The organism is Psychrobacter sp. JCM 18902, assembly GCF_904846615.1.
GTDB lineage: Bacteria > Pseudomonadota > Gammaproteobacteria > Pseudomonadales > Moraxellaceae > Psychrobacter.
Map to the genome: position 1 here is coordinate 346,030 of NZ_CAJHBK010000001.1, position 57,671 is coordinate 403,700.

Consider the following 57,671-nt stretch of genomic DNA (forward strand, 5'->3'; position numbering starts at 1 on the left):
GCTTACGGTCATCCTGTTGGTATAAACAGAATGACCGTAAGCTTTTTTGTTACTTACAAGCCTGATGAACAAGCTTATAAGGTGTCGCTAAATAGCCCATAATCAGTGTTCCAAGACAGATAATGCCATGATTTATTGTCATTAATTATAGCTGACTTTATCAATTTAGGATCAATGCTGGGGCATAACTATTGTAGGGGAGACGATAGGATGTCTGATAAGTAAGCCAATTATAATGTTGTAATTGTTGAGCTTAATTATGATATTCCACTACTGGTATTCAGCATTCGCCAAATCTTCGCATAGAGCTTTGTTGTCTTGTTTAGAGAAGCCCATTGTCCAGCTACGAATGCCTTGTAATATCTGGCGATAATCTTGCTGAGTGGATAGATATTGAATCGCTGCTTTTGGATCTTCTAAAGACGGCATCAACTCGTGAAGCTGCACGTTATAAGATTTATAAAAGCGCTGTTTTTGTTTGCCATTGAGCATCGGTGGACATATCTCTGATAGCACTTGCATGACCGCAATTTCATGCTTAGTAACATTGATGCCAGACATATCTAGAGGTATGGTTGTAGCAGAATTATTCGCCGCAAAGGATGCTTGAGATAGCATGGCAACAGAGGTTACCAGGCCTGCAAGACTAATTTTGGACGCCGTCTTTGCTATCACAGAAGCTATAGATAATATCGATTGATTTTTCATGCAGTATTACACTCGCTTATCTTTATTTAATGGTGATATGTTAATGGGTAAAAAAACAAAAGTCACATAAAATATTGATTTATGTGTAGATATCTTGTGAGCCAAAGCTCTTTTTGAGCAACATATCAGCAGCATAGACTCATAAGTTACGTCAGCATAAAAATATAAGTTTGTATTGTTGTAAGGTGTTGCCTATTGTAACGTCACGCCAAGTTTTTTTGCTGTTATTGATGCAGATATCATCGTGATAAAATGATAAATTGGATAGATTCTGCGCAAAGACTGGGTTCGTGTCAGCGTATTATTAGGGTATAATCGCCCAAAATTATGGTGGCATCCGCGTTTTGCTCTATCAATTTTTTCATATGCATGCTGTGATATAAACACAGTGTCATTTTACTTTGATAGCGGTATGGCTTTTTTAACTTTTATAGTAAATTTAGCTGCTATTTGACGCTTGCCAAATGCTGTGTATAAATATTATTTATGCAGAGAAAGCCAGTGTGGATGTCAGCATCAACAGTATGATCATACAATCTAGCCACCATTTTCGGGTCTGATTATAGCAATTTTATGCGGCTAAAGTTCATAAGTGGACAGGCGGTCATTAATGAGTACATTGAGTGAAAATGAAATTTTTAATTAGTAATGATGATGGGGTTTATGCACCAGGGTTATTGGCATTATATCAAGCCCTGTCTGCTATTGCAGAGGTGGTAGTGGTTGCGCCAAACAGTGAGCAAAGTGGCTGCGCGAGTGCTTTGAGCCTATCGATGCCATTATATACTCATCAATTGGATTCTGGTTTTATAGCGGTAAATGGTTCGCCCGCGGACTGTGTACATTTGGCATTGCATGAGTTATATCCTGATACGCGTTTTGATTGTGTGATTACTGGTATTAATTCTGGCGCCAATCTTGGTCAAGACGTTTTATTTTCGGGTACCTTTGGTGCTGCATTAACCGCACAGCTCTTTGGAATACCTGCCATTGCGACCTCCCTAGTGGGCGGCGGCGTCAATGGAGAAGGGCAAGAGCAGACCAGTCATTATCAAATGGCGGCAGCTGAAATTGTTAAATTATTGATAGAAACACCGATATTAGATGCTTGCAAAAATTTGCCCTATCATGTATTAAACGTTAATATTCCTGATGTAGATAGTGCTGATGAGATCAAAGGTCGGAAAATAACGGCGTTAGGGCACCGTCAGATTGCGCGTCCTGTACATCATGTGGTCGATCCACGTGGGCGTGATGCTTATTGGTTGTCGCTACGTAAACGCCCACATGAGTTGCCATTAGAAACTGAAGATTTGCAGTCCTCCACAACAGATATGACGGATGATCAAGCGGTAGCGGCGGGTTATATCAGTTTATCACCAGTGCGCCTGCATCATACGCCAGCAGACACGCTTAAAACGCTGTCGGCGTTAATGCTATAAATTTACGCTGCCAAAATGCATCAAACAGCTGGTCAATATCTTGATATTATCTGCACTATTTTTCTTATTTGGCTGCCATTTATCTCATTTTTATCACCATTTTCAAAATGAAGACACGTCTTAAAAAATGGTTTACTATCGAGTGATTGATAATGGTATTTACCAAATACTAAATACTAAACGGTATAAAAGTTAGCAAAATGCTTGTGAGTAACACAAGGAGTTTGTGAGTAACATAAAGAATAGGAAATCTTGTATGAAGAAGCTTATTGCTGGATCGCGCTTTGCAACAGTGGCATTGATAGGTACTTTAACAGCAGCAACGTTAACGATGGTGGGCTGTGCAACCAAGCCTACTTACCAATCAGCCAACCAAGCGGGACCTAAGATTATTACCAATGCACAAGGCGTTCCTAACTACCATCGCGTACAGCGTGGCGATACGGTCAGCCAGATTGCTGAGCGCTATCGTCTCAGTTACCGTCAAATCGGTTCGCTCAATGGTTTGGACAGCAAGTATACAATTTATAGTGGTCAATGGCTCAAGCTGTGGCAAGGTACGCCAGCCGATAACAATCGTTATAACGCGCCTACAACGACACAGCCAACGTACACACCACCTGTAACGAGCGTACCTAATAATAGCTCACAAAGCCCTGTATACGAAGTGACGGCTAACGCAACGTCAGGCTATGAATATCCAAGTCGCAATCAAGTGACCCGTAACTTTGATGCGGCAGCGGGCACGATGGGTATGTGGTTTGCTGGTAATATCGGTGATCCCGTACTTGCTAGCCAATCTGGCACGGTACTGTACTCTGGCGATGGTCTGCCAGAGTATGGCAATCTTATTATGATTCGTCATAGTGATAATTACATCACCGCTTATGCGCATAATAGTCAGCTACTGGTCAAAGAAGGCGATGCTGTACAGCGCGGTCAGCGCATTGCAAACATGGGTAACAGTGGCCAGACCAATCAGGTCGGCTTAGAGTTCCAAGTGCGCTTAAATGGCAATCCTATTGATCCACGTGCGGTACTGGGGCGTTAAACGTGATGCCAAGTTGTGACTGATTTGGCAAGTTTAGTGGCTTTATTTAGAGCGCTTGAATAAAGCCACCTTAACTAAATCGGTTTATTTGAGTCGCTTTACTTATTCATACTTGAGAATTTTATGATGTTAAAAAAACAATATCTTGCCCTGTTTCCTGCGTTAGTGATGGTTGGGTGTACCAGCCAACAGGCGATGCAAAAACCTAGCAAGCCTGTACGTCAAGGCAACGTTCAGATTACCCAAACTCAAACCATTCAAGTGAAGCCAGCACCGAAGCCTGTCATCAAGCCGCAGCCAGTGGCAAAGCCAAGCTATAACAGCTTTTCTGATTGGAAGTCAGATTTTTCTATGCGGGCGATTTCATCAGGCCATGATGCAGCGACAGTGCGCCGTTTACTTGATACTGCTTATTTAAATCAACAAGTCATCTCGCTTGACTCAGGACAGCCAGAGTTTTCTAAGATGCCATGGGAATATGTCGATTCTGCCGTATCTGATGGGCGTGTGAGTACTGGTAAGCGTAAGTTTGCCGAGCAACGGGCATTTTTGTCGCAATTAGAATCGCAGTACGGTGTCAATGCAGAAATAATCGCTGCCATTTGGGGCATGGAGTCGTCATACGGCGTGGTGACGGGTAATAGCAGCATACCAAGTTCACTTGCGAGTCTGGCTTATGATGGTCGTCGCCAAGAGTTTGCAGAAACTCAGTTATTGTCATTATCGACGTTATTGCAGCGCGGTGATGTGTCTTGGTCGCAGCTCGATGGTTCTTGGGCAGGCGGCATGGGACAGACGCAGTTTATCCCTGATACTTGGCTGAAGCACGGAGTGGATGGCGATGGTAATGGTCATCGTAATCCGTGGGCAACGGGCGATGCACTGGCGTCCACCGCTAATTATTTGAGCAACTCAGGTTGGGTTCGAGGTCTAGCGCCATTTTACGAAGCGACTATTCCTGCCTCATTCGATTACTCCATGGTTGGTAGTAAGCAGCCTGCCGCGAGATGGGCAGCGATGGGTGTTGATACGATAGCTGATGTTTATTTGGATGCCAATACTGAAATGGAGCTGTGGCTACCAGCTGGCAAGGATGGTCCTGTACTGCTACTCAGTCCAAACTTTGATGTGATCAAAGTTTATAATAACTCATCGAGCTATGCGCTAGGTGTCAGCTTATTGGGTAAAGCGCTTGCTGGACAAGGCGGATTACAGAAATCATGGCCGCGTTATGAGCGTCCATTATCCACAGCTCAAGTACGAAATTTACAGCAGCGTTTGACCAACTCAGGCTATGACACCAAAGGCGCTGACGGTATCGTGGGTACCAATACTCGGTTGGCGTTCCAGCGCTGGCAAGCAGACAATGGTCAGACTCCAGACGGCTTTATTACTCAGCGTAGTGCGTCATCGTTAGCTTCGTGGTGAAGCAGGTTGATAGAACTTTTTTTGACTCGTATTAATTCTAATATTACCGTGTTAAAAGAAATTTTTTAACCATTATTTTTGACGGTAATATTTAATACGATGAGCTTAGTGAGTAAAATAAAAAAGCACCTTATTAGGGTGCTTTTTTATTTTACGCTATGATTATTTTTCAACAGACCATAATCTTATCAGGTTTTAATAAATAATATGGACACAAGAAGACTGATACTGTGACTGATAAACGCTACACTGTTTGTTTATCAATGCGCTTTACTTATCAACGCGCTATTTATAAGAGCTGACATTATATTTGTCTGTTCAATCTTTTAATATTAGATACAATAGATCCTTTATCCTCATAACGAATGGCAACGAGCAGTGACATTATGATAGACCAGTCTCTTATGTCCGATATGCTTAGTCCATTTTGGGTGAGTATTAAGCTTGCTGGTGTCACTACCATTTGTCTATTACTGTTTGTAACGCCTGTGGCTTATTGGCTCGCTAAGCCCAGTCGTAGGCAAGTTGTGGCACGTCTTAAAGTCTTGCTTATGGGCATCATTGCCATGCCATTGGTTTTGCCGCCTACCGTCATCGGCTTTTATCTTTTATTACTGTTAAGCCCTAGTGTCGGTATTGGTAAATGGCTTAGCGAACATCATATCAGCCCCTTGATATTTACCTTTGAAGGTCTTGTCATTGGTTCGATTATTTACTCCTTGCCTTTTTATATTCAGCCTGTCTACGCCCAATTTTTACGTATTCCACAAAGCGTGATGGAAGTGGCACATTTATTGGAGCCAAGCCGTTTCAAACGGTTTCTCAGAGTCGCTCTGCCACAAGCGCGTGTCGGTATTGTGCTCGGTAGCTTAATAAGTTTTGCCCATACTATTGGTGAGTTTGGCGTGGTTTTGATGATAGGGGGTAGTATATCCGATGAGACTAAAGTGGTCTCGATTGCGATATACGAGCAAGTAGAGGCGCTAAATTACGAGGCAGCGCACATGATGTCTGGGATTCTCATCATTATGGGAGTGATTATGGTGGCGTTGATTGCTAGTGTAAGCCGGCTGAATCAACGCTCATAATATTGCAGTTAATACCTATAGCTTGAGTTAATGCGTTAAAATTTATTTATCCATTTATTTTCATCATATCTAAGTCACTTGAGTAGGCAAATAAAGCTGGTGCACCGCCCGTATGCCAAAATAAGACACGATCGGTTTTCTTGATTTTGCCAGACCGAATCATATCTATGAGTCCGCCCATCGCACGACCCGTATAGACAGGATCTAAAAGTATGCCTTCTGTTTGAGCTGTCATCGCAATGGCTTCATTTTCTAATGTGCCAACCACGCCATAACCTTCGCCCACATAATCAGAGTTGAGTATTAAATCGGTTTCTGAAAACTGATGATCGGCACCGATGAGGGTGGCGGTGCTATTGGCAAGCGCGACGGTATACTGATCAAAAGGCACTTTGTCTGTTTCACCTTTATCGATATTGATACCTACGATTTGGGCGGGCGAGTTGAGTATTTTTTTGCCAAGCATCAAACCAGCTTGTGTTGCCCCAGAGCTAGAAGCAAAAACGATATGAGTAAATAATACATCCATGCTTTCACGTTGCGATTCCAACTCTTTAAAAGCTTCTACAAACGCTAAAGCACCCAGCTCATTGGAGCCGCCATAGGGTATGACATATGGTTTCTTGCCTTGTTTTGTTAACTGCTCAACGATTTTAGGAATGTCTTCTCCTTTGCGATTGGCGCCTGCCCAGTGAATATGTGATCCAAAAATTTTGTCTAATAAAAGATTGCCACTTGTTTGTTCGGGTTCTTCTCCACCCAATACTAAATGGCATTCAAGTCCCAAGCTTGCCGCTGCGGCAGCAGTTTGGCGACAATGGTTTGATTGTGCGGCACCTGCCGTAATCACGCAATCAGCACCTTGAGCAAGGGCATCACCCATGATAAATTCAAGCTTACGGGTTTTATTGCCACCCAATGCCAGTCCCGTGTTGTCATCTCGTTTCATAAAAATAGTAGGGCCATCAAGCGCTTTACTCAATCTGCTGAGCTCTCTCAATGGAGTGGGGAAGAAGCCCAATGATTGTTTGGGTATGTGGTTATATTCCATATTTTGTCCCTTTTATAATAAAAAAATGCTGAATAAGTTTGAAACATATCCATTGATAAAGTCAGTTAAAAATGATTATGTAGCGGAGATAAATAGCCAATAATTATACGTCGTAACAGCCTTATAAAACGTATGAATGCGTATCCAGCTTGAAAATCAGTGGAATCCTAAGGATCAATTTATCAAATATAAAATGAAAATCCTCATGCAAGCTGTCAATTTTGCATGAGGACTGTTTATTTTAGTGAGAAAGAGTTGAGAGCTGTTTTAGAACTATTCGTTAAACCAATTAGACGGTTAAAAATGAAACTTCACTAGAGCGCTAGGCACATTTTGAGTTGTATCACTGCCATACTTATTTTTCCAGTAACTATATTCCATACCGACCTCTAAGCGATTATCAATGCCTAATAGTGGTTGTAAGTTATACTTTATTTGCGGATTGATATGTAGTTGGTTTTTTAAGTCATCATTGTTAAAAGAGTAGTCTACATAACCATCGACCACAAAATTGTTTTTTTCCCAACCGTAAGTTAAGGTGATTTGCTGGTCATCATCAGTATTATCATTGAAGACATGATATAGGGAAGCAGAGGCGTACTTCATACCTGAAATAGGGACATTCAAATCTGCCCCTAGTCCTATCATATAGTTGTCTTGGCTAAAGCCTTTGCTGTTCGAGCCAAACTCATATTGCCCCGCTAGATTGAGCTGTTTGATAAAGCTATCATCTAAAGTTGTAAGCTTAAGCTTGGGCGCAAACTCACCATACGTTTCTTTAAATCTATTGTTTTCAATATCATTTGCACCTTGATGACGATCGACAAAGAAAAATACGCCGCCCCAACTGTGGGTAGATGCGTGCTCCAGAGTGATGGTCGTCAATTCTCCGTCTTCTACCAGCTCATAGTCATTACCATACAGTACAGAAAGACTGGTATCGGTGAAAAGCACCTTTGCATGGCTGCTGCTCATCGTACTTAAGACAACGATCGCGGCTAAAGCGGTGGTTAATGAGCTACTAAAAAACAGTTTTTTCTGAATATTGGTTTTACATAATTGGCTAGCCAGTGGCAGGTTTGCAAATAAGTGATAACGCACAGTAATATTCCTTTATATAGAGTGGGTCATCCTAGCAGGCTGTGTATATAACAGAGGCGCGTTTTAACTTCCTGTCAAAACGGGTCAACGCTGCTAAGGATAAAGCGCGGTCAGGTTTCGGTAGCAATCCAGAATAATGGAGATGAGTGCTACAAATGTAAGTGTTGTTAACAGTACAAAAAATGCTCTGTTGGCTATATTATCCGCAATAATTCTTAACACTTTGAAACAGTTAAGCATGTTTTATAATGAGTGACAACCATAAGCTGGCTAAGAAAAACGGTCTATCAAGCCTTCTAAGTATTTGATATTACCTAAGTTTATGATTTTATTAAATTAACTGACTAAATGGTCAGCTTTATTATTTTTGTAAACAAGGAGATGTGTCGAAGTAGTTGGTAGGCTAAACCACTAGCAATAATTATTACGATTCAGAGTAGTGAGAAGAGCTGGTAGGGTGGTTGAGGACAAATGATATGAGAGGCAAGTGAATAGAGGTATGGCAGAATTAATAGACACAAAAAAACCTCAAGTAAACTAATACTTGAGGCGAAACTTGCTTAAACTCGAGAGTTTAAATTCGTTTTAGCTTTTTACTAAATATGGCGCAGCGGACGGGACTCGAACCCGCGACCCCCGGCGTGACAGGCTAGACCCACCATATTTCGTTAACCTATATTAAGTAACATTAACCTACAAAGCTTTATACCAAAAGAGTTATAGATAATTTTTTATTAGGACGTTTAGCGTATTTTAATATATCTTAGCAAGGGTAATAAATATATTTTGGTCACTGAAATAGCATAATAATTAGGCATTTTTGATATATAAATGCTTAATAATTGGGCTAGTCATTCTGATTATACTGGTCTTTTTATCCATTCATCTCCACTCCTATCAGTGTTGTTACCATAAGCTAAGCAGCCGAAACATAATCCCCTAGACTGGATATAGCTGCTTTATTCGTTCATTCCTTTAAGAATTGATACTCCCAGACACCCCCCCAAAAATTATTTTCCAATTTCGTATTCTTGACACAACCTGTCATACCTCTACGCTACACTAATGCTTGACCTGTATTTATGAGTGTTAGCAATGATCTACCTAGAAAAGTTCTTAGGGAAAAAGTGTAGAGGTAAGAGACTATTAAGCGATCTCTCTATAACAAGGCAACTGCCTCAAAACATTCCTATTTGGTTTGAATTTAATTCCGGCCAACGCATTAATCTGAATAGCAATGTAGTTATTGAGGACACAACAGGTTTATACCAGTTTTTGCGACATTGTGGACAACGTACTATTGCTAAACAAATTAATGTGAGCTCTAGGTTTGTACTGGTACCGCGTATTCATGCTCCTATTGTTTTTTATGAAAGGGATTATCATAATTGGCAACTTTAATATTGTGTTACTTCTTTGAATTAGCTTTGCCATGTTAATAACATAAACATCAATAACTTAGATAAACATTGACATAAGAGCATTAAATATTGGTTGAGAAATCTAGATAAAAGTGCATAATTACATTTCTGTATGGTTCATGTAATATTATTATAATTTTTTATACAGTTTGAACCGAGTAAAAGTAATGGGATTAAAAAAGCATGAACGTCTTGCATACCGCTTATCTGATATTATCGTTAGACTCAACAACGGTGAACGGTTAGATATTTTTGAGCTAGCAGATACCTATAAGGTATCTATTCGTACCCTAAAAAGAGACTTTCAAGATCGTTTAACTATCTTAGATTTTAGTGAAGCAGGTCCACAGTTTTATTGTCTCAATGCTAAAAAAATTGGATATTTAGATATTACTGATATCAAACGCTTCGCTAACTTTGCCAGCGTCCAAGATCTCCTACCAAAAATTGACCGCCAATTTTTTCAAGAACAACTCAATCAAAGCATACTCGTTAAAGGTTTTGATTATGAAGACATTAGCGCGCGTACTAATGAATTTAAAGCCATCAATCAAGCCATTACCAATTGCCAATATATTGAATTTGATTACTATAAAATCAGCGGAAGTGGCAGTGGCAGCAAACACCATTATTTAGAACCTTATCACTTGCTCAATAAAAACGGTATTTGGTATGTAGTTGGCTGTCGCTATGGACAAACACTGACATTTTGCTTTACTCAAATAGCTAACCTGCAAATTAGTACTAAGACCTTTGCATGTTCTGAAGATATCAAAGAGAAAATCCTTGGTACGGACAGTTTATTTTTTGGCAATCAAATCAGTGAAATCGTCTTACAAATCGATGCGAAAGTTGCCGGATATTTTGAGCGTCGTGATCTACTACCCAATCAGGAGCTGGTACGAAAGCTTGATAATGGAGACTTACTTCTGATATGTAAAGATGTACACCCAAGAGAGGTTGTCCCTATCGTCCAATATTGGATACCACATATTCGTGTTATTAGTCCGAGTGAAGTTCAAGCCCAGATGAAAGAAGTACTTAAGAACTATTTAGCAAAGTAACCTTATACATAATAATTAATTATAGGACAGATAAAATGACTCCAAGCCAAGAATCAAAATGTCATACGATTATTCATACCACTGCTATATCGGCTGGCGCAGGGAACCTTGTGCCTATACCAGGATTAGGAGTTGCTGTTGACGTTATCGCTATGACTGCTATGACAGTGAGCTTAGCAAGTGTCTTGGGGGGAAACTTAACTGAGGAAGCCGCTAAAGGTATGGTAGTTCTGTCGATTAAAAGTACCATTTTAAAACAGCCAGTAAAAGTTATAGCTAAAGAGCTATCAAAATTTATTCCCGGTTTAGGGCAAATAGTAGCTCCAGCCATTACTATTGGATTAATAGAAGCTACAGGCTGGGCTCTTGCAGCCGACTTAGAACGTAAATTTAGCAAATAATTTCGGAGTAAAACTATGGATATCGCATTACAAATTTCAAATATTCTAAAAAATCGTAAAGCCAACTTACCTGAAATTGAAAAACAAATTCATCGTTGGCAGATAATGAAAGAAAACTTCAACTCATTAGACAGCACTTTAGATACGGTAATAAACGATGCCGAGACACCTGACGAGCTCCGTACTGTTTTAAAAAATGTAGATACTACAGAGATTCAAAATTCCATACCTAAAGTATTGGCAGACTTAGATAGTTTAAAAGAGCGATTTAGTAGAGATACTATTAACATAGGCGTTAGTGGTCAAGCACGTGTGGGTAAAAGTACTTTACTGCAGAGCATCTCCGGACTTGGTGAAGAGCAAGTTCCTACTGGGGACAACCTTCCTGTTACTGCTGTTAAAAGCCAAATATTTCACAGTGACAAGAATATTGCTGATATTGAGTTTCACACTTTTAGCTCTTTTAAAGAGAGTATTTTATTTCCTTATCATAATGAATTGGCTCTAACTTGCCCTCAAACAATTGAAGAGTTTAGAAGATATAGCTATCCAGAAAATGAGAATGACTTAGTAGAGTCGAAACGCATTCCTTCAAATATTACCATTTTAGAAAAGCTTAAGCAGATGCAAAGTGCATTATGGTCTTATGAAGATTTATTAAATCAACCTGCGAGACAAGTTGATTTAACAATGTTACGTGAGTATGTTGCCTATCCAAAAGATACCGAAGAAAGTACTCCTGAAACCTGTCAAAGAAAATACTTAGCTGTCAAAGATGTCAGCATATATTGCAGTTTTCCCTCTGCTCCTGTAAAGCAACTAGGATTTATTGACCTACCAGGACTTGGTGAGTTATCAGCCAGTACAGAAGAGCATCATCTACAAGGGCTCAAAAAAGGTGTTGATTTCGTTATCTTAGTAAAACGCCCTGGTGGTGGTGATGGTTTCTGGAGTGCAAAGGACGGCAGCGCTGTAAACTTGTTAGATAAAGCCAGAAGCTTTCAAGATCGTAAAGACTTTGTTTCTATCCTTATTAATCAAGACAGTAGAGCTACAAGCGAGCAATTAAAGGCTTTACGTAACCATATTCTAAGAGAGGTAAATCAGGGCGAAAACAATAAGGTTTTTAATGTTATAGAAGCGGACGCCATTGATCCTGAAAACATTGGTAAACAGTTACTAACACCTGTATTAGAGCATTTAGCTAATCGCTTAGATACCATGGATAAGCAAATCATCAAAGGCACTTTCGACTCTTATGAAGCTATCGAAGAGAGGATATCGGACTTAATACAAGCTCTGAATAAGAATATAAAGTTACCTACGATGGACACCAGTAAACGCGAAGTGATTGAAGAGAAAATCGAGGATCTAATAGATAACATTAACCTAGAACTTCGCCAGTACAAAGATCAAATCAGAATACAAAATCAGGTAGATGAAAAATATAGCGAACAAATAGATCTTTGCTATAACGATATATTAAATTGGATTGAGAGTGGATTTGGTGATTCTCCTGAGGCTTGGAAACAGTCCGCGCAAAAGAAAATTTATAGACAAAACGGTATAGTAGGTGTTGCCCTTGATCAATGTAACTATGTTCGTGTTGAAATTAGCAAACAGTTCACTAAGCTAGATAATTTCTTTGATAATCAACTAAATGAGTTTTTCCAAAAAATTGCTGAGATTTTAAAGAAACATACAGGTGACTTGCTTTCTGAGACGGATCCAAGAGAAGTCCTAGCAGAGTTTGAAGGTATTTTATTAAACGCTCAAGAGAATGGCGAATCAACCGGTTGTTTGAGTCTCGCGGACTCAGTGCTTAAACTCAGAAATTTACAGCTAGATTATAAAGTGCAGCTACATCCTCGTGTGAGAGAAAACCTCAACTATATAGAGTATGAAACAACAGATGCTGACAACAATAAAGTCAGTAAGTTTGCGGATATTGGCTCGGATAATCTAGATTTATTATTTAGACGTATATCAGATTTAGCAGAACAAGCCTCTTATCAGACGCGTATTGCCTTAAGTAGAGATGTTGAGTTTCCTAAGTTGGTTCTGTTCTCAGCTTTAGAGCAATTTGAAGATGAACTAATCCGTAGCTCTGATAGTGTAAAAGAATTTAAACGATTGGGGTTTTCCTATCCTGCAGAGTTATGGCCGAGTTTATTTGCCGATATACAGAGCTCTATGGCTCGTATTAATAAGATAAAAGCCAGTATTAACGATATTCAACATAATTTATCCAATTAGTTAATTATATTTAGTTTAGGAAAAAGTAATGAGTAACCCAATGTATCAAATAAGTATGCTAGGCCCAACCCGCGTAGGCAAAACCTCTTTAATTTCTACTATCTCTAAGATGGTGGGTACTAAATTATTAACAGGTACTCCTATTAGTTTTGAGACCGAAGACTTAGCTACTGAGAAAAAATTAGCTATGCATGACAAAGAATTAAGAGGGTCAATCAATGCAGGATCTATAGGTGGAGAGTCTTTTAATGCTGGGGCACTGGCAGGTACCCAAAGTCCTTTCAAGTTTAAGTTTAGTTTAAAGTCTATGAATGATGAAAGTATGTTGGACTTTGAAATACTAGACTTTCCTGGTGGCTGGCTTGACCCAGCTTCTAGACCAGATGGTGCAGGTCAACAATGGAAAGACTGTGAGAAATGGATTACAGAAAGTGCTGTTATTATTATTCCTGTTGAAGCGACTGTCATTATGTCTGCTGCCTCACCAAAAGAATTGAGAGCTATTGAAGATAATATACAATCTGAGGCCATAGCAAAAATAGTTAGACAGTGGGCAAAAAACAGAGCTTATAATTATCCGGGCGAACCATCAGTTGTAATTTTCGCGCCTACTAAATGTGAAAGTTATTTTATTGATAACGTTAGAACTACAGGTAAGAACCAAAGCTCTGAATTGTATGAAAAGGTCAATAAATACTATAGTGGTGTCATTGAAGCTATTCAAGATGAGTTTACCTCAGGTTCTAACGCATTCATATTATATACCGCTGTAGATACTATCGGTTGTGTCGATCTACGCAGAGGTGACTGGAAAGTAGATAATGAACATACATTAAGATTTATGGGTACGTATAGCGTCATACCTAGTAAAAAGGGTATTCAGCCTAAAGGTGCAGATGACATCTTCATCACTATCTGTAAAACAATGGTACAAGCTTATAGGATTTCTGAAGAAGTAAGGTTAGAAGAAATCTCCATGGAATATCAGTACTCTCAGAGTGAAGCTGAAGAAGCAAGAAAAATTGCTGAAACGGATGAAGGTTTTATTGGCAACTTTTTGTCTTGGGTTGACGGATCGAAAAAGGCAAAACGCAAGACTGCTTCAAATAAAGAAGGTATTGCTAGTGAGCATAATAAAAATAAAGCATCTCAAGAAACAAGGTTACAGACTATATCCGAAATAATCAAAGAGATTTCAGAACGTACCCTGAGTAATCGCACAAAAGTTATTAAATAAGGAATCGTTATGAAACTTTATATACAAACACGCACTGTCTTTAAAGATTATCGCTATCTAGGCAGTGAAGTAGTAGATGACAGTTGGCTACAAAAATACGATAGATATACGAGCTTTGAGCATCCGACCGTCATAGCGGAAAGCGACGATAGTGGTTGGAGGATATTTCTTGGTGGATTGCCTTCAAGTCGCTTAGATAAAGTATCTACTCCCATACGCTATAGTTTTATCATTGCTGATAACAAACCTGTTGAGAATGATAATCAAGCTCGCGATGCTGTCTTATGTTTTGTAAAACTGTGTGTTCAGACTATTTCAGAATCAAACTATCAAGCTAGGTCTGTAGTCATACAAATAATGGATGACTTATATACAAACGAAGAAATTGAAGGTTTTTTCAATGACACTCAGAACCAGGCAACTAATGATAAGAATTCACCCTTACCAGTTGAAAAGCTTGTGAATAGCATTAATAAGTTTTCTGAAAATAGTCAGTCGGTGCACATTCCCGATGATTCAGAAAACTCTATCAATGAAGCGCAATATAGATATCTAAATATTAATAATCCTAAATCTATTGAAAATTTTATTAGAGTCTGTTCAGATATTATGGCAATGGAAGCTAAAAATAACGCTGCTCTGTACTTAAACTTTATTGAAAAAGAGCAAGACTTGACTAAAGTAAATTTGATAGAAGATGGAATCTATAAATTTGGCTTTACTATCTTATTAGATGATTCGAACATTTCCGAAAATGAGGAAAATATCGTTAAAAAAAAACAAAAAAAGTCGAAACTTTATCCAACGAGTATTCCAATGGCCACCAAACAAAATACAGTGGAGATCATCGACAAAAAAAAGTCGAACCAAACCCAGCTTTGGATAGCAGCTTTAGTAGTAACCGTGGTTGGGATAATAGTAATACTCCTAATAATTTAGCGAGAATTGGAGGTATACTTAAGAGTTCAGGAGCTGGAATTGCTAGTAAGGGTAAAAAACTTGTGCAACTAGTAGACGAAGATGTTAAGAAGACCTATAACGACCATAGAGAACAGAAGGCTAAACAAAATGAAACTGTAGAAAAACAATTTATGGAATTGCAGAAGGAGAAGCAAAAATGAATCAATTAAAAATAGTTTACTCTTAATACATCTAATCCTTTAAATAAATGATTAATTGGGTTTAATATGAACCAAGCTTATAAAGATCTCACTAAATACTACCAGACTCAAAAACCTGAATTTTCTGATCCATTTCGCTTGCGTATGCATCGCTCATTAAGTTGGCTGTCTAAGGCAACGAGCGTCAATGATGACGACATACGTTTTATCACTCTATGGATTGCGTTCAATGCAGCTTATGCTCGTGAAGTAGCCTTGTTTACCACTAGTTCAGAGCGCAGTGAGTTTAGACGCTTTATACAGCTGATATGCCGTCTAGACATTGACCAACAGGTCTACAAGTTAGTCTGGGAGAAATATTCCGGTAGCATTCGTATATTATTGGATAACCAATACACTTTTCAGCCATTTTGGGATTATCAAAATGGTCTGATTAGTCAGCAAGCATGGGAAGAAGATTTCAAACGTGCCAAAGATAAAGCTCACCGTGCACTTAGTAATAAAGATACAGATACAGTATTAGCGGTAGTATTTGATAGGTTATATACCCTGCGTAATCAAATAATGCATGGCGGTGCCACTCACAATAGCCAAGTCAATCGTTCGCAAATCAAGGATAGTGGTGCTATCTTATCTGCTATCTTGCCGTTAATGTTAGAGATCATGATGGCAAATCATAGCAAGATGGATTGGGGAAAGCCATTTTATCCGGTCGTAAACTAGCAATTATTTTAGTATAAGCTTCTTACTATAAACAGTTCAGTTCAGGACTAGTTTTTGCCGCCTCATTCCTAAAAATTAGGCTCTGTCAGTACTATGGTCGGATGTTGATACATGCCCTACCTAAGGTTTCAGTTAAAGTGTTATATTGCTCCTCAGATCTGCCCAAAAAATTGGAAGGTCTATTAACTTTTAGTTTAGAGAACTTTGATAAAACAATCTTATAACTATTCATATCGTAACTATTGATTCTCATAGAGGATTACTGTGATTTTTAATTGTGTTGCGATCCATATCTAACAGTTCGGAGTAATCAGCTTGGCGCAAGTAGTTCCTCCTATTATCAAACACCTCGTTCCAAATACTACTATTATAATCTTGAGTAATTTTTCTTAGTGCTGATTCTATAGAGCCAGGCCTTTTGAGCGAGATTAAAGACATAGATCTAATAAAATCCATAAAAATAAAATCAACTACATCTTGATTGAAATCCTTCTCAATACGCTTTTTATGTTCAGTGTTAGTATTATCTTTAGACGTCTTATAACTGAGAAAAAGCGTATTACTTTCATTAAGTTCTCTAAGATTAAATAGAGGTGAAAAACAACCTCCAATCAATAGATATTTATTAGCACCTTTACTTATCAGTGAGACATTATGGATAGGTAGACTAGGGTAACAATCAAATCTAGCGCTTATCACCTTAAGATACTCTTCTTGCCCTCCTGCAACATATGCTTCGATAATCAACTCATAGAGTTTTTTAGCCAATGGATGTAAGTCAATTTTAGTAATATTCTTAAATCTGATGGTTTTTGCGGATAAATTCATTTTATTTAAACCTCTAGATTTTATCTAATTAAGTTTTTCGCCTATCATGATGTATACATAATGACAGAATATTTGTAATGTCCGAACACTCCACTGGCTAATAGGAATATTAGAATCCAGTCTATTCTCAATTCTTATAGGCTGAGTTTGGCTCGTTAGTGAAAGCTCAGCTCGAATCTTCTTTTGATATGATTTAACTTTTGCGTAATCGAGTTCATTAAACTCCATTTGTGATCGAGGTATAGTCTTTAATGCAAGATTCCAAGAGGTTTGATCTGCCTCTGAGGCCTGCTCATAATTATAGACCTTTAAGCTAATATCTTTTTTGTATACTAGCTGGCAGACAATTTCAAGATAGTTGTAAATGTCTGCAGGATGCTTAAAAATGATAAAATTCTTACTGGGTTGAGCGTTAATAAGGGTATGAAAAACAAACTTATTAATAGCACCTTTATCATTACTTCCTTTATAAATATCACGAAATTTATCTGTCATTCGTATCATATTTTTTCTATCATCACCGTATCTATCCTTTACAGGTAGTAGACTGTGCTTATTGTTTGGATCAAATAGTCTAGGATTACCTTTTGTAGTTTGAAACTCTGAAGCCTCTCTTAGCCGCTTTGCATTATGATGCCATGTTTCAAAAGTTTCTTGACTGACATCATAGATATGCATGAGGTATTCATAGTCACCTTTTTCGGTGTAAGCTTCCAAAATTTGATTCACTTCATCGAAAGCATATCTTTTGGTCTTATCAGTTTGTTTGGTTAGATTCTCGCTAACTGATTTACTACTCTTAGGCTGTGGTAACTCTGGTAGTTTCATCTTGTATATAAGATATTCATTAATTTTTAATGGTACGTTTTCAATTTCATGTTTTCTTCTTCTTGGAGTTTTTAGTAGCGGAGCATGTTTAACAGATAGCTTAAAATCTACATGATATAACAGTAGTCCAATTTGAATATCAGTAAGATGCACATAGGATGCAAACGTTGTACTAGGACTGGCGTGACCTGCTACTCCTGCTAAGGCGTATACTTTTTTGTAGGCGAGACTCGTCTCGAAATGATTGATAATATTGACAGCCTGCTTATCTTCATAAGGTAGTAGGCTTTTTAAGAATTTTGCACTTGAATGGTTATTGAATTTATAATCTTTATCGTATAAAAAGGACATCAATTGAAAATTAGTCAGGCAGCTGTGTCTTAAATGATGCGTAGTGAGGTATTTAAGACCAGTAACTTCTTTTATAAGGGAACTAATTATTTTTGAGATTGCATTAGAGTTATATGGCATGCCAGCTTGATTTGCTATGAGCGTCTGGTTTTTGTACCTAGAACGTTTGATATATACACGTCTTATGAGTTGCATATCAGACTCTAGCAATAATTGAGAAAGTGATATACGACGCAGTGCAGAGAGGCTTTTATTGTTTCCAAATTTGTTATTTCGAACTTCTAGATAGTTCTGTGTCTCTGCAATATCTCTTATTCTTATTTTAACGATTTCACCAATCCGCAGACCACACCGTTGACCTAGTATCAGTGTTAGGCTTATAGCCTGCTTTTCATCAACAGTCATAGTGAGACTATCAATTTTATTGAGTATAGCTTGGAACATACTTTCTGAAATGTAACCGACTCTATGATGAGATCTATCACTCGTAGCAAAAGGAGGTATAGATTCGATATTATGATGCGCAACCATATACTGATGAATTTTATCAATTAATTCAGCAGCTGCATTCGCGGCCTTTGGAGTTTTACTAAGTTCGATCATCTCAGTATATAGTGCTACAAAATCATCTTCTTGATAGTCCTTTAGACTCGAATTTTCTGTCAGGGCTAACCATCGATTGGTAATTCTATTGCTATAAGTCTGAATGCTAGAGACCATATGACTGGTTGTCATTGATAGCAGCCAACCAACGATTGCCCTTTCGTTTAAAGGCGCATAACTATTTTTAAGTTCGCTATCGAGTTTTTTCAATTTTTTAACAAATAGTTTTTTAGAAATTTTATTATTACTATCACTTTTAAAAATCTTCGCTATCTCAACTGCTAATTGAGAATTTGTTACTGTAGAAATATTATTAGAAGTACTAGGTACTTGGTTGCTCAGCTGTTCTTGATTAGTTGTATCATGCCGAATCTCATATATGAGCGATTGCCAATTGCAAGTTGGTAAACTAAATGTATCTTCTTTGCCCGTAACGATATACCACATATACTCGGGCAAATTAAGTAAAAGGTGGTTTTCTAAAATGTACACTGCTGCAATCAAGAATCGTCTTAAGCCAAAATTAACGCTACTTTCTAGTGTCTGTCGCATGCTTTGATATAAATTATAAATGTTAATATTTTTTAGCTTATCTGCGACTGGTACTGCTTTTTCTTTGATATAGGACTGAAGAATATGTGCTGATAGAGGAGATATAAAAACTTGCGTTTGGTGTACAGCTTCTGTCCCTACATAAGTGTTTGTATGATAGGAGCTATCGTCAACAATCACAGCAATGATTGGTAGACCATAGACTTGTTCAATCATTAAGCAGTCATCAGATAGCTGCTTCAATATTGCTTGTAGCACAGACACTTTTAGTACTGCACTATGAAAAATAAGACTTAAAAATACATCGTTTAAAGTTAGATCAATATTAGTTTGAGCTTCTAATCGTTTACTCCAGTCTAAATAGAAATCTAGTACGTCCTTACCATCAGAAAACCATTCCTGTGTGCGAAAGGAAGCTGGACGAGATGATTGAATAATGAGTTTTGGAAAACCTATAGTAATGTTTTTATCTTCCATACGATCTTGACAGTACTTTACGGCATGACTGTAAGCAGTAGAATACTTTCTTACATCTTGAAAATGCTTGTTAGTAGATAAATTTTTATCAAATTTAGCCCACATTAAATTGAAAGATTTTTGGTGGTCTTCTGATTCTAAAATTTTAATAAAATCAATATATTTATCTATTAGTTTACGAGCTAACAAAAAACGTTTTTCTTCTCGTTGATCTCGATTTTCTTTACGTATTTCAGCACCTGATTTATTATTACTCATATCTAGTGCTCCAACTTAATTAGTTTAAAACCAATATCTTTAGTCAGTTCATTTATAGTTTGGGCAAAAGCCCTAAGTTCACTTCGTTTTAATCCACTAAATCTATCGTAAAAGCTATATCCAAGCTCATCAGAGTGTCCCATCCAAGCACTGACCACATCATATCCGATACTGTCTTTGTTCAGAGATGGGTCAAAAGAATATTTTCCAATATGCTCGTTTTGTAGCGAGCGTATATAGTGACGAGGCCAGTTGAGTGGTAAAGAGATATAAGCTGATATACGTTTTTTAAGGAAAACATTATCCAGTTTTAGTCTAGTAACTGTGCTAGTTGCTTCATCCAGCTTCAAGTAGCATACCAGTCCAATATTGCCGTCTAGAATATTCGTATAAATTAGTCCAATGTCGTTCCCTAATTTATTAAAAAGACTAGCGTTGCCTTTGATAAATTTTATGTACTCGTCAATTTGTTGACATAATATAGCTGGTAGATATATAAATCTGCCTATAGTATCTTGCTGAACTTCTTTATCACTTATAAAATACAAACCTGTTCTGGTATGTATATCTGACAATCTGCCGAATGGCTCATTCACTGGGCGGTAACCGCTAGCAATGGATAGCCAAATATATAGATAATCGGTGAAAAAGTTATGCAACTCTACAAAATCACCTAATTTTAAAAAACTAGTTTTGCCAATTTTTTCTAGAATATTTTTCTTTAACTCTTCGATGATTGGAATTAATGGTTTTTTTTGAATAGCTAGTAAAGAGCCCATTTTCTCATCATTAAAATGGGGCACAGAGTTTTCATTAGTTATTTCGAAGAAAATGTCTATTCTTCCTTTGCTACCCTTGATGTTTTTATCATCAATCAGACCTAACAAGTGATTAGTAAATTTAAATTGACATCGATATAGACTATACTGAGAGACATTGTAATAAGGCAGCGCTGATAAATGATGTACAGGAGACTCAGTAATTACTTCTATCAAGGCTTTATCGATACCGTTCTGAGATAAGTAGCTAGTAAAGTAGTTTTTTATTTTATTAAAACTTAATCTTACTTTATACTTTTTATTGATTGCTTTGATATCGTTGATAGCTTGGGCATGAATCGAAATCATTAAATCATCATCCAATACGTAAGTCATCTCACGGTGTAGCTCTATAAGAACAATTGGCATGTAGAGGAAAAGAATACTTTCATTATTAGCACATAATTTTTTATCCCAACTTTCATCCGTATAACTACGTTTCGGTGCGAATTGAAGTTTATATCGATAGCCATTAAACCCATCTTCTAAATTATCTGATTGAAATATATTCTCATTACCGGTTAATAAGATCATTAGTAAATAGAGGGCAGATTGATGGCTTAGGTCAAACTTAAACTTCTCATCTATACAACGTCCTCTATCTAGCTCGCCTAAATCTAGTTCCTTGAGCTTACAACCAAGGTACTTTACCAATGTAGATATATCATCTTCATGGGCTATATTGACACTAGTAACTAAATTCATAGCACTTTTTCGACGACTGTTTGATTGACCTTCAGCCCTTACCAAATCAAGATAATAGTTACTGGGAGTATTGACTGTTATTTGTTCAAAAAATTCTTTCTCGTTATCTTGACGTTCTTCATCTTCAAAAGCTTCTGTACTATTTACATCCTTAGTAAGATTAACTAAGTCGCTGATTGTATTGCCTGTCGTGTCATCATAATGTAATGAGCCATTAGCAACCTGATAGGTGGTACTAGTTACGCGAGTAATACCAGAGTCGTTTTTGAAATAGTTTTCTATCGGCAGGACATACTCATAAAGATATTTAGCTATACGCCCATTAAGCTCATTTTTAGCATTGCTGGAAGAGAATGATGTGCTCTTATTTAGTAACTTGTTACCATATTTTTTTATTTCTGACTCAAAGGTATCAGGAGTGCTATTTAACCATCTGGTGTAATGATCATTGTCTTGAGACTCGATAAGGTGGCTTTGGAGATCATTAAGACTCTCAAACTCTGTTATGTCTGGCAAAAATGGGACTAGGAATTCACGAATATTACTCGTTAAAAACCGACATTCATCAAGTGTGGTTTCAATCCTACTATCATAATCAGTCAACTCAACCATTTTAAGGCAGAGAAAAAAGTAAAAAGAACGAATGCTATTTATTTTTGGTAAGTCTGAACGACTGGCTAAAAAATTAATGAGGTAGAGATCTTTGAGATACTTATGACGTGTCTTTATGGTTTTTAGGAAGTTTTTCTGATCAATACCGCTTTCGTATATCTGTAGTTTCTCTAGTTCAGTTAAAGTAGAAACTGTATCTTTTGTTTTTACCCATTCAGATAAAGCATGGTACTCACTTTCTAGCGCTGATCTGAATTGCTCAGGCAAAGTATCTTGTAGAAATTTTAATTCAACAAGTAAGCACGAAATTTCATCTATATTTGACCAATTAATAATATTTGTTTGTAACCATTCACTAATTTTGTAATCCCTGTTAGCTACTTTGTTGTCTGTATCCATTCCTACGCAACCGTTATAAGTCATTTAAATAACCGTAGCTCCGTTCATTTAAACCATCCAGCGTTAATACAACAAAAAGACACCTATTTGGATGTCTTTTTGTTGAGTATAGGCCTTTTCATAGGTTTTGTAGTATACCTCGGTCTTTCAATAGCTTATCCAGCGCACTTCCATCTTGACGAGTGAGGTTCGGCACATAACGCGAATATACTGTGAATAGCATTTTAGTGTTGCTATGACCCATTTGCGCAGCAATCCACTCAGGCGACTCACCAGCAGCGAGCCAAAGCGTCGCGGCTGTATGTCTGCTTTGATAAGGATTACGTTTATAAAGCTCTAAATATCGTAGTAACGGATACCAAACTCGCTTTGTTACATTACGATGATTCAAAGGAGTACCTATTTTTGTACAGAAAACGAACTCACCTTGATGTTTAGTTAGGCTCTGCTGTTCAAGCAATGCATCATAAACTAGCTGGTTCATCTGGATAATACGATTTGAGCCTGTAGTTTTAGTCTCACCTATAACACCATTAACGACTGCTTGATCAACGATGATTTGTCGGCGCTCAAAATCTATATTCTTCCAGGGCAAGCCATCAATCTCACCTGTACGCATACCTGTAAAGAAGCGTACGATATAGTAAGGCTTATAATCTGCTCTCACATTATTGATAATGAGCATGACCTCATCTAAAGTAAAAGGACTGACATTACTTTTAGGCTCACTGAGTGGTTTTATATTCTTCCAAGGGCTGTCAAAATCAAAACGCTCAGAGGCTTCGGTCAGCACCATACGTAATGGCGTCATGATATGATTAATGCGAGACGCTGATAACGGTCGTCCGTTATTTCCCTCTTTAACTAGCTTGCCCCGAAAAGCCATTATTTTAGCTTTACTAATAGTATTCAGCGCTACATTGCCAAAATGAGGAGTTAGGTAAATTCTAAATATACCCTCTATATTACTTATCTGAGAGTCTCGCCATTCTGGCTTTTTCTCTTCTAACCAAATTTTGCTAAAGCTATCAAAGCCTGAGCTTGAGTCCTTATGACTATTTGTTGCTTTCATAAGCTCTAAGCTTTGAAACTGCGCAAGCTTTTTACTTTGTGGAAAATAGTTTTCGTACCGAAAACTCCCCAATTGAATGTCAGCTTCCATTCTGCTAACGAAGTTTTCTAGGCGCTTTCGATTGGGCTTAGTGTCTGTTAGTAAGGTTTGCTCTCTACAGCGCTGACCTATGTATCGGAAATCTACGTACAGGTTGCCATTACGGCTATTGATACTCGCCATGATTACGCTCCCGCTGCAAATGGAATGCTATCGTCGTAGCCTGTCAGCATCAGCTCTTCAATCTTTTGCCATATAAAAAGGATTTTTCTACCTCCAAATGGTTTGATGTAATGAACGCCCTCAATAAACACAGCATCTTTAAGCTGGTTGCGTATGGTCTTGCTGTCATATTTAATACGTTGTGACAGCTCTTCGGTTGTTAAATAGGTATAACTCATAGTAAAATCCTTACTAAAGATTAAAGTGTTATTATCTGATAGCTTTATGACCTGCTATAGAACATAATTTACACTAAAAATAATCTTTTGCAAGACATTTTTATCTACAGTAGGTTATTTTATTATGGAGGAGGTTATGGTGAAGTGTAATTTATCTAGAATTATGGGTGAAAAAAGGTTAAAGATTGCTGATGTGTCTAGAGACACGGATGTAAATAGAGGCACAATCACACGTATGTATAACGAAGAAGCGACAAGAGTGGATCTAGAGGTTGTAGAGAAGCTATGTTTATATTTGGATATTGAAGTGGGCGACCTTTATGAGATAGTTAAGGAAGAAGAATAAACCTCTCTTCTTTTAGAACCCAAGATAACGCTGCGCTTATCAGTTATTACACCAAATAATATCCAGCAAACTATAGTTTCTCAAATAGGTTAAATGTTCTATTAAGTAATAAAAAGCTCTATAGAAGGTTATTTTAAGTTGCAATAGCTCAAAATGTATGTATAATTTAATCTGTAGAAAGTCATTACGACTAACAGAAAGAAATATTAATCTACAGGAGATTATACATGAATACATTTATTAAACCGCCGCATGCTTCAATTTGGCTAAGTGCTGTAGCGATATCGCTATCTATCAAGCTTATGGCAAACCTGCAAATACAACAGGGTTCACAGTTAGCAAAGATGCTAGGCGTCAATCCGATATTTTATAATGATGAGGCAGTCAGGATATGGGTGCAACGAGAGTTAAATGAAGGATTAGCGCTGAATCGTTATACCTTAACGAATCTTGAGACCAAATTTTTGGCCATTATGAATCATTACGAGATTCCTTATTCGTTGTGATTAACCTTAATTATTTGGTTTGGAGATAACCATGAGCTTAAAACTTATTTTTAGCGCTAATGCAGATCAGTCCGACATACAACTATGTGAAGACTATTGGGCATACGGGCATGATGGGCGGTATGTAGAGTATATAGAAATACTCTGCAGACAATACCATATCGATTATCATATTTTGTTTGGCATATTAGCGGAGTGCCAAGCTTATTTAGATGATGTGCATTGTGAGTACTGTGGACGACCGTATCAACTTGATGTGCCAGCGGATATACCTTATATCAGAAAACAGTCATCTTGGTTTTGCGAACCATGTATTAGCTTTTCTGGCGGGCAGCTTATAGTTGGTAGATGATAATTTGAAATGTACTTAATAACCAGATTGCTAATGCTCTCTGGTTTTTTTCATAAAAATCTCTTGCTAGATAGTCTAGCAGTTTACCTTTATTTCTAGTCGTTATTATTTATTGGAAAAGGTTACCAATACAAGGGCTAAAGTTAGAAATCGAAAGATTGCTGTTCATTAGATGATATCTTTTTAGACGGCATATTCTCTTTCTGAAAATCAAATATTTTCTTGATAGTAGAATTTCCAATATCTTTTATTTTTTTTAACTGCATAATCTGATAGATATCATCATTCTCTGTGATTACGTCAATGATTTTACTCAAGTACTTTTCTTGAATTTTAGTCTTACGAACTAAGTCCTCTATCTGATTACTCAGCAATACTTCTCTGAACTCCGGGAAATAGTCATCAACTGATTTCGTGTCGTATAGATAGATTTCTACAGGTATATCTAAATTTCCAAGGTAGTTTTTCATTACTTCTAATACAACCTTTTCATCTAATCCACCGTTAGCAGCACCTAAAAGAGGGAAAGCTACTGACTCAACCTCTTTTTCTTTATAAGTTTCTACGAACTTTTTTAATCCTAACTCTAAATATTCTATTTTGGATGGAAGCTTCCAAGATTTTTTAGTTGGAAAGTTCATTATCCAATAAGGGTTAGAGTCTTTATAAATCCATAAGTTCCCTATATTAAGGTTCCCATCTTCGCAGATTCTTTTATATCTTGCATACATTTCAGGATATCTTAAGCCTGACTCTAAGGCTATACCAGCTCCCATTACGCCTTCGCAATTGACAGTATTAACTAATACCTTATGCTTTGTAGTCCAGATATTGCCTTTGATGATTACTAAACTCATTGTTTTAAACTCTCACTTTATTAATCTAAATTGTAAAGACTACTATCTGAAAAATAGGTTTCTAGCCGTGTCCGTGTATACAGTTTTTACATTATTTTCACTACTTTTTTCTACAATGTCATATGCCTCTTGAGCAGTTTCTTCACTGTAGCAATAAATATTTTTAATAAATCTAAAATCTATATGGTTTAAAACCAGACACTCACTCATCATTTCCTGCTTTATTTCTATATCGTCACCCCAGTATCTCTGCTGTATTCTACCCCATATATTAGCATCAATAAATTTTTGTACAGAAGAGTAAAAAATAGCGTTTGAACAAGCTGCATTATTATAAGTAAACAAAACGTTCTTAGATAGACATACACCAGTATAAAACTCTAGTATAACAACTCGATCAGGGTGAGAGGATTGAACAGCATACAACATAGCGTTTTTAACATTGAAATACAAAGGTACATAACTATGAATAGCCCTATGGAAAATAGGCTCTTTACCTTGTCTACGGCTATTTACTGCAACATTACTGATATCGTGGTAACTGCCAACAGAATCATGAGAAAAAAGCCCTTTTGACATTATGTCAGGTAAATTATCAATATGTGTCATATGATAAAAAGTAAAAGGTATGTTGGATTGCTCAATAATTTTAGACTTTAAGCTTACCAAAATTGAATCTAGTTTTTCTTCATCCCAAACGACATGCTCGTAAGTACCATCACTGAATATTCGACAGTACTCCAAACCTTTAGTAGTGAGAGTATAGTAAGAGTAAGAGTAAGAGTAAGAGTAAGAGTAAGAGTCAGAGGCTTGAGGACATAGATAACCTTCAGATAATAGGAAAGAATAAACTACAGCTTGTTCATCTAACCCGTAAGCATCAGCCAGGCTATATAAGTTATCCTGCCTTGGTAAGCATAAAGGGTCACTACTAGGGATTTGAGTAAGACTTAATTTAAAAATTTCTAGAATCGGAATTAGTTTTTCTTCATTCCAGACTACCCACTCGCCCCCTGATGTGCCATTACGAATATGCCCATACTGCAACCCTTTAGACGTAAGTTTATAACGACCCTCCTCATAAGATAGATAATCATTAGTGATCAGAAAATCAAAGACTAAAGGCTTGGCTTTCAAACCGCAAATCTTACTAAGAGCGGTAGTGGACAAATATTCCGGCATAAGCAGACCTCGAAGATGAACAGATGAATATTACAGAAAGCAATAATATAAATAAAACCGAACGAAAGTATAATAAAATAGCTATTATCTAACTTAGAATTACTCATTGTCAAACTGTTCTAATGATTCTATGCCTATACAGAAACTAAACCACGCAGCTTAATTCTATTTGATAAGTGTCTTATGGTTGGGATGATTACCATTAGATTAGGCACTTACGAAGAAAATGGTTTTTTACGTGATAAACGTGACCTAATAATCGAGTAGCTTAAAAGTAAGTTAAAAGAGAAAAAAGACGAAGGCTATCCTCAGTATGAAAAAAGCTTTAACCAAGGAAGCTATGCTTTAAATACAGGTGTTCAACCTATAAGAGACGGTGATTATGATATCGATGTTGGCGTGCTTCTTGACTGCCATAAAGAAGAATATAAACCGGTCGAATTGAATTGGTAATAAATCCAAATTAATGTCGATGCTGCGTTACAGAGATGCTAGCAGTTGGATGTGGCCAGATGTACAGCCTAGAGAAGATGTATTAATTATTGACGAGCCAGAAATTGACTCAGAACAATCAGAGGTCATTTTTAGCGTTAAACTAACTGCTCCCGCTGCGATGATTGATTCAACAATCGACCATCTTAATCAACAGGTTCAAGGTGTAATTCCAGTAATAAAAATATATCCTCCTCAGAGTTATGGATACGGTAATGGCGCAATAGCACATCCACTTGAAGATGAAAAACTAGCTAGTAGGCTTAAGGATATTTTTACTAATTTGAACCAAATACATGGCATAGAAAAAGTGCATTTACTAATCTGTGCTTCGAATGCAGCATGTGTGTATATTGGTCAAGCTGTAGATAGATTTCAGCCTGAATTTATAGTCTATGATTATGGAGCCTAAGCTCAGAATATACAATGACGGGAATACTACGGTTATTGGATGTGTGAGAATCGATTGTTGATATTATTTAATTTTAAAGACTGAAAGTACAAATAATTCATCCAAAGAGCAAAACTACAAGGATTACAATGAACTGGAATACATTTGCCATCAAAAATGAAAATAAGGAACAATGGGCGTTTGAGCAGATGGCTTATTTATTATTTTGCTCAGAGTTTGATAATAATATTGGATTATTCAGATATAAAAACCAAACAGGGATCGAAACTGAGCCACTTGGGAAAGATGGCTTAGTTTATGGTTTCTCAGCTAAATACTACGAAGTATCTATTAGTGATAGAAAAAAAGAAATTATTGAGGCTATTACAAAAGCCAAAAGTAAGAACCCTGAAATAGACGTTGTTTATTTTTACATCAATCAAGAGCTATCTGAAAGTTCTTTAAAAGACAGAAAGAAAGCCAGCTATGAAGTCGAAATAGATAAAGCTTGTGAAAAGCTTGGTGTCTCACTTGAATGGCGTGTACCTAGTCATTTTGAACTTCAACTAGCTTTACCCAAGCATAAGTACATTCACGATCTATTTTTTAGCTTAGATCCAACTTTAGATAAATTGCGCGACAGTGTTTTTGCCCATAACACTAGCATACTAAACGCCATTCGTACCGAAATTAGCGCAAATCAGCAACAGATAAAGATCGAGCGACAAAGCTATATTTCGGAAATTAAGGATCTTACACTGAGAGATGAGCATATTATCTTATCTGGTGAAGGTGGTAGTGGTAAAACGGCTATTCTTAAAGAGTTTTATCAGCAATATTCCTTTGATATACCTATATGCATATTCAAAGCTACAGAGTTAAACGTTAATCATGTTAGTGATTTATTTCGCTTTGAACATAATTTTTCATCTGCTGACTTCTTCAGTACCTACGAAAATGAAACTACTAAATTATTTATAATTGATTCTGCAGAAAAGTTAGCAGACTTAAGCAATCAAAACGTTTTACACGATCTAGTTAACAGTCTCACAACACATGGCTGGACGATAGTTTTCACTACACGAACCTCGTATTTAGACGACTTAAATTTTCATATAAATGAAAGCTACCAGCTACAATGTAAGATTTTAGAAGTTGAGTTATTGTCAGGCGAGAAGCTGATTGAAATATCTAATAAGTTTGGAATCGTTCTACCTAATAATGCCATCTTTAAGGATAGACTAAGAAATTTATTCTACCTTAATGAGTATGTTGCCTACTATCAAAGTGAAGACGCTATCAGTGATTTTGCTAGTTTTATAGGCTTACTTTGGAAAAAGAAAATTCAAAACAGCCTTATTAAAAAGGATAATATTCACATCAAGAGAGGTCGATGTTTAGAGAAAATTGCAAAGCAACGAGCTGACACTAACCGTTTTTATATTACTGGTGATAGCCTTCCTCAAGATGCTCTATACCAACTAAAGATAGATGACATCATAGGCTATGATGAACAACATGACGGATATTTCATTACTCATGATATATATGAAGAGTGGGCATTAAACCATATCATAAACAAGGCTTATCAGAACCACGTAAATGTTGAGGATTTTTTTAGAGAGCTAGGTAATTCGCTAACAATTAGAAGAGCTTTTAGACTTTGGCTATCTCAAAAATTGATAGAAGAAGATACTAGTATCAAAAATTTTATTAATAATGTCTTTTTCAGTGACATTAGCCAGTTTTGGAAGGATGAGCTATTGGTTTCAGTGTTACTGTCAGAGTACTCATTTGAGTTTTTCAAAATATACGAAAATGAGCTAATAGCAAATGACTTTTCTATTTTAAAACGTATTATATTTTTACTACAGGTTGCCTGTAAAGATGTTGTGTCTATGCTACAGAATACTAGACCCAAAGGCAGAGGTTGGCAAGCGACTATTGATTTTATCAATAAGCATCAGCTTGATTTTTTTGAAAGTAATAGAAATAGAGTTTTACCAATCTTATTGGATTGGTGTCAAAGTAACGATAAAGGAGTAACGACAAGGCTTTCTGGTTTACTTGCAGTGAGCATTTTAAAGAAGACAGAGCAAGAAGAACATATATACTCTCGAAACGAAGATAATAATATTTATAAAGTTGTTTTTGCGTCATGCCGTGAAATAGAAGACGAAATAAGGGAAATCTTTGATAAGGTCACTAAGCATGTTTGGGTCGAGCATAATGATCCGTATCAAGACTTCTGTGTAACAATTCTAAATAAATGCTATTTAGCTATCCCGTTAATTCAGCTATTACCAAACTCAATTATTGAGCTTTGTAGAATATTTTGGATTGAAAAGAAAAATAAAGATCCTTACCGTTCATTAAGTTTTAACATGAATTCAGAGACAGATTATGGCTTGAGAGAGTATGAATTCAAGTACTATCCTGCAAGTGCACATCAAACCCCAATGCATTTCATATTGCAAACAAAGAGCTTTTTAGACGCTATCGATTTTATTATCAGTTTCACTAATTTTGCAGTTGCAAACTACGCTCGGTCAGATACAGGCAAAAAGGACGTTAACAAAGTTAAAATATATATTCAGGATAATGAAGTAACACAATATAATAGCTTTGCATTGTGGACAATGTATAGAGGTTTTGGTAGCCCGTTAACTCCAGAACTACTTCAATCTATACATATGGCATTAGAAAAATTTTTATTGATTCTTGCTGAACAGCTCGATAGTAGGATTGTCCAGACATTACTTTTAAAGATTTTAAAAAATTCTACTTCAACGTCAGTGACTTCGGTAGTATGTAGTGTTGTTTTAGCTCACCATAATAAATTTTGTGATGTTGCACTAGTTCTGTTTAAGTCGATTGACTTATTTTACTATGACTTAGCTCGTAGTAGAACTGAATTTGAAGCGAAGTCATTATACGGTATGGGCTATGGCCTTAACCCTGACTTAGAGAATATCTTATATAGAAATGAGCGTCTCAAAACTTGTGAAGACGAGCACAGAAATCTAAATTTAGAGCACTTATGTCTGCACTATCAGTTTCATGGCGTAAAAAACTTTTCAAAAGAGCAAAACTCAGATTTTATTGAAAATATTCTTGAGATTATCGATCAACATAAATCTGAGTTGAGTGATGAAGATGAAACTACAGGTATATTGTTAGCAAGAATGGATAGACGTAATTTAGTACCTGAGGTAATCGAAGAGGAAGAACAAACCAAAGTTGCTTTTACACCAAAATTGACAGAAAAACAAAAAAGGATTAGTGAAACAGCACAAGTAGAATATAACGAAAGATTTGAATATACTCCATTGGACTTGTGGGCGAACTTTATTAATGATAAAGAATATGAGGGCGGTAAAAAGTATAAGAATAATCATTTACTAGCTTTAAATGATACTAAAAATTTATTAAATAAGCTTGAAAACACATCAGATGCAACTTTTATACAGCTCAATCGTAATATTGCTTACTATAGTTGTTCAAAGCTAATTATTGAATATAGTCATCTGCTTCCAAATTCTGACAAAGATTTATGTAAAAAAATTATTGAAGCTAGCATTGAAAGATTATTCTCAGATAACTATGAATACCAAATCGGTGATGGTTTAGAAGCTTGTACACACGCTTTACCCAAACTGATTGAGGAATATCCACATGACATCGAGAAATTGGCTTTATTACTGATATTTATACTGTTTGATAAGCGTTCTATAGGAATGTATAAAAGAGTATGCGACTATGCCATTGAAGCGATTCATCAAAAAGGCTTATGGGATAGTAGTCCACAAGTTGTTGAGCAAATTGTTAATGGCTTTATACAATTTAAGCCGTTATATAATAATGCTATCGAAGCGCTACAAAGTAATGAAAGTCAAAAATATAACCATAGGATTCTAAAGTCAGAAATATTTGAAAAATTTTTAGAGTTATGCAAATCTAAAGGGATAGACGATCAACTTGATAGGCTAAAATTTAATAGTAATCAACTAGATAATTTAGATGTCGATGACTTGGAAACTGTTTATCAGTTAATACCAAATGACACTAAAGATAAAGATCACTTGACTGTTTTGAATTTGACTCTACCTAATATTGCAGAAACACTTCTCAAGAATAGACGTGAGACTACTGATATTAATAATCTCTACAATTTAAGATTAAGCATATTTAAGAAAATTAGTGCGATATCACTACATCGAAATAGTGAAGATGAAGTTAAAAGGTTATTAGAACCATTTATAAACAATTTAAAACGGAATGATGAGTCAGAACAATTTATTGAGCGATTCATTTGGTCAGAGAATGAATTCTATCAACCTAAAGTTTTTTGGTACATTTGGAAGTTGCTTTACCCTAAAATTATCGAGCTATACAACCAAGGTAGATATCACGATGGCTTCGAAAGTTTGATTGTTAACTACTTACTTTCTTGGAGGTGGTGGGGAGAAAAACAAAAGGAATGGCAAAGTCTAACAAAGGAAGATTTATGGCTGTATGACGATATATCTAAAGATTTAGGTAACCATCCATCAGTATTGTACTCGATTGCTAGGGTCTTAAATTCAGTAGCTAGCAACTTCCATAATCCAGGTATTGATTGGATTAATACTATTGCTTCAAATAATCATGATTTAAAACTTGGAAACGTTGAATCTGACACTTTGTTCAATTTAGAGAATTATCTGCGACAATACATATTCTTGAATCGTCAAAGAATTAAGCAAGATGTTAGATTAAAAACTAAAGTAATTGCTATTTTAGATTTTATGGTTGAAAGAGGCTCAGTTCATGGCTATTTATTGAGAGAGAGTATTCTATGAGGACTTATGATAGCCATTTACTCTCGACTTTCAATTACAGAGAGTTGAGAGAAGAAGCCTCAAGCAACTCAATGCTTGAGGCTAAAACATTTAACTTATACTATCATTACTCGCTAAAGTTAAACTCCTGTCTACAATATCCATTACATCATCAGTTTTAAAGTGCTGACAGATTTTCTCATAGCTCACAGCTTGACCATTTCTACGATTCCTATATACCGTATTGATAATGTCATTTTTTGAGTCTTCAGTAGCGTTATTTAGCATATGAGTGACCAGTTCATCCTCATTAAGCTCGCAGGCTAGTAAGAATGGAGTGTATCCGTCGATGCCACTCCAATCATATCTAGCGCTAGGATTTGCACCTCCATTAATTAGTAGCTTTGCTATTTTGCGCATTTCTCTCAAATCAAATAACTCGTAGTTTGCCTGAGTTTGTTCTTTAAAAACTTCAGATAGCTCTTTAAGAATAGCCATTGCATCCGGACTTTTCGTACTTTGAACAAGATGGCTCGTAACTTCTTGTCGATTAAGACCAAGGCTACCTTGTGTCTCTCTAATAAAGGCAGAAAATTCAAAGTCGCTCATTCTAGTTATTGCTGTTTCTGGATCTTCAGTGATCATAGAAAACTGTTTGAGTAGAAGTTTTGAGTCTTTAATCATTCCAATTAAAGATATACACGTAGTTAATGCGTCTAAATGACTACTACCGCCTTTTTGGTTGATATCTGCTCCTAGGTGGAGAATATGCTCAACGACATCATTTCGTCCTGTCTGCACCGCACTTAATAATGGTAAAAGATGCTTTTTAGATGTCATTGTATTAATCGTTTTTGGCACATATTCTAAATGTTTGAGCGTCTGATAAAACCTATCGTCTGGCTCATGAAGTTCAGTTAAATTCATATACTGCAAAGCAATTAATAAAGCTGATTCATTGTTATCAGAGAGAATATTGATGTCAGCACCAGCTTGTAAGAGTTGATTAACAGCATCTAGATCCTTTCGTAATGTGTTCCAAATAAGCTGTGTCGTTACTTGCTTGCTCTTACCCTTATTCCTATGGAGCTTGGCATTATTATTTATTTTCACTTTTTTATTAGGTTTTTTAAGGTCAAGTGCTAGTTCTTTTGCGTTTAAATGTATAGGTAGAACAGCTGAGCTCACTTTATATTTTTCTGGTAGTTCAACCTTAAATTTATTGAACACCCTTTGCGCATTGCTTCGCCACATATTGATTTCCCAGTCTTCAACTAGGTTTTCCTTCTTACGTTTGGTATCCTCAGTCAATATCGTAGGTAGAGTGTAGCCATATAGGTTTTGGACACTTTTTAGCTTTGATATTAAGTTCATATCAGGTCTCTCTTGCCAGCTAGCAATCACGAAACCGACTTCGATAATCTGCTCGCATAAGTGTCCTGACCGATAAAGGCTAAGCTCAAATGTCTTAACAAAATACTCTTTAGCTTTCTCTATTTCATCCTTCGAAAAACTGCTTAGACTATAAGTCAGAAGCTCTAAAATAATAGTAGAAGGTCGATGAAGAAATTGCTCATCTTTATTCTGATATAGAGTGGCTACATATTGCATATCTCTTTCATGTAGTGCTAATACTAAGTCCTCGAATTGAACCATCAGAGCTTTAAAAGATGTAGGCAGTTTTAAATATTGGGTCAATAATTTAAAATCATTGTGTTTTTTAAAGTACGCAATAGCACGAGCCGTTATTAAGAAAACCAGAATATTCTTTGATATATCATGGTGCTTAGGATTGAGAATCGCTAACAAACTGCCATAACTGGGTAGATCATCACCGCGACGCCATGCCGTAATCTTATCTTTATCGCCCTTAGATAAACTGGTATAAAAAGCATTCCAACCTTTAACACGTTTTTCAATAATTTTGAAAGTAAGCTCCAAGCCTGTAGAGTTATCATTGATTAGCTCAATGTAGTCAGATTTTTCAAAAGGTCTTGTTCTTGTTCCTAAAAAAGAGACAATATTAATTAAATAAGGGCAAAAAAATGCTTCAATTATCCAAGGTCCAATATCATCTCTATGCTGCTCTGATAGATTATAGGTTGCTACTATCTTTAGATAATCATCAAACATCTGAGCAATCAAAGCTTTAAGCTCGTTCTCAACTGATTTTTTTAGCTCAACTCGTTCGATAACTTTATGTATATGTATATTGATAAGCTGGTCAAGCTCATTCTTACTTAGATATAGATCATGACATTTGTTATCTAACGATTCACTATCATTCTTGCTGTCAATTGCTCTAGCAATAGCTCTTACTACTTCAGCAGGGAAAAAATAAGGGCTTGTCTTAATGCTTGTAGTTCTCATTGTGCATAACCTTCTTTTGTATGTCTAATATCGTTGATAAAATTTTTAAGAGCTCTATGATCGCTCGGCGTTTTAGAAAAAGTAACAGACTGTCCGCATGGTGCAACGATCTGATTGTGTTTTCGTTTCTTTCTAAATAACCAGCCTTGCTTTATTAGGCGCTTTATATGATGATTAAAATCTTTGTTGCTTGAATATCTCATATTTTTGAAAGCAGATGTGGCTTGCTACCGCATCTGCCTCTCCAAATTAATTATGTTTGAATTTATTTAGGCTTTGCATTTCCGCGATTTGATCCTGACGAATTGCTTGAACCGTTCTTAGTTGGCCAATTCCCACCGTTGCCTTGGTTCGAAGTTGGCTTTGCTTGTGTAGACTTACTCATGGTGTCGCTCCTACTTTGTGTATGCCTTTAGTGGCATATATATAATCTCAAACATTTGAGCGACCGCCCACTGGGTTAGTGCCGAGAAAATTTTTATTTTTTATTAAATGCTTTGTGAGCTGTTTTTTAGTTATATTTTTTGAGTTTTTTAGAGGAACTAACAGTATGGATACAACAAAAATAGATAGTGATTTAGTATCGAAGATTATTGAGTTAAGCCAAGACGATGCGATTACAAGTAGACCAGAAGGTGTTGAAGAGCTTTATGAAGAGTTTTCAAGCAAGTTTCCAAAAAAGAAAATAACTGAATTGAATCAGGAGCAATACTGCTTAGGTCATGGATCTATCACAGATAATTATTGTCGATGGATAGAGCGCGGTCTACAGCCTATATTTGGTCGTTATATGCCGGGTACGGCGAGAGGTCATCTACTTTATTTAAAAAAAGATGGAACACTATATAAGCATCAAGCCTTAAGCGACCTGAGTGACGATGACGCATTAAGTTATGTTCTTAAGATACATCAGGTGATAATCGATGCTGACGTTAACGCTGATATCACTTGGATTGACCAAGATAATGAGGTGTATGATCGTGCAGGCGTAGAGCCTAGATGTGTTATGGGGGCAGGTCGTCGTGCGCGTTTAATATCCATATATAATCCAGATGCTATCTTGCCAATTTCATCTACCGACCATATCGAACACTTCCTGAAAGCGTTTGATGTTCCAGAATCAAAAATACCACCTTATAATCATGTCATCCAACGCTTATTGATGCTTACCGATATATACCAAGTTATTAAAAAGGAACGTAATTTAGATATCACTCCGCATGAGTTCATGTCTGTTCTTTACAGTGAGCAATTAGATATTAAGCCAAGCAGAATATCTATCTATAAGGATGTCAATGAAGAATTAGATGATCTAACAATTAATATGCTTAATAATGATGCGCTTAATCGTATCCTCTACGGTCCTCCGGGTACAGGCAAGACGTACCATACTACCGAACTAGCTGTACAGTGCGTTGCTCCTGATTGGTATGAATCTTTAAACAATGACAAATTCAAGCGTCAAAAGATCAAAGATAAGTATGATGAACTAACAGCGAAAGGGCGTATTGCATTTACGACCTTTCATCAAAGCTTTGCTTATGAAGATTTTGTTGAGGGAATTAGAGCAGAAGCTATAAAAGACGAAGATAATAAATCAAATATTAGTTACGCTGTGAAGAACGGTATTTTTAAAGAGATAGCTAACGCTGCTGCTGGAGAACTAATTAGAAATAATCTAATAGGAATATCTCAAGAGCCGAGCGTATGGAAAATCTCTCTAGGTCAAAGGTATGAAACCGAGTTTCGCAAAAAGTGTATAGAAGCTGGAGAAGCGAGAATTGGTTGGGAGAATACTGGAAATCTTAATATTGATTTTAATAATAGATCTAAGGATGAAAAAGAATATTTTCTTCAACAAAGTCTTCAAAAACAAAATTCTATCACTAATTTTTGTGAAGGTATTCAGGTTGGAGACATTATTCTATGTTTAGAAACTAGGACTTCCATTGAGGCAATAGGCATAGTCACTTCTGAATATATTTATAAGGAAAATGCATCTGATGAATTTTCTGGATACCCACACGTTCGCAAGGTTAATTGGTTTGTAAGCGATATATCGCTGGATATACGTCATTTAAACAATGGTAAATCATTAGAAATAAATACCTGTGTACCTTTACCTAACTTAAGCTGGATTAATTTATTGGAAGAGTTAGAAAGTTATGGATATCTTTCAGACGAAGAACTTGATGAGTCTTCAACCTTAGAAGATAATTATGTGTTAATCATAGATGAGATTAACCGAGGTAACATTTCACGAATATTTGGCGAGCTTATCACGTTGCTTGAGCCTGATAAACGTAAGGGTGGCAGTGATGCTCGCAAAGTGATACTGCCATATTCAAAATCACCATTCTCAGTGCCATCAAACCTTTATGTTTTGGGTACGATGAATACCGCTGATAAATCTCTTGCACAGTTAGATTTAGCATTACGCCGCCGATTTGATTTTATTGAGCTATTACCTAAACCTGAACTATTAGAAGGTGTAGAAGTATACGATATAGAAATCGCTGATTTATTGGAAGTAATCAATCAGCGTATTGAAGTACTTTTAGATCGTGAACACACTATAGGTCACTCATACTTTTGGTCGTTAAAAGACTTGAATACAGATGACGAAAAAGAAATTGAACTAGGCAATATTTTTAAGAGACGTATTATCCCTTTACTGCAAGAATACTTCTTTTCAGATTGGGAACGTATTGGTTGGGTGTTGAATGACCCTAGTAAACTTCATAATGAAAAATTTATTCAAACAGGAAGTATTCTGCCAAAAGTTAGTGAGTTATTCCATAGTAGTATAAAGGGTCTAAACGATCGTCGTTACTATATCAATGAGACTGCTTTTAACAACCCTGAATCCTATAAGAAAATATTAATCCAGCCTAAGTCTAAATCTTCGGATAGTGAAGAATGATTCAAGTCAGAGAATATGCTCAGCTGACTACAGATAAGACAGCATGCCCTAGCTTAGACTTAGCTATCATCGAGCAAGAAACTTTTGATTGGTTAGTGGGATTAAGTGAAAAAGAGAGCTATGGACGGTTTATTACTTATAAGCGTCCACAATACTTGCAGCTACAATCTTACGTAGGTTACTTAGAAAGTCCTTGCGGCGAAGGTATTGAGATACTACCAAAGACAGGATTAGGTGCTCAAGAGCCAAACAAGAGCAGAGATGTCTTATGCAAAATGCTAAGATCCACTTTAAACCTATCTCACAAAGAGGCTCAATCTGCCAGTCTCAATCGAATGAACTTACCTATTCATGAGTGGATATACTATCAGTTTTTATATCTGTTAAAGGAGTTGGTAGCGTCTGGGCTCAGATTTGATTATCAAAGAATCGAAGAAGAAAGTAGATTTATTCGTGGCCAACTTGATATTGTAGTTCAACAAAGACAAACGGTTGGCCGAGCTCATCTGTTTAATATTCGTCATGATGTCTATCATCCCAATCGACTTGAGAACCAATTAATTAAAACGGCATTAAATTACGTACAGCAGCACTGTAGGAGTTCTGAGAACTGGCGACTGGCTAATGAGCTATCACACATCTTAGACCCTATAACGAGTCTTAGAGAGCCTTTAAACTCAATGCCTAAATGGTCAGACATCAAAATATTGCAATCCTACCGAGCGATAAAGCCATGGTGCCAACTAATACTTGAAAAGCTTAATCCAAACTTTCAAAAGGGAGAGCACCGGGGTATTGCATTGTTATTCCCAATGGAAATTTTGTTCGAGAAGTATGTGGCGAACTACTTACAACGAGACATCCAGGCGCCCTGGCAACTAACAACACAAGCTTCTAGTAAGCACATGGTGTGTGACCAAGAAGGTTTAAAACCGCGCTTTCAGTTAAGGCCTGATTTATTAATTAGTAAAGAAAGAAAAAATTATCATATACTCGATACCAAATGGAAGTTAATAAACTTAAGCGACAATGATAACGACTACAATATCAGTCATTCAGATATTTATCAGTTGTTTGCTTATGGTCATAAGTATTTAGATGGGAGTGGAGACATGATGCTTATTTATCCTAAGCATCATCAGTTCGAAATACCTTTGGAGTGTTTTTATTTAGCAGAAAAATTGAGGTTGTGGGCAATACCATTTTGTATTGAAACTGACAAATTGGTTATCGGTGAATGGGTAGAAAGGTTTCCGTCTTTACCTCAAACTTAGTTTGAGGCAGATCCTTTAAGCTCATGAACTTATCGATAAGCATAAAATTTGGGGATCAGTTACCATCAGCAACTTTTAATAATCTTGGTCACAAAATGGTCACCGTTTGGTCACCGAGCACTTGGTCACCGATTTTCAAGAAGCAGAGTGCATGTATGCAGACTTATAGAAAATACATTATTAAAGAGTGGACTACTTCTTAAGGGTTGATAAAGAAAGAATAACCAACCCTTACGGATAAAGGCTTTAAGCGGAAATACAGACACAAAAAAACCCCAAACAATCTAATGTTTGAGGCGAAACTTGCTTAAACTCGAGAGTTTAAATTCGTTTTAAATATGGCGCAGCGGACGGGACTCGAACCCGCGACCCCCGGCGTGACAGGCCGGTATTCTAACCAACTGAACTACCGCTGCTTAGGTCGTACTTAGTTTATTTAACCACTTAGCCTACTACTTAAGAGTAGCGCTATACTAAATAGTGGTGGGTGATGACGGATTCGAACCGCCGACATTCTGCGTGTAAGGCAGACGCTCTACCAACTGAGCTAATCACCCTTCGAACAATTGCTATGCAATTTATTCAACATCAACTGAGCTCTAAGTTTGTCACTAAGCTCTGCTGCTGTGGGTGTGTATTATATAGATTTACACATGGCTGTCAAACAGTTTTTTAACTATTTTAAAAAATAATTGAAAATACTGTCTGAAAGTTATCATTAATAGTAGTCTGAGGCACGTGTTTCCTAAGGTTGCTGCCTAAAAACTTATTATGGTTAATCATTGTTTGATGGTCAAAAACTACTATACTATTGAGGGTGTTTTACGACTCATGCTTTATTTTATGTTGATTGTTGGAGGCGGGCATAGAAAATTCCACTATTGAACAAACTTTTACGACCTGGTCTTGGGGAGACTTCGCAGGCTTGGGTCTGGTATTGCATATTGTTCTCATGATAGTAATGACGCTACGTGTTGTGTCGGTGCAGCGCAATATCGGTGTATCTATCGCTTGGATTGCTATGCTCTATACCTTGCCTCTTTTTGGTTTCATCGCTTATATACTATTGGGTGAGCCGATGATAGGGCGGCGCTATCGTCAACGGGTAGACCAAGCAAGCTTATTGATGGATGATATGGCACGGCGTGAGAATTTGGTTTTTGATCAAGGACAAGAGCTGCTGCCAGCCAACTACCGCGGTGTCAGTCAAATAGGCACGCGCTGGACGGGGCTGGGCGTGTTTCCTAATCACAATATGCAGCTATTGACGGACCCTCATGCTATTTTCCAGAGATTAATCGAAGATATCAATGCCGCTCAGAGTATTATCTTGATGGAGTTTTATATTGTTTATCCTAAAGGACAAGTACTAGAGGTGATAGAGGCGTTGTCAGCAGCAGCGCAGCGTGGCATTGAGTGTCATATCTTGGCCGATAGCGTGGGCAGCTTTAGTTTTTTTAATAGTAGCGCGCATCGTACATTAGAAAAAGCAGGTGTCTTTGTCCATCAGTCACTACCAGTGGGTTTATTTAAAACCCTGTTTAAGCGCTCTGACTTGCGTAACCATCGTAAAATTGTGGTGATTGATGAGCACATTGGCTATATCGGTAGCTTTAACTTGGTCGATCCAAGATTTTTTAAACAAAATAAAAACGTTGGACAGTGGATCGATGTGGCGATACGCACGACCAGTCAACACTCTATTAGTATTACGACCGCTATGGCGATCGTGGTGGCCACGGATATTGGTGCGGAAAACAATGACAATTTAGACGCGCTCAATCAGCGAGTAAATGGCTATACTCGTAAACTATATGTGATGAACCCAACCATTAATGATTTAAACAGTCGCATAAAGGTATTGGCTGGTGAGATCGACTATTATAAGCAGCCAAATATTGGCTCGACATCGATTGTGATACCGAAGATGCCGATGGTAGAAGGGGTGCTGGCGCAGCTGATACCCTCCGCACCGCAAGTGACAGCCCATGTGATTTACAATACATTGGTGACCGTTATTCATCGCGCCAATAAACGCATTCGCATTACCACACCGTATTTTGTACCTGACGAGGCGCTCTCGGGAGCATTAACAATCGCTGCCAAACGCGGGGTTGAGGTGACGCTGATTGTGCCTGAAAAGGTGGATTCATTTCTTGTACAGCATGCGTCACAAGCCTATTATCAAGAGCTGCTCGAGGCAGGCGTGACGATTGCCTTGTTTAAGGGTGGTTTGTTGCATACCAAAACAGTGGTTATCGATGATGATTATTGTTTATTTGGTACTGTAAACATCGATATGCGCAGTTTTTATCTAAATATGGAAGTGAGCTTGGCCATTTATACACCAGAGATGGTCGCTCAAGTGGCTGATTGTCAAGAAGTCTACTTACAAAGTTGCCGTTTTCTGAGTTTAGAGCAGTGGCAACAGCGCCATGGTGCAGAGCGTTTATTTGACAATGTGGTACGCTTATTTAGTCCTTTATTGTAGCATTTTCGATTTTAGGGTAAGGTAAACGACTGATGTCAGTTTAGTCCCATGATGACCTTATTTTTATTACTATTAATTTATCCCGATAAAGGATGCGCTTGTCTATGTATGCATCGTCTGCATCACCTCTAACGCCCTTTGACTATATTGCAGCAGGCTATTGGCAAGACTTTTTAGCGGATCGTCCTATCGCTGGTGGTATTGCTTACGAAAGCGAGCTTCGTGATTGTATCTTAGATGAATCATTGGCCAGCTTACAGCGAGTCGATACGCTGCTGTCGCACATACGCCGTGAGATGGTTAAAACTGGTCGATGGCATGAAGAGACATTATTGCTCGATGAACGCTATCGTAACTTTATGGTATTTTTGGCGTTTTATGCAGGGCGAGTATTGGCGCAGCAATGGCAAAGTACGCCGCATTGGTATGGACAGTTTGAGCTACATAAGCGCTATCCTGAACTGGCTCTTACAACCGATGATTTTTATCAACACATGGCGGTTGTCTATTGTCAGTCGGCTGATGCTAATAGCGTTACGTCATTGTTTTTTGCACTAGAGCCGATAGGGATGCGTCTATTTGGTCATATTGATCGGCCGTTTGAGGCGGTACAAGGCGGTCAAGTGGCTAGTGGTCTGTATCAAGCGGTTAGCGCAAGGTTGCCACATGCGCACGACAATCACCTTGCTAGTTCAATCACACCAGCCATTAATATCAGCACACCAAATACAAGCGCTAGTGTAGAGCACATTAAAACAGTTGATAGTCAGAAACCGTTGGAAAAAGACAGGTTGAGTCATACGCCACATGATGTGCCAGAATCTCAGAACCTGTCTCAGCAAGAGAACCAAACTAAGCCTGTGCTGTCTAAATCAGAAACAGTGCAACCTCATACAACCTCAGAAAATACGGTATTAGAGCAGCCACTACCATCGTCAGTGCCTTCTCCTCAAGAATTGCCAACGCCCGCGATTTTTACGCAATTGCTCGTAGAGCTGGATAACATAGAAGCCGTTCAAACGGCTGGCAATAGCGAATATCAGCAAGCCCATAAAGTACTAGAGCAGTTAGAACAGCATATTGCCAAGCAAAGTAAGCCACGCGCGCAAATAAAATTTTCAGAGAGTCATTTGGCGGCAAAACAGCAAGCGTTATTAAAATTACAGGAAGCAGCGCATGCGGGTAATAGCGCTGCCATGCTACATTTGGCAATGTATGAGTTACTTGGTGAAGGGTTAGCCGTTGATAAGCGTGCTGCTACAGAGTCAGGTGCTGAATGGGTTAAGCAGGCCGCCAGCAAAAATGACAGTCGTGCGCAGCGCCTACTAAGCAAGATGTATTACCAAGGCATCGGTGTGGCGCAAGATATAGATACTGGTAAATATTGGCTAGAGCAAGCAGCAAAGAATGGACACGCGGAAGCGGCGAGCGTAGTGGGGCAGTGGCAACAGGCGCAAGCGCTGATAACGACACAAAAACAAGAGCAACATAGCATGAAGCGCTATCAGTTGTCATTCGCCGCCATACTCGTAGTGGCAATATTGATCCTAATTATTGTCTAAAATATTTTATGGCAACACGCTGTAAAGCGTATTGTTAATCGCTAAATTCAGGTAGAATTGGCGCATTTTTTATTGTCATCTTACTATAGTTGATTTAATTTAAAGAGGTAAAAGGCAATCGAGTGCAGATGTATAGGTGATACTGCAAACGAGGTTAATGCCGTCACTCTTTTATAGTGAATTGACTATATTATTTAAGCCATTACTAATCTGGGCAACTTTATGCCATCTTCTCCTATATCCTCTGATTGTGCTTTGGAAGCGACTGACCCAGTATTGTTGGCCAGCCGCACTGTTTATACTGCGCCTTTGTATTATCAGTGCGCCATTGGCTTACTTAAGCCGCTATATCGACTGCAAGTTTGGCAACGCTCACACAACCGCGACAACTATCAGCAGGAAGTGGCGCAGCGTTTTGGCAAACAATATCCACCGCGACCAGTGGCTAAAGTGACTAATGCGCAAACTGATAAAGGCGTTATTTGGTGTCATGCGGTGTCATTGGGCGAGACCAATACCGTCGCGCCATTATTAGATACATTATTGGCTGATGGCTATCAGATATGGCTAACCAATACCACGCAGACAGGTTTTGCTCGCGGTGCTAGTCGTTTCGCCGATGATATTGCTCAAGGTCGGATGAGCCATAGCTACGTACCTGTCGACAGCCCAACTGTGATTGAGGCTTTTTTGGCGCATGTCAAGCCCATCGCTGCTCTGTTTGTCGAAACAGAACTATGGGCAAATATCCTAACCAAATTATCCGAACACCATATTCCCAGTATCTTGGTCAACGGTCGGCTGTCAGCGTCTTCTTTTAAAAGTTATCAAAAAATTGCTGCGGTCAGTGCCAGTATGATGAAAAATCTGACTTTGATTATCGCTCAAGACAGCGACTCTGCTAAACGCTTTCGACAATTGGGTGCGAATAGCGCGCAAATTCGTGTCGCAGGTTCACTCAAATGGGTGATTAATACGCCTCAAATTGAAGATAAAGCGGCTGATATAGAAACTAATATAGAAGATAACTATACAGAAAATTCTAGTATACCAAACCAATATTCTGAATCGGTCAAAGAGTCTACATTAGCAAAAGAGATGAATATCGCTGGTCGACCGATTTGGGTTGCTGCAAGTACCCATAGTGGTGAAGAAGAGACGGCACTATCATTGCATCAACAGCTATTGTCTCATCCCGCGCTCGCTGATGCGCTGCTTATCATTGTACCTAGACATCCTGAACGTTTTGATGAGGTAGCAGCGCTCATTCAAGCGTCTGAATTAACAATGGCACGGCGTAGTGCAGAAGATAGCATTCATGTAGACACACAAGTCTATCTGGCTGATAGCATGGGTGAGCTGATGGCGTGGTATAAGTTGGCAGATGTGGCACTGGTCGGCGGCTCATTAGTGGATGTCGGTGGGCACAATCCCGTTGAGCCAGCGAGTGTGGCAACGCCTGTACTCATGGGGCGCTATACGCAGTCTTGTCAAAGCGTGGTGGATAAATTGGCGGAGGTCGGCGCGTTATATCAGCCAAACAATGTTTTCTATCGTCCCGTTACTGTTAATGCGGCTACTACTAATGATGATGCGAGTCAACAATCCTCTCGTAAGAAGCCTACCGCTAAAGAGGAGGTAGCGCTCATTTATCAGCAGCTAGTGTCTTGGCTCAGTGATCTTGAGGTAGCGGAACAAGCAGGGCAAGCTGGCGCGCGAATGACGAGACAACAGCAAGCCGTATTGACCCGCCAATTTACCATGATTAAAGAGGTTGTCGAGCAGCATGCTATTCAACAACCAAGCCAAGAGCTGCTATGAATTGTCTATTATTACCCATTGAAAACTTCTCTTCGGATGCGGCATATATTGATGAATTATCACAAATAAATCACGTCAATAAAGTGCTAACAGCAAAAGTTGGTGATACGCTGAAAATCGGTCAAATGGGCGGTCATTTGGGCACTGCTGTGATTGAGAGCATCCGCTCTGATGCTATTGAGTTGCGTGATATTCAGCTCACCACTGCGCCGCCACCAAAGCTAGATTTGACCGTTGTGTTGGCACTACCACGTCCTAAAGTGCTACGCCGCTTAATTATGGATATGACCGCGCTTGGGGTGCGCGATATCATCTTAATCAACAGCTATCGCACGCAAAAAAGCTATTGGCAAAGTCCGATGCTTGAGCGCCTTGATGAGTTTGTATTAGAAGGGCTGCAACAAGGGGTTGACACCATAGCGCCTCGTATCACTTTACAAAAACGCTTTAAGCCATTCGTGGAAGATGAGCTGGCAGGTTTGGTAACCAATCGAGCCATCGTGGCGCACCCGTATAGTGAGCTATCCTTTACACAGTATCTACAACAGCCGCCATCGTTAGGATTGCCAAGGCTGGTTTGTATCGGTAGCGAGGGCGGCTGGATTGATTATGAAATAGCACTGCTTGCCACTCAAGGTTGCGCGGCAGTCACTATAGGCTCGCGTATCCTGCGTACAGAAGCCGCCGTCAATGTGATTTTAGGTCAATGGTTGCTATCGTGAATCAGCAGATCATTGAAAGATAATTAAGACATGCCATCACTTAGAAAATCTATAGATTGATTCATGAGGATCTATAAATTTATCCTTAAAAAGAGACAGTTGAGCCAAATTATCGGTGTATTTCTGAGTTAAACAAATGTATTGATAATTAATCTCATTTCTATTAGTATGTTGTTTCAGAGATTATCGCGTGATCAAACCTTATTATTATAGGTCTTTAGCGCCGTCTTATCTTATTGTCATCTCGTCTATTTATCTCACCTTTTCGTAGCATCATTATGGGGAAAACCATGTCATTGAATGCCATTAGCGCTAACCTAACTTCTACTAAGCTTATCTTGCCTGTTGCTGTATTTGGCATGATGTTGGGACTGGCTGGTTGTAGCAATTCATCTACAACAGAAGAGAGCGTGGAGGCAGAGACATCAGCGGCGGCTACTGAGCAACCAGCTGCTAATGATGGTGCTACGAGTGAAGGTGGTCAGACGATTACTATTTATTCTTCGCGAAATGAGCAGCTGATTAAGCCATTGCTAGACCGTTATACCGAACAGACGGGTGTGAAGATTGAGCTGGTCACAGATAGTACAGGTCCGCTCATGGCGCGTTTGCAAGCTGAAGGTCAGAACACGCCAGCCGATATGCTGCTAACGGTTGATGCCGGTAACTTATGGCAAGCCGCTCAGCAAGGCTTGTTGCAACCAGTATCCTCTACTGTGTTAGAGACCAACGTTCCTGCCAAATATCGTGATCCAAAAGGTCAATGGACAGGGCTATCATTGCGTGCTCGTACGATCTTTTATGACCCAAGTAAAGTCAGTGCCGACCAATTATCTACTTATGCAGATTTAGCTGATCCGAAGTGGAAAGGCAAGTTATGCCTACGTACCTCTAAAAAGGTCTATAACCAGTCGCTTGTGGCCAGTATGATGGAGCATTTGGGCGAAGAGAAAACCGAAGAAATCGTCCGTGGTTGGGTCGCTAACTTAGCGACTGACGTGTTCAGCGATGATACCAGTATGCTAGAAGCCATCGCTGCTGGTCAGTGTGAAGTGGGCATTGCCAATAGTTACTACTACGGTCGTCTGCTCGATGAAAAACCTAACTTCCCTGTGAAAATATTTTGGGCAAACCAAGGCACGACTGGCACACACGTAAATATTTCAGGTGCTGGTGTGGTTGCAGGTTCAGACAATCCAGATGGGACGCTTAAACTGATAGAATGGTTGTCTTCTGATGAGGCGCAAGGTCTTTATGCCAGCTCAGACAAAGAATTCCCAGTAAAAGTAGGGGTTGATGAGTCAGAAATGCTCAGATCATGGGGTGAGTTCAAAAAAGACGATATCAATGTGCAAAAGTTTGGTGAGCTACAAACCCAAGCCATTCAGTTGATGGACAAAGCAGGCTATAAATAAGGTATTGACAGTTATACCATTCTCAAAAATGACAATGCCTATCAAGTACGAGTATCAAGCTTGATAGGCTAAATGATAGTGTTTATGTTCAAAGCAGATAGTGTTTTTAGCCGTATTTTTGAGTTTGGTATAATGTTATAAGGTCTTTATGCGTATGACACGGTAATAATGATATGATCAAAACGCCAGACGCGTCTGTACGTCAAAACGATACAGTCAATGATAGTGCTAATGCCAACAATATGGATAATCATAATATTGATGGAAAGCAGACTGTCAGCCAAGACCACGCCGTCCGTAAACGTATTATCTCAAAATCAGTCTTAGGACTGATTTCGTCGTTTATGCTTTTGCCAATTTTGATTGTGTTGCTATCTTGGACGCAGCCAATTGCTGATATCTGGACGCACATGGCAGATTATGTGCTGCCGCAAGTGCTTAAAAATACCGCGATTTTATTGCTGATGGTAACAGTCGTGTCTGGCACTATTGGCACCGCGCTTGCTTGGGTAACCAGTATGTACCGCTTCCCTGGACAGCGGTTTTTTTCGTGGGCGCTGATGTTACCACTGGCGATACCTGCTTATGTATTGGCGTTTGTCACCATTGGTATTGTTGATTTTAGTGGACCATTACAAACAGGTTTGCGTGACCTAGGCTTTGATGCAGCGATTCCTTCGATCCGTAATGTCTGGGGAGCAGGTTTGGTATTGTCCCTAGCATTTTATCCCTATGTCTATTTGCTGGCGCGTCAAGCGTTCTTATCGCAAGGCAGGCGAGCGATTGAAGCGGGACAAATGCTGGGCTTAAGCCGTAGCCGCGTGTTTTTTCGGTTGGCATTACCACAAGCATTGCCGTGGATTATTGGCGGACTATTGCTTGCCAGTATGGAAACTTTGGCAGACTTTGGTGCCGTGTCAGTCTTTAATGTTGATACCTTTACCACGGCTATTTACAAAGCATGGTTTGGTTTCTTTAGTTTGACCACTGCGGCACAATTGGCAGCTTTGCTCATCGGTGTGATCTTTATTGTGGTATTGTTTGAGCAGTATTGGCAAACCAAGCGCGGCAATAACGTGACTCAAGGCAGCAGTCAGCGTTTTGATGCCAGCACGCCTGCGAAATTGGGTATGACATTGCTATGTACCTTGGTATTTGCTGGCGCTTTTTTAATCCCATTTTTGCAGCTTATCTACTGGACGGCATTGAATTTTCGCCAAGATTTTGATGCGCGCTATATTGATTTTGTGACCAACAGCCTCATGATTGCTAGCATGACCACTATTTTTATTGCCTTTTTGGCGATTATCATTGCGTGGATTAAGCGGCAGTATCCTGATAAATTGACCAAGCTCATGACTACTTTGGCAAATTTGGGTTATGTGGTGCCGGGTACAGTATTGGCAGTGGGCATCTTTATTCCAATTGCTTGGCTAGACAACCAAATGATTGCCTTTGGGATTACCACGCAGCAAGTGCTATCAGGCAGTGTGATAGTGATGCTATTGGCATTATCGACGCGTTTTATGACGGTGAGTTTTCAGCCAGTTGATCGACAGCTACAGCGACTAACGGTCAATCAAGAAGCCGCTGCTAAATTACTGAGTGACAGTCCTTACCAGCGCTGGCGGCAAGTGATGTTGCCTGTTATTAGTCCGGGAATATTGACTGGACTGTTGATGGGGTTTGTTGAAGTCATGAAAGAGATGCCGATTACGTTAATGACGCGTCGCCAAGGCTGGGATACGCTGGCGGTGCGGGTGTTTGAGATGACCAGTGAAGGCATGTGGGGACGAGCTGCGTTGCCCAGTTTATTGATTGTGCTGGTTGGGCTGCTGCCTGTTTGGATATTATTGCGTCAAAGCGATAAGCAAGGTTAAGGTGTTTTTAGAGTGAATCTGCATTATCCGATAGCGCTCCATTTTATGATTGTTTTCACTGTTTTATCTATGGGTTTTATTTACTAATAGCTAACTGGTATCGTCTATGTACACTGATTCAATGAAAGGCTCAGCAGACTCTAAATCAATCAATGCCAAGTCAATAAAGGCCAAGGCAAGACGGGAGCATATAAAAAAATTACCAGTTGCTCAATTTAAGACGCCGCCCGCCCAGCCTAGTAAGTCTTTAGAAAAAAGCAGTGCTTTTAGCCAAGATGTTGAGACAAATACGGCTACTAGTCCTTATTTTAGTGTGCAAGATTTAATCGTCGGTTATGACGATACGATTATCGTCAATGGTTTGTCATTGGAATTGAAGCAAGGCGAGATTGGTTGCTTTTTGGGTTATAGCGGCTGCGGCAAGACCACGGCACTAAGAGCGATTGCAGGGCTGGAACAAAGCCGTGATGGCACGGTTCTCTTAAACAATCAATGTCTTACTGATAAAACTGACCGCAACTCATATGCCGTCGCACCCGCCAAACGCGGTATGGGCATGGTGTTTCAGGACTATGCGTTATTTGGACATTTGAGCGTGGCAAGAAACATCGCTTTTGGTCTGAATAAATGGTCTGCCGCTGACAAAAAAGCCCGTGTCGCTGAGATGCTAGAGCTGGTTGAATTGTCTGAGCATGCCGACAAACGTCCAAATGAGCTGTCAGGTGGTCAGCAGCAGCGGGTGGCATTAGCCCGTGCATTAGCGCCAAAGCCAAAACTATTACTACTTGATGAGCCGTTTTCTAATCTAGATGTGGTGCTACGTGAATCATTGGCAATGAATGTCCGTGATATTCTTAAACGCACCAATACCACGGCAATATTGGTCACTCATGATCAAAACGAAGCCTTTGCACTGGCTGATAAAGTGGGGGTGATGCATAAAGGTAAACTGGTACAGTGGGCAACCCCAAGTGAGCTATATCACGAGCCAATCAGTCCTTTTGTCGCCGAGTTTGTCGGCGAAGGCGCGATGATAGATGGCATCATCAAAGAAGGCCATGTTGAGACGGCATTAGGCGATATCTATCGACGTATGGAAGTGTATGATGAATCAGGGTATCCACAGTATTGCGAGTACGATTATCCTAATGGCACACCGATTAAGGTGCTGGTGCGCCCTGATGATATCATTCATGACGATGAGAGCAACCAAACCGCTTTAGTCGTTGGACGCGTATTTCGCGGTGCCAACTATTTATATCGCTTGCAGCTCGATGACGGGCAAACGGTACTGTCTTTAGTCGCCAGTCACCATAATCACGAGATTGGGTCACAGATTGGTATTTTACCTATCCTAGAGCATGTCGTAGTATTTGATGAAAAAGACATCAATGCGACGACTTGGTCAGAGTATGATAGGTCAGAGAGAGTTGATGAGACAGAATAGTCGCAGCATTTATAAGTGATTAGGGAATTAACCTCGCGACATGCACACGGTATGCTATTGACGCTTGGCTGCCTTGTATCTACTTTATATCTATTTTAAACTGCGGCGACTATATTAATTCATGTTTACGTCAAACAACTGCGGCTTGCACTTACGCTTATCGCGTCGCCAATATGTGCAAATAACGTCCCAACCGTTTATACGGCTCTAATTGCGAGTAGCGCAGCTCCATGCGTATCACGGCATCTGGGTCGTTATGACCACCACGCTTAAGCGGGGCATAATCATGAAATACGCGCAGACCACTGGTACGTATGGTCTGATAATGATGCGCCGTCAACCAAGATTCAACTTCTTCTTTGGCGACAGGATGGTTGGGTGTGAGGCTTTTTTTGTTATCCGCCTTATATTCTGTATTGTCGAGTAAGTTGAAATTACCCATGATCAGATTGCGATAATCAAAGCTTGCTGGGTTATAAAAGCATAAAGATAGCGCACCATTATCCGTTAATTGCTGATCAAAAAAGTCCATCACCGCAGCGGGCTCTGCCAACCATTCAAGCAGCGCATGACACATGATTAAATCAAACTTTTCACTATTTTCTGTACCCAACTTTTCTGGCAGCTCCTGATAGGGGCAAACGTACCATGTGATATTCAGGTCTTCGTCTATCTGCGCGGCACTCGCTTTCGCTTTTTCTAGCATATTGGCTGAGATGTCATTGATGACCAATGTATGACCTTGAGCTGCAAGCTCTATTGCAATCTGTGCCAGCCCTGCACCCACATCCAAAATACGTAAAGGTCGCCCAAGGCTTTTGCTCATTTGCGCGCTATATTCAAAGATATCACGGCGTAGCACTGCCAATCGAATATCGCCTTTTAAGCCACCGTAGACCTTTTTTTCAAAATGATCCGCAATCGCATCAAAGCTACGATCGGCACGTATATCGCCTGATGCGTCGATTGGTTGTGTCAGATCAACCGATTGGTTGTCATGTTCTTCGGTACTTTCACTATGGGTTTGCATAAAGCGCTATCTGTATTAGGGTTGTATTTCGGAACATCGTACAACAAAGACAAAATCTAAGCTAGGTTTAACAATAATACTAATTTTACTATCAGGTTAAAGATGCTGTTAAATGCATGTTTTCCAGTAGCTTTTCACAATATTTTACGGTATAAGTAGTAAGGTTTAAGAAACAATTATTGAGTAAGTTTTATTGAAAATATTTGATACTTCACTGTATTTGATAAAAACCATTCAATAAAAAAAGTCTGCCATACTGAAATTTTTTATTGTCAAGGACTCTCAGCAAACGTCTGATCTACCACCGCTAAGGACAGCAACCATGATCGTATCTAAATCTACTACCGCTATAAATGACAAATCATCTAGCAGTACCCATCAATCAGTATCCATTACTACGGGCAAGCCTGTGATGCTGCGCTGCCTATTATCCGTCGCTATCGCTAGTGGCTTACTGCTCGTCGGTTGTGGCGATGACAATGACTTTAATACTGTCATAGGCTCTGACTCTGCGACGTCAGTTAAATCAATCAGCTCATTTAACACCGCGCAAATAAATACCCAGTTCGGTCTTGATGGTACGGCAACCCCTGATGCCAAATGCGATATCAAAATCGAAAAAGTCAGCTATCCGACAGTAGGGGCAGCGGGTGAGCGTACCAACGCGACAGCAGCTTTGATGCTACCAAGTGGCGACAGTGCTGACTGTCAAGGCGATCGACCTATCTTGCTGTATGCCCATGGCACAACTACGGATAAAGGCTACGATTTTAGTCAAGTCGCTAATCCTCAAAATCCAGCCGCTGGTGAGTCGACATTAATCGCTGCCAACTTTGCGGCTCAAGGCTACATCGTCGTTGCACCAAACTATGCTGGTTATGATGAGTCTGATCTTGATTACCATCCATACCTTGTGGCTGAGCAACAAGCCACTGACATGGCTGATGCGTTAGACAGTGCCCGTACCATCATTGCAAGACAACAGCGCGCTAATGATCCTGACTACACCAACCTTGATGACTCTGGTAAGTTATTTATCAGTGGTTACTCTCAGGGTGGGCATGTGGTGATGGCAACTGCAAGAATGTTCGAGAAAAATGATGAGCCTGTCACTGCCATTGCACCTTTATCAGGGCCTTATGCACTGGCAGCGTTCGGTGATGCAATATTTTCGGGTAACGTCAATATCGGCGCATCGCGTTTTGCACCGCTACTAGCATCTGGTCTCCAAAATGCGTATGGCAATGTCTATAACAGTACTGCTGATATATTCACTGCCAATTATGCAGACACACAATTACCAAGTTTATTGAGCTTTGGTGAGTTGGTCGCTGCTAATAAACTGCCTGATAATGCGCTGTTTGAAAAAGATCCTGAAAACAATCCTACGCTTGATCTTCTACCAGCGCCTACCGTTCCCTTTGCCTCTATTGGCTTCGCGGATGATAATTATCTGATCAAAACAGACTTCCGTACCGCTTATGTCGCAGATGCATTACAGAACCCTGATAGCCTAATCGCGATGACAGGAGCATTACCAGCAGCCAATCCACAAAACAACTTACGAAAAGCCTTAAAAGCCAATGATCTACGTGGGTATGTACCAAAAATGCCAACTCTGCTATGTGGTGGTAATCAAGATCCAACGGTTTTTTATGACCTAAATACCAGTTCAATGGCTGCTATTATTCAAAGGAGTGTCGCACAAAATCCAGCCCTTACCGTTAACGTGACAGTATTGGATGTTGATGCGACGACAGCTAATGATCGTCCTAATACTCCTAATGTTCAACTTATTGGACAGGCGTCCATGAACCAATGGAATATTAATTCTGTGGTAACAAGTGTTCAAAGTAACTTTGTTCAAAATCTTCAACGCGTAATAGATGCAGGAGCACAGCAAGGCATACCTGCAAGCGTTGCTGTATTGGGCAACTATCACGGCGGTCTGGTCAGTACGGCTTGTACGCAAGCCACACGTGAGTTCTTTAATCAGGAATTTAAACCTGCTTAATAGAGGTCAGCTTAACCATAAAAAATAGCCTGACTATCGAAAAGACTGTATCCACTGGATGCAGTTTTTTCATGAATATCATTTAATCCTCAATAAGAGAAAGATATGAAGTCAATGATGTTATCACTCATTGCCTGTGTCTTTATGGTAGCTCCGATCAGTCAAGCACAGGCTAAGAATACACCTTGTTCGGGCAAAATGGGCGGCGTATCTCACTGCTCAAAAGATGGTAAATTTGTTTGCAAAAACGGCAAAATCAGTCAATCAAAACAAGTATGTCGTTAAAGTTGTTTTTACCCTTGTTATTAGAGTGAAAAAAACCGCTAATCAGCTGTTTTGCTTAATTTTAATAACAGCCAGACGCCCCTAAATCAGCAAATTTGTGCTAAAATAGCTTCTTTAATTGAACATTATTTTTAACAAAAACCGTATCACTATTTTCCTATTGTTTTGCACCTTTGACAGTGCTTTTTTAGGGTCTATATTCTGATAGTAGCTGCGCATTGATGCAGCTATATTTTTGTATAACCCATGAGTATCTCGAACAAACGTGTCAACATTAGAAAAACAATGTGAGTGAAGGAGTGTATATGAGCGAATCGGTCAGTCCTATTGGCATCGTAGAGGAACTAAAGCAATCCTATCTGGATTATGCGATGAGCGTGATTGTCTCGCGTGCGCTGCCTGATGTGCGTGATGGGTTCAAACCTGTACACCGCCGTGTGATGTACGCCATGCACGTGCTATCTAACGACTATAATAAGCCATATAAGAAGTCTGCACGTGTCGTCGGCGATGTCATTGGTAAATATCACCCACATGGCGATAGTGCGGTCTATGATGCCATTGTGCGGATGGCGCAGGATTTTAGTTTGCGTTATCCGATGGTTGACGGTCAAGGTAACTTTGGTTCGATCGATGATGATCCTCCGGCAGCGATGCGTTATACCGAAGTACGTATGACCAAGCTGACGCATCAGATGCTTGCTGATTTAGACAAAGACACAGTTGATTGGGAAGACAACTACGATGGTTCTGAGCGTATGCCTAGCGTCATGCCAGCGCGTGTTCCAAACTTACTAATCAATGGTGCGACTGGTATTGCTGTTGGTATGGCGACTAATATGGCGCCGCACAACCTGACAGAAGTGATTAATGCTTGTTTGGCTTATGCCGAAAACCCACAAGTATCAGCTGAAGAGTTGATGTCACACATCTCAGGCCCCGATTTCCCAACGGGCGGTATCATTTATGGTCGCGCTGGTATTTTAGATGCTTATCGCACGGGTAAAGGTCGTTTGCACATACGTGGTCGCTATCATATTGAAGCCATGAGTGATACGGGTGTCAACCGCGATCGTGAGCGTATTGTCTTTACCGAAGTACCTTATCAATCTAATAAAGCCAAAATGATTGAGCGTATCGCAGAACTCGTACGTGATAAAAAGATTGAAGGTATTAGCGAGATTCGTGACGAGTCTGACAAAGATGGTATGCGTATCGCCATTGATTTGCGTCGTGGTGAGACAGCTGAAGTTATCGTTAATAACTTGTTCTTGCAAACGCCGCTCGAATCAAGCTTTAGTATCAATATGGTGGCGCTCGATAATGGTCAGCCTAAGCTACTAACTTTGCGTCAGCTGATTGCCGCCTTTGTACGTCATCGCCAAGAAGTGGTGACACGCCGTACGATTTATGAGTTAAACAAAGCACGCGTACGTGGTCATTTACTCGAAGGTTTAACCGTTGCGTTAGCCAATATCGACGAGATTATTGCAACAATTAAAGCCTCTGCAAACCGCGGTTTGGCACGTGAAAGCTTATTAAATAACACGTGGGGTTCAGGTAGCGTGGTGGCGATGTTGACCGCTGCTGGTAGCCAATCTGTGCGTCCTGACTATATCGAAGGCGAAGATCCTAAAGCACCATTTGGCTTGATTGAGGGCGAAGAACGTTATCGCTTATCACTTGAGCAGGTCAACGCGATTTTAGATATGCAGTTGCATCGTCTAACGGGTCTTGAGCAAGACAAATTAACCGAAGAATATCAGGATTTGCTACGTGAAATCGCTCATTTAGAGTCTATTCTTGGTGATTTTGATAAGCTAATGACCATTATCTCCAATGAGATGATTGAGATTCGTGATAACTTTGGTGATGAGCGCCGTACCGATATTATTGACTCACGTACTGACTTTAACCGTGAAGATTTGATTCCTGAACAGACGGTTGTCATGACGGTCTCGCGTACTGGTTATGCAAAAACTCAGCCGATTGACGATTATGTCGCGCAAAAACGTGGCGGTAAAGGTAAGTCAGCAACCGCAATGAAAGAAGATGATGTGATTGATCATTTGGTAGTGACCTCAACGCATGCTACCGTATTGTGCTTCACGGATAGCGGTCGTGTCTTTAGCTTACGTGGTTTTGAAGTACCGATTGCCAGTCGCGGTGCTCGCGGTCGTCCATTAGTGAATTTAATTGGCTTAAATCCTGATGAAACGGTCACTACGATACTACCGATTCCAAAAATAGTGGAAGAGCTATCGGTAAAAGGTGACGCATTAACAGATGATCTAATAGATGGGGATGATGATTCATTAGACGTTAGCACGCAAGCAGAGCCACCTTTTGTATTCTTTGCAACTGCCAATGGTACGGTGAAGCGGGTAGAGCTTAAGCAGTTTGCCAATATTCGCTCGAACGGCTTGATTGCGGTTGGACTAGAAGAGGGCGATAAGCTGGTCAGTGCTCGTATCACTAATGGTAGCCAAGAAGTGATGTTGTTTGCATCCAGTGGTAAAGCCATTCGTTTTGATGAAAATGATGCTCGTGTGATGGGTCGTACGGCTAAAGGTGTTCGTGGTATGCGTTTGGCGGCTAATGAGTCTATAAAATCATTGGTTGTGATCGAAGATGATGTACGCGAAATTCTTATTGCTTGTGAAAACGGCTTTGGTAAACGTACCTTTATCGATGAGTTCAATACCCAAAATCGTGGTGGCGGCGGTGTAATTGCTATCAAAACCAGTGAGCGTAATGGTGCGCTAGTAAGAGCCACTAAGGTTGACTCTACAGACGATATTATTTTAATCTCTGATAAAGGTACATTGGTTCGTACGCCCGTTGAGCACGTCGCTAGCTCTGGTCGTAATACGCAAGGTGTGACGCTGATTCGTCTATCAAAAGACGAGAGGCTGGTCGCTATGGCGCGTGTTGAGCATGAAGAAGGTGACGATGAGCTGGTTGATGCCATGAGAGAAGACGGTACATTTGATGTGGCAGGTCAAGAGCAGATAGATATCGATGCGGCGACTAGCAACACAGCAACGAATGACGTTATGGATATTGCTACTGACAATGAATTAGATGTTGACAGTACAGACGGTGAAAACGCAGACGACGAATAAATGTCTCAGTAGTTAGCTTTTTGATCTATTCTTATATGATTGTTCTATAAAAAGCCTCTGACGTTATCGTCGGAGGCTTTTATTTTTTTCTGTATGTCATCTATTGTTAGAGTCTGCCTTTAAGTTTCTGCTGCTCTAATTTTTTATAAATAATGCCCATAAAGTTCTATTTTTTAAGGCTGTTGTTATGCTTTCGACCAATCAAACTTTTCAAGGAACCCTTGCTTCGATATCATCGAGCTTTTTATTTTCGATGATGTTTGTGTTTGGGCTATTTATGCTGCCTTTGACAGGTACGCAGGTAGCCTCATGGCGCGTGCTCATGATGCTG

At 39.0% G+C, this 57,671-nt stretch carries 39 protein-coding genes, 2 tRNA genes and 1 pseudogene (1 of these 42 running past the window's edge); 28 read left to right on the forward strand and 14 right to left on the reverse strand.

Going from position 1 to position 57,671, the window contains the following annotated elements; translation table 11 throughout:
- Window positions 1–270 precede the first annotated feature (270 nt).
- The gene (locus JMY05_RS01510; protein WP_227678070.1) at window positions 271–618 is read right to left on the reverse strand and encodes an MCR_0457 family protein; all 348 of its coding nucleotides are present in this window, start codon (window positions 616–618) and stop codon (window positions 271–273) included.
- A gap of 719 nt (window positions 619–1,337) precedes the next feature.
- Here JMY05_RS01510 and surE point away from each other — a divergent pair.
- From surE to modB, 4 genes are all read left to right on the forward strand, one after another.
- Window positions 1,338–2,150, forward strand: a complete 813-nt coding sequence (gene surE / locus JMY05_RS01515) for a 5'/3'-nucleotidase SurE (protein ID WP_045444879.1) — start codon at window positions 1,338–1,340, stop codon at window positions 2,148–2,150.
- Window positions 2,151–2,406: 256 nt separating this feature from the next.
- Complete coding sequence (locus tag JMY05_RS01520) at window positions 2,407–3,201, forward strand: M23 family metallopeptidase (protein WP_087813560.1); 795 nt, start codon at window positions 2,407–2,409, stop codon at window positions 3,199–3,201.
- A 123-nt stretch (window positions 3,202–3,324) separates the two neighbouring features.
- Window positions 3,325–4,629 (forward strand): lytic murein transglycosylase, encoded by a 1,305-nt coding sequence (locus JMY05_RS01525; protein WP_201613991.1) that lies wholly within the window; start codon window positions 3,325–3,327, stop codon window positions 4,627–4,629.
- 386 nt (window positions 4,630–5,015) lie between these two features.
- A complete protein-coding gene (gene modB / locus JMY05_RS01530; RefSeq protein WP_201613993.1) occupies window positions 5,016–5,717 on the forward strand; it encodes a molybdate ABC transporter permease subunit in 702 nt (233 codons plus the stop codon).
- A gap of 46 nt (window positions 5,718–5,763) precedes the next feature.
- On the opposite strand, the gene JMY05_RS01535 is transcribed toward modB, so the two are convergent.
- Window positions 5,764–6,768: a D-cysteine desulfhydrase family protein gene (locus JMY05_RS01535; protein ID WP_201613995.1), complete on the reverse strand. Its 1,005-nt coding sequence runs from the start codon at window positions 6,766–6,768 to the stop codon at window positions 5,764–5,766.
- Window positions 6,769–7,065: 297 nt separating this feature from the next.
- Entirely contained in the window at window positions 7,066–7,869 is an 804-nt protein-coding gene (locus JMY05_RS01540; RefSeq protein WP_227678071.1) for a DUF5020 family protein, read from the reverse strand.
- 1,588 nt (window positions 7,870–9,457) lie between these two features.
- On the opposite strand from JMY05_RS01540, the gene JMY05_RS01545 reads away from it, so the two are divergent.
- The 6 genes from JMY05_RS01545 to JMY05_RS01570 all read left to right on the forward strand — a co-directional run bounded on the left by JMY05_RS01545 (window position 9,458) and on the right by JMY05_RS01570 (window position 16,092).
- A complete protein-coding gene (locus JMY05_RS01545) occupies window positions 9,458–10,354 on the forward strand; it encodes a helix-turn-helix transcriptional regulator (protein ID WP_045444885.1) in 897 nt (298 codons plus the stop codon).
- A 35-nt stretch (window positions 10,355–10,389) separates the two neighbouring features.
- Complete coding sequence (locus JMY05_RS01550; protein WP_201613997.1) at window positions 10,390–10,755, forward strand: hypothetical protein; 366 nt, start codon at window positions 10,390–10,392, stop codon at window positions 10,753–10,755.
- A 15-nt stretch (window positions 10,756–10,770) separates the two neighbouring features.
- A complete protein-coding gene (locus JMY05_RS01555) occupies window positions 10,771–13,011 on the forward strand; it encodes a hypothetical protein (protein WP_045444888.1) in 2,241 nt (746 codons plus the stop codon).
- Window positions 13,012–13,039: 28 nt separating this feature from the next.
- Window positions 13,040–14,248 carry a hypothetical protein gene (locus tag JMY05_RS01560; protein WP_045444891.1) on the forward strand — a complete coding sequence of 403 codons (1,209 nt, stop codon included), beginning with the start codon at window positions 13,040–13,042 and terminating at the stop codon, window positions 14,246–14,248.
- A 9-nt stretch (window positions 14,249–14,257) separates the two neighbouring features.
- Window positions 14,258–15,187, forward strand: a complete 930-nt coding sequence (locus JMY05_RS01565; RefSeq protein WP_201613999.1) for a hypothetical protein — start codon at window positions 14,258–14,260, stop codon at window positions 15,185–15,187.
- Window positions 15,188–15,435: 248 nt separating this feature from the next.
- The gene (locus JMY05_RS01570) at window positions 15,436–16,092 is read left to right on the forward strand and encodes a HEPN domain-containing protein (RefSeq protein WP_201614001.1); all 657 of its coding nucleotides are present in this window, start codon (window positions 15,436–15,438) and stop codon (window positions 16,090–16,092) included.
- A 249-nt stretch (window positions 16,093–16,341) separates the two neighbouring features.
- Here JMY05_RS01570 and JMY05_RS01575 read toward each other — a convergent pair whose 3' ends face one another.
- The 5 genes from JMY05_RS01575 to JMY05_RS01595 all read right to left on the reverse strand — a co-directional run bounded on the left by JMY05_RS01575 (window position 16,342) and on the right by JMY05_RS01595 (window position 24,035).
- The gene (locus tag JMY05_RS01575) at window positions 16,342–16,920 is read right to left on the reverse strand and encodes a hypothetical protein (protein ID WP_045444897.1); all 579 of its coding nucleotides are present in this window, start codon (window positions 16,918–16,920) and stop codon (window positions 16,342–16,344) included.
- Window positions 16,921–16,944: 24 nt separating this feature from the next.
- Window positions 16,945–19,989, reverse strand: coding sequence for a tyrosine-type recombinase/integrase (locus JMY05_RS01580; protein ID WP_201614003.1), 3,045 nt, complete (start codon window positions 19,987–19,989; stop codon window positions 16,945–16,947).
- A 2-nt stretch (window positions 19,990–19,991) separates the two neighbouring features.
- Complete coding sequence (locus JMY05_RS01585) at window positions 19,992–22,523, reverse strand: hypothetical protein (protein ID WP_201614005.1); 2,532 nt, start codon at window positions 22,521–22,523, stop codon at window positions 19,992–19,994.
- 118 nt (window positions 22,524–22,641) lie between these two features.
- Window positions 22,642–23,817, reverse strand: coding sequence for an Arm DNA-binding domain-containing protein (locus JMY05_RS01590; RefSeq protein WP_201614006.1), 1,176 nt, complete (start codon window positions 23,815–23,817; stop codon window positions 22,642–22,644).
- 2 nt (window positions 23,818–23,819) lie between these two features.
- Window positions 23,820–24,035, reverse strand: coding sequence for a hypothetical protein (locus JMY05_RS01595; protein WP_045444913.1), 216 nt, complete (start codon window positions 24,033–24,035; stop codon window positions 23,820–23,822).
- Window positions 24,036–24,159: 124 nt separating this feature from the next.
- Here JMY05_RS01595 and JMY05_RS01600 point away from each other — a divergent pair, with 124 nt between their 5' ends.
- Window positions 24,160–24,381, forward strand: a complete 222-nt coding sequence (locus JMY05_RS01600; protein ID WP_265089045.1) for a helix-turn-helix domain-containing protein — start codon at window positions 24,160–24,162, stop codon at window positions 24,379–24,381.
- Window positions 24,382–24,608: 227 nt separating this feature from the next.
- On the forward strand, window positions 24,609–24,887 hold the full coding sequence (locus JMY05_RS01605) for a hypothetical protein (RefSeq protein ID WP_045444916.1): 279 nt from the start codon (window positions 24,609–24,611) through the stop codon (window positions 24,885–24,887).
- Between the two features lie 495 nt (window positions 24,888–25,382).
- On the opposite strand, the gene JMY05_RS01610 is transcribed toward JMY05_RS01605, so the two are convergent.
- Together JMY05_RS01610 and JMY05_RS01615 are read right to left on the reverse strand one after the other, a co-directional pair.
- On the reverse strand, window positions 25,383–26,096 hold the full coding sequence (locus JMY05_RS01610; RefSeq protein WP_201614007.1) for a macro domain-containing protein: 714 nt from the start codon (window positions 26,094–26,096) through the stop codon (window positions 25,383–25,385).
- Window positions 26,097–26,138: 42 nt separating this feature from the next.
- The gene (locus tag JMY05_RS01615) at window positions 26,139–27,278 is read right to left on the reverse strand and encodes a DUF4433 domain-containing protein (protein WP_045444922.1); all 1,140 of its coding nucleotides are present in this window, start codon (window positions 27,276–27,278) and stop codon (window positions 26,139–26,141) included.
- A 333-nt stretch (window positions 27,279–27,611) separates the two neighbouring features.
- Between JMY05_RS01615 and JMY05_RS14040 the strand changes: the two are divergent.
- The 3 genes and pseudogenes from JMY05_RS14040 to avs4 form a co-directional block, all read left to right on the forward strand.
- Window positions 27,612–27,731, forward strand: a pseudogene (locus JMY05_RS14040) (cyclic GMP-AMP synthase DncV-like nucleotidyltransferase); the annotation flags it as partial.
- Window positions 27,724–28,182 carry an SAVED domain-containing protein gene (locus tag JMY05_RS01620; protein ID WP_227678202.1) on the forward strand — a complete coding sequence of 153 codons (459 nt, stop codon included), beginning with the start codon at window positions 27,724–27,726 and terminating at the stop codon, window positions 28,180–28,182. The pseudogene JMY05_RS14040 and the gene JMY05_RS01620, both read left to right, overlap by 8 nt.
- 128 nt (window positions 28,183–28,310) lie before the next feature.
- A complete protein-coding gene (gene avs4, locus JMY05_RS01625; RefSeq protein ID WP_045444928.1) occupies window positions 28,311–33,002 on the forward strand; it encodes an AVAST type 4 anti-phage nuclease Avs4 in 4,692 nt (1,563 codons plus the stop codon).
- A 90-nt stretch (window positions 33,003–33,092) separates the two neighbouring features.
- On the opposite strand, the gene JMY05_RS01630 is transcribed toward avs4, so the two are convergent.
- Window positions 33,093–35,351, reverse strand: coding sequence for an ankyrin repeat domain-containing protein (locus JMY05_RS01630; RefSeq protein ID WP_201614009.1), 2,259 nt, complete (start codon window positions 35,349–35,351; stop codon window positions 33,093–33,095).
- Window positions 35,352–35,901: 550 nt separating this feature from the next.
- Here JMY05_RS01630 and JMY05_RS01635 point away from each other — a divergent pair.
- Window positions 35,902–38,274 (forward strand): AAA family ATPase, encoded by a 2,373-nt coding sequence (locus tag JMY05_RS01635; protein ID WP_227678072.1) that lies wholly within the window; start codon window positions 35,902–35,904, stop codon window positions 38,272–38,274.
- Window positions 38,271–39,548, forward strand: coding sequence for an McrC family protein (locus JMY05_RS01640; RefSeq protein WP_201614010.1), 1,278 nt, complete (start codon window positions 38,271–38,273; stop codon window positions 39,546–39,548). The genes JMY05_RS01635 and JMY05_RS01640 overlap by 4 nt, the downstream gene beginning before the upstream one ends.
- A 339-nt stretch (window positions 39,549–39,887) precedes the next feature.
- Here JMY05_RS01640 and JMY05_RS01645 read toward each other — a convergent pair.
- Both JMY05_RS01645 and JMY05_RS01650 read right to left on the reverse strand, forming a co-directional pair.
- Window positions 39,888–39,964: transfer RNA gene (locus JMY05_RS01645), tRNA-Asp, on the reverse strand.
- A 65-nt stretch (window positions 39,965–40,029) separates the two neighbouring features.
- Window positions 40,030–40,105, reverse strand: a tRNA-Val gene (locus JMY05_RS01650).
- A gap of 296 nt (window positions 40,106–40,401) precedes the next feature.
- On the opposite strand from JMY05_RS01650, the gene JMY05_RS01655 reads away from it, so the two are divergent.
- The 7 genes from JMY05_RS01655 to JMY05_RS01685 all read left to right on the forward strand — a co-directional run bounded on the left by JMY05_RS01655 (window position 40,402) and on the right by JMY05_RS01685 (window position 50,886).
- The gene (locus JMY05_RS01655) at window positions 40,402–42,039 is read left to right on the forward strand and encodes a cardiolipin synthase (protein ID WP_045444937.1); all 1,638 of its coding nucleotides are present in this window, start codon (window positions 40,402–40,404) and stop codon (window positions 42,037–42,039) included.
- Between the two features lie 104 nt (window positions 42,040–42,143).
- Window positions 42,144–43,601 carry a tetratricopeptide repeat protein gene (locus tag JMY05_RS01660; protein WP_201614011.1) on the forward strand — a complete coding sequence of 486 codons (1,458 nt, stop codon included), beginning with the start codon at window positions 42,144–42,146 and terminating at the stop codon, window positions 43,599–43,601.
- A gap of 222 nt (window positions 43,602–43,823) precedes the next feature.
- Window positions 43,824–45,422: a 3-deoxy-D-manno-octulosonic acid transferase gene (locus tag JMY05_RS01665; RefSeq protein ID WP_201614012.1), complete on the forward strand. Its 1,599-nt coding sequence runs from the start codon at window positions 43,824–43,826 to the stop codon at window positions 45,420–45,422.
- Window positions 45,419–46,144, forward strand: coding sequence for a 16S rRNA (uracil(1498)-N(3))-methyltransferase (locus JMY05_RS01670; protein WP_045444940.1), 726 nt, complete (start codon window positions 45,419–45,421; stop codon window positions 46,142–46,144). The genes JMY05_RS01665 and JMY05_RS01670 overlap by 4 nt, the downstream gene beginning before the upstream one ends.
- 290 nt (window positions 46,145–46,434) lie before the next feature.
- The gene (locus JMY05_RS01675) at window positions 46,435–47,559 is read left to right on the forward strand and encodes an extracellular solute-binding protein (RefSeq protein ID WP_201559890.1); all 1,125 of its coding nucleotides are present in this window, start codon (window positions 46,435–46,437) and stop codon (window positions 47,557–47,559) included.
- Window positions 47,560–47,732: 173 nt separating this feature from the next.
- Window positions 47,733–49,439: an ABC transporter permease gene (locus tag JMY05_RS01680; protein ID WP_201539580.1), complete on the forward strand. Its 1,707-nt coding sequence runs from the start codon at window positions 47,733–47,735 to the stop codon at window positions 49,437–49,439.
- Between the two features lie 106 nt (window positions 49,440–49,545).
- Entirely contained in the window at window positions 49,546–50,886 is a 1,341-nt protein-coding gene (locus JMY05_RS01685; RefSeq protein ID WP_201614014.1) for an ABC transporter ATP-binding protein, read from the forward strand.
- Window positions 50,887–51,043: 157 nt separating this feature from the next.
- On the opposite strand, the gene JMY05_RS01690 is transcribed toward JMY05_RS01685, so the two are convergent.
- Complete coding sequence (locus JMY05_RS01690) at window positions 51,044–51,916, reverse strand: methyltransferase domain-containing protein (protein ID WP_045444947.1); 873 nt, start codon at window positions 51,914–51,916, stop codon at window positions 51,044–51,046.
- A 322-nt stretch (window positions 51,917–52,238) separates the two neighbouring features.
- On the opposite strand from JMY05_RS01690, the gene JMY05_RS01695 reads away from it, so the two are divergent.
- The 4 genes from JMY05_RS01695 to rarD form a co-directional block, all read left to right on the forward strand.
- The gene (locus JMY05_RS01695) at window positions 52,239–53,930 is read left to right on the forward strand and encodes an alpha/beta hydrolase family protein (RefSeq protein WP_201614016.1); all 1,692 of its coding nucleotides are present in this window, start codon (window positions 52,239–52,241) and stop codon (window positions 53,928–53,930) included.
- Between the two features lie 105 nt (window positions 53,931–54,035).
- Window positions 54,036–54,215: a hypothetical protein gene (locus JMY05_RS01700; protein WP_045444953.1), complete on the forward strand. Its 180-nt coding sequence runs from the start codon at window positions 54,036–54,038 to the stop codon at window positions 54,213–54,215.
- A gap of 305 nt (window positions 54,216–54,520) precedes the next feature.
- On the forward strand, window positions 54,521–57,340 hold the full coding sequence (gene gyrA, locus JMY05_RS01705) for a DNA gyrase subunit A (protein WP_045444956.1): 2,820 nt from the start codon (window positions 54,521–54,523) through the stop codon (window positions 57,338–57,340).
- Between the two features lie 187 nt (window positions 57,341–57,527).
- On the forward strand, window positions 57,528–57,671 hold the 5' end (the start) of the coding sequence (gene rarD, locus JMY05_RS01710; RefSeq protein ID WP_045444959.1) for an EamA family transporter RarD. 927 nt of this gene lie beyond the right edge of the window; the window shows 144 of its 1,071 coding nt (coding positions 1–144); its start codon is at window positions 57,528–57,530; the stop codon falls past the right edge of the window.

Bases quoted from the DNA above. Each gene is read 5' to 3' on its own strand.
- JMY05_RS01510 (WP_227678070.1), bottom strand. From the start codon at position 618: ATGCTATCTCAAGCATCCTTTGCGGCGAATAATTCTGCTACAACCATA.
- surE (WP_045444879.1), top strand. From the start codon at position 1,338: ATGAAATTTTTAATTAGTAATGATGATGGGGTTTATGCACCAGGGTTA.
- JMY05_RS01520 (WP_087813560.1), top strand. From the start codon at position 2,407: ATGAAGAAGCTTATTGCTGGATCGCGCTTTGCAACAGTGGCATTGATA.
- JMY05_RS01525 (WP_201613991.1), top strand. From the start codon at position 3,325: ATGATGTTAAAAAAACAATATCTTGCCCTGTTTCCTGCGTTAGTGATG.
- modB (WP_201613993.1), top strand. From the start codon at position 5,016: ATGATAGACCAGTCTCTTATGTCCGATATGCTTAGTCCATTTTGGGTG.
- JMY05_RS01535 (WP_201613995.1), bottom strand. From the start codon at position 6,768: ATGGAATATAACCACATACCCAAACAATCATTGGGCTTCTTCCCCACT.
- JMY05_RS01545 (WP_045444885.1), top strand. From the start codon at position 9,458: ATGGGATTAAAAAAGCATGAACGTCTTGCATACCGCTTATCTGATATT.
- JMY05_RS01550 (WP_201613997.1), top strand. From the start codon at position 10,390: ATGACTCCAAGCCAAGAATCAAAATGTCATACGATTATTCATACCACT.
- JMY05_RS01555 (WP_045444888.1), top strand. From the start codon at position 10,771: ATGGATATCGCATTACAAATTTCAAATATTCTAAAAAATCGTAAAGCC.
- JMY05_RS01560 (WP_045444891.1), top strand. From the start codon at position 13,040: ATGAGTAACCCAATGTATCAAATAAGTATGCTAGGCCCAACCCGCGTA.
- JMY05_RS01565 (WP_201613999.1), top strand. From the start codon at position 14,258: ATGAAACTTTATATACAAACACGCACTGTCTTTAAAGATTATCGCTAT.
- JMY05_RS01570 (WP_201614001.1), top strand. From the start codon at position 15,436: ATGAACCAAGCTTATAAAGATCTCACTAAATACTACCAGACTCAAAAA.
- JMY05_RS01575 (WP_045444897.1), bottom strand. From the start codon at position 16,920: ATGAATTTATCCGCAAAAACCATCAGATTTAAGAATATTACTAAAATT.
- JMY05_RS01580 (WP_201614003.1), bottom strand. From the start codon at position 19,989: ATGAGTAATAATAAATCAGGTGCTGAAATACGTAAAGAAAATCGAGAT.
- JMY05_RS01585 (WP_201614005.1), bottom strand. From the start codon at position 22,523: ATGGATACAGACAACAAAGTAGCTAACAGGGATTACAAAATTAGTGAA.
- JMY05_RS01590 (WP_201614006.1), bottom strand. From the start codon at position 23,817: ATGGCGAGTATCAATAGCCGTAATGGCAACCTGTACGTAGATTTCCGA.
- JMY05_RS01595 (WP_045444913.1), bottom strand. From the start codon at position 24,035: ATGAGTTATACCTATTTAACAACCGAAGAGCTGTCACAACGTATTAAA.
- JMY05_RS01600 (WP_265089045.1), top strand. From the start codon at position 24,160: ATGGAGGAGGTTATGGTGAAGTGTAATTTATCTAGAATTATGGGTGAA.
- JMY05_RS01605 (WP_045444916.1), top strand. From the start codon at position 24,609: ATGAATACATTTATTAAACCGCCGCATGCTTCAATTTGGCTAAGTGCT.
- JMY05_RS01610 (WP_201614007.1), bottom strand. From the start codon at position 26,096: ATGAGTTTAGTAATCATCAAAGGCAATATCTGGACTACAAAGCATAAG.
- JMY05_RS01615 (WP_045444922.1), bottom strand. From the start codon at position 27,278: ATGCCGGAATATTTGTCCACTACCGCTCTTAGTAAGATTTGCGGTTTG.
- avs4 (WP_045444928.1), top strand. From the start codon at position 28,311: ATGAACTGGAATACATTTGCCATCAAAAATGAAAATAAGGAACAATGG.
- JMY05_RS01630 (WP_201614009.1), bottom strand. From the start codon at position 35,351: ATGAGAACTACAAGCATTAAGACAAGCCCTTATTTTTTCCCTGCTGAA.
- JMY05_RS01635 (WP_227678072.1), top strand. From the start codon at position 35,902: ATGGATACAACAAAAATAGATAGTGATTTAGTATCGAAGATTATTGAG.
- JMY05_RS01640 (WP_201614010.1), top strand. From the start codon at position 38,271: ATGATTCAAGTCAGAGAATATGCTCAGCTGACTACAGATAAGACAGCA.
- JMY05_RS01660 (WP_201614011.1), top strand. From the start codon at position 42,144: ATGTATGCATCGTCTGCATCACCTCTAACGCCCTTTGACTATATTGCA.
- JMY05_RS01665 (WP_201614012.1), top strand. From the start codon at position 43,824: ATGCCATCTTCTCCTATATCCTCTGATTGTGCTTTGGAAGCGACTGAC.
- JMY05_RS01670 (WP_045444940.1), top strand. From the start codon at position 45,419: ATGAATTGTCTATTATTACCCATTGAAAACTTCTCTTCGGATGCGGCA.
- JMY05_RS01675 (WP_201559890.1), top strand. From the start codon at position 46,435: ATGTCATTGAATGCCATTAGCGCTAACCTAACTTCTACTAAGCTTATC.
- JMY05_RS01680 (WP_201539580.1), top strand. From the start codon at position 47,733: ATGATCAAAACGCCAGACGCGTCTGTACGTCAAAACGATACAGTCAAT.
- JMY05_RS01685 (WP_201614014.1), top strand. From the start codon at position 49,546: ATGTACACTGATTCAATGAAAGGCTCAGCAGACTCTAAATCAATCAAT.
- JMY05_RS01690 (WP_045444947.1), bottom strand. From the start codon at position 51,916: ATGCAAACCCATAGTGAAAGTACCGAAGAACATGACAACCAATCGGTT.
- JMY05_RS01695 (WP_201614016.1), top strand. From the start codon at position 52,239: ATGATCGTATCTAAATCTACTACCGCTATAAATGACAAATCATCTAGC.
- JMY05_RS01700 (WP_045444953.1), top strand. From the start codon at position 54,036: ATGAAGTCAATGATGTTATCACTCATTGCCTGTGTCTTTATGGTAGCT.
- gyrA (WP_045444956.1), top strand. From the start codon at position 54,521: ATGAGCGAATCGGTCAGTCCTATTGGCATCGTAGAGGAACTAAAGCAA.